52 protein-coding genes (1 of these 52 running past the window's edge) are annotated in these 57,671 nt (G+C 69.0%); 27 read left to right on the top strand and 25 right to left on the bottom strand.

Annotated elements, in window-relative coordinates:
* Positions 1-56: the 5' portion of a LysR family transcriptional regulator gene (locus BM417_RS44260; protein WP_093606113.1), read on the bottom strand. It extends 796 nt beyond the left edge of the window; only the first 56 of its 852 coding nucleotides appear in the window; the start codon lies at positions 54-56; its stop codon lies beyond the left edge, outside the window.
* 69 nt (positions 57-125) lie between these two features.
* Between BM417_RS44260 and BM417_RS44255 the strand changes: the two genes are divergently transcribed.
* The 3 genes from BM417_RS44255 (at position 126) to BM417_RS44240 (ending at position 4,249) form a co-directional block, all read left to right on the top strand.
* Positions 126-986 (top strand): EamA family transporter, encoded by an 861-nt coding sequence (locus BM417_RS44255; RefSeq protein WP_245822809.1) that lies wholly within the window; start codon positions 126-128, stop codon positions 984-986.
* 25 nt (positions 987-1,011) lie between these two features.
* On the top strand, positions 1,012-3,012 hold the full coding sequence (locus BM417_RS44250) for a neutral/alkaline ceramidase (protein ID WP_093606189.1): 2,001 nt from the start codon (positions 1,012-1,014) through the stop codon (positions 3,010-3,012).
* 301 nt (positions 3,013-3,313) lie between these two features.
* Positions 3,314-4,249, top strand: a complete 936-nt coding sequence (locus BM417_RS44240) for an alpha/beta hydrolase (protein WP_093606112.1) — start codon at positions 3,314-3,316, stop codon at positions 4,247-4,249.
* Positions 4,250-4,301: 52 nt separating this feature from the next.
* On the opposite strand, the gene BM417_RS44235 is transcribed toward BM417_RS44240, so the two are convergent.
* The 8 genes from BM417_RS44235 to BM417_RS44200 form a co-directional block, all read right to left on the bottom strand.
* Positions 4,302-4,547: a hypothetical protein gene (locus BM417_RS44235; protein ID WP_143139088.1), complete on the bottom strand. Its 246-nt coding sequence runs from the start codon at positions 4,545-4,547 to the stop codon at positions 4,302-4,304.
* A complete protein-coding gene (locus tag BM417_RS44230) occupies positions 4,547-5,029 on the bottom strand; it encodes a hypothetical protein (protein WP_093606110.1) in 483 nt (160 codons plus the stop codon). The genes BM417_RS44235 and BM417_RS44230 overlap by 1 nt, the downstream gene beginning before the upstream one ends.
* A 52-nt stretch (positions 5,030-5,081) precedes the next feature.
* Entirely contained in the window at positions 5,082-5,507 is a 426-nt protein-coding gene (locus BM417_RS44225) for a hypothetical protein (protein ID WP_143139087.1), read from the bottom strand.
* Positions 5,508-5,513: 6 nt separating this feature from the next.
* Positions 5,514-6,365, bottom strand: a complete 852-nt coding sequence (locus BM417_RS44220) for a universal stress protein (protein ID WP_093606108.1) — start codon at positions 6,363-6,365, stop codon at positions 5,514-5,516.
* A 58-nt stretch (positions 6,366-6,423) separates the two neighbouring features.
* Positions 6,424-9,723 carry a CARDB domain-containing protein gene (locus BM417_RS44215; RefSeq protein ID WP_245822807.1) on the bottom strand — a complete coding sequence of 1,100 codons (3,300 nt, stop codon included), beginning with the start codon at positions 9,721-9,723 and terminating at the stop codon, positions 6,424-6,426.
* Between the two features lie 52 nt (positions 9,724-9,775).
* Positions 9,776-13,534, bottom strand: coding sequence for a discoidin domain-containing protein (locus BM417_RS44210; protein ID WP_245822805.1), 3,759 nt, complete (start codon positions 13,532-13,534; stop codon positions 9,776-9,778).
* Between the two features lie 365 nt (positions 13,535-13,899).
* Positions 13,900-15,156, bottom strand: a complete 1,257-nt coding sequence (locus tag BM417_RS44205) for an alpha/beta hydrolase family protein (protein WP_093606105.1) — start codon at positions 15,154-15,156, stop codon at positions 13,900-13,902.
* Between the two features lie 76 nt (positions 15,157-15,232).
* Complete coding sequence (locus tag BM417_RS44200) at positions 15,233-18,310, bottom strand: S8 family peptidase (protein WP_143139086.1); 3,078 nt, start codon at positions 18,308-18,310, stop codon at positions 15,233-15,235.
* 104 nt (positions 18,311-18,414) lie between these two features.
* Here BM417_RS44200 and BM417_RS44195 point away from each other — a divergent pair, with 104 nt between their 5' ends.
* Positions 18,415-19,005 (top strand): TetR/AcrR family transcriptional regulator, encoded by a 591-nt coding sequence (locus BM417_RS44195; protein WP_093606103.1) that lies wholly within the window; start codon positions 18,415-18,417, stop codon positions 19,003-19,005.
* Here BM417_RS44195 and BM417_RS44190 read toward each other — a convergent pair.
* Entirely contained in the window at positions 18,995-20,236 is a 1,242-nt protein-coding gene (locus tag BM417_RS44190; protein WP_093606102.1) for a cytochrome P450, read from the bottom strand. The genes BM417_RS44195 and BM417_RS44190 overlap by 11 nt on opposite strands.
* A gap of 97 nt (positions 20,237-20,333) precedes the next feature.
* Entirely contained in the window at positions 20,334-20,750 is a 417-nt protein-coding gene (locus tag BM417_RS44185) for a VOC family protein (RefSeq protein WP_093606101.1), read from the bottom strand.
* 50 nt (positions 20,751-20,800) lie between these two features.
* On the opposite strand from BM417_RS44185, the gene BM417_RS44180 reads away from it, so the two are divergent.
* A complete protein-coding gene (locus BM417_RS44180; RefSeq protein ID WP_093606100.1) occupies positions 20,801-21,463 on the top strand; it encodes a GntR family transcriptional regulator in 663 nt (220 codons plus the stop codon).
* 197 nt (positions 21,464-21,660) lie between these two features.
* Here BM417_RS44180 and BM417_RS44175 read toward each other — a convergent pair whose 3' ends face one another.
* The 4 genes from BM417_RS44175 to BM417_RS47350 all read right to left on the bottom strand — a co-directional run bounded on the left by BM417_RS44175 (position 21,661) and on the right by BM417_RS47350 (position 24,550).
* Positions 21,661-22,266, bottom strand: a complete 606-nt coding sequence (locus BM417_RS44175; RefSeq protein ID WP_093606099.1) for a response regulator transcription factor — start codon at positions 22,264-22,266, stop codon at positions 21,661-21,663.
* A complete protein-coding gene (locus BM417_RS44170; protein ID WP_218164762.1) occupies positions 22,263-23,324 on the bottom strand; it encodes a sensor histidine kinase in 1,062 nt (353 codons plus the stop codon). Before BM417_RS44170 ends, BM417_RS44175 begins: the two co-directional genes overlap by 4 nt.
* Before the next feature lie 10 nt (positions 23,325-23,334).
* Positions 23,335-24,039, bottom strand: coding sequence for a hypothetical protein (locus BM417_RS49670; RefSeq protein WP_245822803.1), 705 nt, complete (start codon positions 24,037-24,039; stop codon positions 23,335-23,337).
* Positions 24,040-24,154: 115 nt separating this feature from the next.
* Positions 24,155-24,550 carry an ATP-binding protein gene (locus BM417_RS47350; protein WP_143139085.1) on the bottom strand — a complete coding sequence of 132 codons (396 nt, stop codon included), beginning with the start codon at positions 24,548-24,550 and terminating at the stop codon, positions 24,155-24,157.
* 90 nt (positions 24,551-24,640) lie between these two features.
* On the opposite strand from BM417_RS47350, the gene BM417_RS44160 reads away from it, so the two are divergent.
* The 3 genes from BM417_RS44160 (at position 24,641) to BM417_RS44150 (ending at position 29,037) form a co-directional block, all read left to right on the top strand.
* Positions 24,641-25,924 (top strand): hemolysin family protein, encoded by a 1,284-nt coding sequence (locus BM417_RS44160; RefSeq protein ID WP_143139084.1) that lies wholly within the window; start codon positions 24,641-24,643, stop codon positions 25,922-25,924.
* 193 nt (positions 25,925-26,117) lie between these two features.
* Positions 26,118-27,056: a sigma-70 family RNA polymerase sigma factor gene (locus BM417_RS44155; RefSeq protein WP_093606095.1), complete on the top strand. Its 939-nt coding sequence runs from the start codon at positions 26,118-26,120 to the stop codon at positions 27,054-27,056.
* 163 nt (positions 27,057-27,219) lie between these two features.
* Positions 27,220-29,037, top strand: coding sequence for a S8 family peptidase (locus BM417_RS44150; protein ID WP_093606094.1), 1,818 nt, complete (start codon positions 27,220-27,222; stop codon positions 29,035-29,037).
* Here BM417_RS44150 and BM417_RS44145 read toward each other — a convergent pair.
* Complete coding sequence (locus tag BM417_RS44145) at positions 29,034-29,867, bottom strand: phosphotransferase enzyme family protein (protein WP_245822802.1); 834 nt, start codon at positions 29,865-29,867, stop codon at positions 29,034-29,036. The two genes, BM417_RS44150 and BM417_RS44145, sit on opposite strands and share 4 nt — an antisense overlap.
* Before the next feature lie 40 nt (positions 29,868-29,907).
* On the opposite strand from BM417_RS44145, the gene BM417_RS44140 reads away from it, so the two are divergent.
* Entirely contained in the window at positions 29,908-32,691 is a 2,784-nt protein-coding gene (locus BM417_RS44140; protein WP_177320964.1) for an AAA domain-containing protein, read from the top strand.
* On the opposite strand, the gene BM417_RS44135 is transcribed toward BM417_RS44140, so the two are convergent.
* Positions 32,656-34,164, bottom strand: coding sequence for an alpha/beta hydrolase (locus tag BM417_RS44135; RefSeq protein WP_093606092.1), 1,509 nt, complete (start codon positions 34,162-34,164; stop codon positions 32,656-32,658). The genes BM417_RS44140 and BM417_RS44135 overlap by 36 nt on opposite strands.
* 36 nt (positions 34,165-34,200) lie before the next feature.
* Positions 34,201-35,691: an alpha/beta hydrolase gene (locus BM417_RS44130; RefSeq protein WP_093606091.1), complete on the bottom strand. Its 1,491-nt coding sequence runs from the start codon at positions 35,689-35,691 to the stop codon at positions 34,201-34,203.
* A gap of 426 nt (positions 35,692-36,117) precedes the next feature.
* On the opposite strand from BM417_RS44130, the gene BM417_RS44125 reads away from it, so the two are divergent.
* From BM417_RS44125 to BM417_RS44110, 4 genes are all read left to right on the top strand, one after another.
* A complete protein-coding gene (locus BM417_RS44125) occupies positions 36,118-37,101 on the top strand; it encodes a ribose-phosphate diphosphokinase (RefSeq protein WP_093606090.1) in 984 nt (327 codons plus the stop codon).
* Positions 37,102-37,143: 42 nt separating this feature from the next.
* Entirely contained in the window at positions 37,144-37,896 is a 753-nt protein-coding gene (locus tag BM417_RS44120; RefSeq protein ID WP_093606089.1) for a DUF427 domain-containing protein, read from the top strand.
* Between the two features lie 73 nt (positions 37,897-37,969).
* On the top strand, positions 37,970-38,593 hold the full coding sequence (locus BM417_RS44115; RefSeq protein ID WP_143139083.1) for a TetR/AcrR family transcriptional regulator: 624 nt from the start codon (positions 37,970-37,972) through the stop codon (positions 38,591-38,593).
* Positions 38,590-40,143 (top strand): MDR family MFS transporter, encoded by a 1,554-nt coding sequence (locus tag BM417_RS44110; RefSeq protein WP_093606087.1) that lies wholly within the window; start codon positions 38,590-38,592, stop codon positions 40,141-40,143. The genes BM417_RS44115 and BM417_RS44110 overlap by 4 nt, the downstream gene beginning before the upstream one ends.
* A 55-nt stretch (positions 40,144-40,198) precedes the next feature.
* Here BM417_RS44110 and BM417_RS44105 read toward each other — a convergent pair whose 3' ends face one another.
* Positions 40,199-40,675, bottom strand: coding sequence for a hypothetical protein (locus BM417_RS44105; protein WP_093606086.1), 477 nt, complete (start codon positions 40,673-40,675; stop codon positions 40,199-40,201).
* An 87-nt stretch (positions 40,676-40,762) separates the two neighbouring features.
* On the opposite strand from BM417_RS44105, the gene BM417_RS44100 reads away from it, so the two are divergent.
* From BM417_RS44100 to BM417_RS44090, 3 genes are read left to right on the top strand one after another with little or no spacing between them, the layout of a single operon-like run.
* Positions 40,763-41,974, top strand: a complete 1,212-nt coding sequence (locus tag BM417_RS44100) for a serine hydrolase domain-containing protein (RefSeq protein ID WP_093606085.1) — start codon at positions 40,763-40,765, stop codon at positions 41,972-41,974.
* On the top strand, positions 41,971-42,834 hold the full coding sequence (locus tag BM417_RS44095) for a sensor histidine kinase (RefSeq protein ID WP_143139082.1): 864 nt from the start codon (positions 41,971-41,973) through the stop codon (positions 42,832-42,834). Before BM417_RS44100 ends, BM417_RS44095 begins: the two co-directional genes overlap by 4 nt.
* Positions 42,831-43,460, top strand: coding sequence for a response regulator (locus tag BM417_RS44090; RefSeq protein ID WP_093606083.1), 630 nt, complete (start codon positions 42,831-42,833; stop codon positions 43,458-43,460). Before BM417_RS44095 ends, BM417_RS44090 begins: the two co-directional genes overlap by 4 nt.
* Here BM417_RS44090 and BM417_RS44085 read toward each other — a convergent pair.
* Together BM417_RS44085 and BM417_RS44080 are read right to left on the bottom strand one after the other, a co-directional pair.
* Positions 43,457-44,902: an aldehyde dehydrogenase family protein gene (locus BM417_RS44085; RefSeq protein WP_093606082.1), complete on the bottom strand. Its 1,446-nt coding sequence runs from the start codon at positions 44,900-44,902 to the stop codon at positions 43,457-43,459. The two genes, BM417_RS44090 and BM417_RS44085, sit on opposite strands and share 4 nt — an antisense overlap.
* A 30-nt stretch (positions 44,903-44,932) precedes the next feature.
* Positions 44,933-45,694: an IclR family transcriptional regulator gene (locus tag BM417_RS44080; RefSeq protein WP_093606081.1), complete on the bottom strand. Its 762-nt coding sequence runs from the start codon at positions 45,692-45,694 to the stop codon at positions 44,933-44,935.
* A gap of 35 nt (positions 45,695-45,729) precedes the next feature.
* Here BM417_RS44080 and BM417_RS44075 point away from each other — a divergent pair, with 35 nt between their 5' ends.
* Genes BM417_RS44075 through BM417_RS44070 form a run of 4 tightly spaced genes read left to right on the top strand, consistent with a single transcriptional unit; the run spans position 45,730 to position 47,844 of the window.
* The gene (locus BM417_RS44075) at positions 45,730-46,455 is read left to right on the top strand and encodes an aminoglycoside phosphotransferase family protein (RefSeq protein WP_093606080.1); all 726 of its coding nucleotides are present in this window, start codon (positions 45,730-45,732) and stop codon (positions 46,453-46,455) included.
* A 34-nt stretch (positions 46,456-46,489) separates the two neighbouring features.
* Positions 46,490-46,642 (top strand): hypothetical protein, encoded by a 153-nt coding sequence (locus BM417_RS48325; RefSeq protein WP_177320963.1) that lies wholly within the window; start codon positions 46,490-46,492, stop codon positions 46,640-46,642.
* Positions 46,643-46,658: 16 nt separating this feature from the next.
* Positions 46,659-46,826 (top strand): hypothetical protein, encoded by a 168-nt coding sequence (locus BM417_RS48320; RefSeq protein ID WP_177320962.1) that lies wholly within the window; start codon positions 46,659-46,661, stop codon positions 46,824-46,826.
* 22 nt (positions 46,827-46,848) lie between these two features.
* Positions 46,849-47,844 carry a YdcF family protein gene (locus BM417_RS44070; protein ID WP_093606079.1) on the top strand — a complete coding sequence of 332 codons (996 nt, stop codon included), beginning with the start codon at positions 46,849-46,851 and terminating at the stop codon, positions 47,842-47,844.
* Here BM417_RS44070 and BM417_RS44065 read toward each other — a convergent pair.
* Positions 47,841-48,218 (bottom strand): DUF305 domain-containing protein, encoded by a 378-nt coding sequence (locus BM417_RS44065; protein ID WP_245822800.1) that lies wholly within the window; start codon positions 48,216-48,218, stop codon positions 47,841-47,843. The two genes, BM417_RS44070 and BM417_RS44065, sit on opposite strands and share 4 nt — an antisense overlap.
* A 583-nt stretch (positions 48,219-48,801) precedes the next feature.
* Here BM417_RS44065 and BM417_RS44055 point away from each other — a divergent pair.
* Positions 48,802-49,254, top strand: a complete 453-nt coding sequence (locus tag BM417_RS44055) for a DUF4396 domain-containing protein (RefSeq protein ID WP_093606187.1) — start codon at positions 48,802-48,804, stop codon at positions 49,252-49,254.
* A 41-nt stretch (positions 49,255-49,295) separates the two neighbouring features.
* Here the strand turns inward: BM417_RS44055 and BM417_RS44050 are convergent, their stop codons facing one another.
* On the bottom strand, positions 49,296-49,742 hold the full coding sequence (locus BM417_RS44050; protein WP_093606078.1) for a hypothetical protein: 447 nt from the start codon (positions 49,740-49,742) through the stop codon (positions 49,296-49,298).
* A gap of 182 nt (positions 49,743-49,924) precedes the next feature.
* On the opposite strand from BM417_RS44050, the gene BM417_RS44045 reads away from it, so the two are divergent.
* From BM417_RS44045 to BM417_RS44035, 3 genes are read left to right on the top strand one after another with little or no spacing between them, the layout of a single operon-like run.
* Entirely contained in the window at positions 49,925-52,204 is a 2,280-nt protein-coding gene (locus tag BM417_RS44045; protein WP_245822798.1) for a glycosyl hydrolase family 18 protein, read from the top strand.
* Positions 52,205-52,254: 50 nt separating this feature from the next.
* Positions 52,255-52,689, top strand: a complete 435-nt coding sequence (locus tag BM417_RS44040) for a helix-turn-helix transcriptional regulator (RefSeq protein ID WP_245822796.1) — start codon at positions 52,255-52,257, stop codon at positions 52,687-52,689.
* Positions 52,690-52,699: 10 nt separating this feature from the next.
* Positions 52,700-53,122: a VOC family protein gene (locus tag BM417_RS44035; protein ID WP_093606185.1), complete on the top strand. Its 423-nt coding sequence runs from the start codon at positions 52,700-52,702 to the stop codon at positions 53,120-53,122.
* Here the strand turns inward: BM417_RS44035 and BM417_RS44030 are convergent.
* Complete coding sequence (locus BM417_RS44030; protein WP_093606077.1) at positions 53,109-53,861, bottom strand: MBL fold metallo-hydrolase; 753 nt, start codon at positions 53,859-53,861, stop codon at positions 53,109-53,111. The two genes, BM417_RS44035 and BM417_RS44030, sit on opposite strands and share 14 nt — an antisense overlap.
* A gap of 14 nt (positions 53,862-53,875) precedes the next feature.
* Positions 53,876-55,036 (bottom strand): ABC transporter substrate-binding protein, encoded by a 1,161-nt coding sequence (locus tag BM417_RS44025; protein ID WP_177320961.1) that lies wholly within the window; start codon positions 55,034-55,036, stop codon positions 53,876-53,878.
* A 227-nt stretch (positions 55,037-55,263) separates the two neighbouring features.
* Between BM417_RS44025 and BM417_RS44020 the strand changes: the two genes are divergently transcribed.
* From BM417_RS44020 to BM417_RS44010, 3 genes are all read left to right on the top strand, one after another.
* A complete protein-coding gene (locus BM417_RS44020) occupies positions 55,264-56,526 on the top strand; it encodes a sensor histidine kinase (protein WP_245822794.1) in 1,263 nt (420 codons plus the stop codon).
* Positions 56,523-57,170 carry a response regulator gene (locus tag BM417_RS44015; protein ID WP_093606075.1) on the top strand — a complete coding sequence of 216 codons (648 nt, stop codon included), beginning with the start codon at positions 56,523-56,525 and terminating at the stop codon, positions 57,168-57,170. Before BM417_RS44020 ends, BM417_RS44015 begins: the two co-directional genes overlap by 4 nt.
* Before the next feature lie 55 nt (positions 57,171-57,225).
* A partial coding sequence (locus tag BM417_RS44010) for a ferric reductase-like transmembrane domain-containing protein (protein ID WP_218164760.1) occupies positions 57,226-57,671 on the top strand: 446 nt, incomplete at its 3' end.

Genomic DNA, 57,671 nt, shown 5'->3' with positions numbered 1-57,671 from the left:
GTGAACGTGCCCGCGTCGACCACCGCCACGAACGCCCGCAGATGCCGCAGATCCATGCGTTCAGCGTATAGGTGAGGCGACCAATGCATTTCCCGTATCAAAGGCCGGAACGCAGGCTTTGCGGCATGAAGAGCATCGGTGGATTCGCGACGATGACCGCGAGCGCGGCCAGCAACCAGATCGGTGCCGCCGTGGGCGCCCACGCGTTCGCCGCCATCGGCCCGGCCGGGGTCGTGGCGGTGCGCCAGTTCGTGGCCGCCGCGGTGCTGCTCCCGATGGCCCGGCCGAACCTGCGAAGATTCACCTGGGCGCAGTGGTGGCCGACGATCGCGCTCGGCCTCGTGTTCGCCACGATGAACCTCAGCCTCTACATGGCGATCGACCGCATCGGCCTCGGCCTCGCCGTCACGCTGGAGGTGCTCGGGCCGCTCGGCATCGCGCTGGCCGGTTCCCGGACCCGCCGGGACTTCCTGTTCGTGCTGATCGCGGCCGTCGGCGTGTACGTGCTGGTGCTGCCGGGCCCGAGCAGCGACTACCTCGGCGTCGGGCTCGGCCTGCTCGCGGCGGGCTGCTGGGCCGCGTACATCCTGCTCAACCGCCTGGTCGGGGCGCGGCTGCCCGGACTGCAGGCGCCCGCCGTCGCGACTGCGATGTCAGCGACGCTCTACGTTCCGGTCGCGGTGTTGCTGGTCCTGCACGGGAAGCTGACCGGGATGTCGATCCTGTACGCGGTCGGCGCGGGCGTGTTCTGCAGCGTCGTGCCGTACGCCGTCGACGTGATCGCGCTGCGGAAGGTGCCCGCGCGCCTGTTCGGGCTGGCCATGAGCGTGCACCCGGTGCTGGCGGCACTGGCGGGGCTCGTGGTGCTGGGGGAGACGCTCGAACTCCACCATTGGGCTGGAATCTTGCTCGTCGTCACCGCCAATGCACTGGCTGTGACTTGCTCGAAGTGGTCTGGATCACCTACCGTCAACCCCGAAATGTGAATCCAATTCACTTAGCGGGGTGTTCATGCGGACGAAAGTCTTGACGGTGGTCGCCGCACTCGTCGGTGCGGCGCTGGTCAGCGGCCCGTTCGCGTGGGCGGAACCCGAGCCGTACCTGGTGGGCCGGGGCATCTCCGACGTCACCGGCCCGGCCGCCGAGAACGGCATGATGGGCTACTCCAAGTTCGACCAGAAGACGACGGGCATCCATCAGCGGCTGCGGTCGCGGGCGTACGTCGTGGTCGACCGCGCCACGAACAAGCGCGTCGCGTACGTCAACGCCGACCTCGCGATGATCTTCCGCGCGGTCCAGGAGGGCGTCCTCGCCAAGCTCCAGGCCAAGTACGGCACCACCTACACCCGCGAGAACCTGCTGCTGTCCGCCACGCACACGCACAGCGGTCCCGGCGGCCAGTCGCACAACCTCGCCTACAACCTCTCGATCCTCGGCATGCAGCCCCAGGCGTTGGCGGCCGTGGTCGACGGCATCACCGAGTCGGTCGTCGAGGCGCACGAGGACGTGAAGCCCGGCTCGATCAGCCTCGGCATCGGCGAGCTCACGAACGCGTCGGTCAACCGGTCGCGCGTCGCGTTCGACCGCAACCCCGACAAGGCCGCCTTCCCGGCCGGCATCGACCCGCAGATGACCGTGCTGAAGTTCAGGCAGGGCGGGAACAACGTCGGCGCGATCAGCTGGTTCGCGACGCACAACACGTCGATCACCAACGCCAACACGCTGATCAGCCCGGACAACAAGGGTTACGCGGCCTACCAGTGGGAGCACGACGACGAGGGCGTGCGGTACCTGGACAACACCGCCGGATTCGTGGCGGCGTTCCCGAACACCAACGCGGGCGACATGTCGCCGAACCTCAACCTGAAGCCCGGTTCCGGCCCCACCGAGAACGAGTGGGAGAACGCCCGCGTCATCGGCGAGCGCCAGAACCGCAAGGCGCAGGAGATCTACAACGGCCCGCAGGCCTCCGTCTCGGGCGGCGTCGACTCGCGCATGCGGTTCGTGGACATGTCCGCCGTGCAGGTCGAGGGCCGCTTCACCTCCACCGGCCAGCCCGGCACGACGTGTTCCGGTGTCGTCGGCGCCTCGACGATCGCGGGCAGTGTCGAGGACGGCCCGGCGATCCCCGGCTTCTCCGAGGGCATGCAGTCGCCGTGGAAGAAGCTGTTCGAGCCGTTGCAGATGGAGGTTCCGCAGTGGCTGCGGGACTGCCAGTTCCCCAAGGCCTCCTTGGTGCCAACGGGTCTGATCGGCGCCACGCCGAACGTCGTGCCGCTGCAGATCGTCCGAATCGGACAGCTGCACCTCGTCGCGGTGCCCGGTGAGGTCACGATCACCGCGGGTCTGCGCATCCGCAGGGCCGTCGCCGCCGAACTCTCGGTGCCCGTGCAGAACGTGCTGATCCAGGGCTATGCCAACGACTACAGCCAGTACGTCACCACGCCGGAGGAGTACGACTCGCAGCAGTACGAGGGCGGCTCCACCCTGTTCGGCCGCAACACCACGCCCGCGTACCAGCAGGAGTTCGGCAAGCTCGCCGCGTCGATGAAGGCGGGCTCGGCCCTGCCCGCCGGTCCGAACCCCGGCAAGCCGCCGTTCACCGAGATCAACCTGCAGACCGGCGTCGTGCTCGACGACAAGCCCGCGGACAAGAAGTACGGCGACGTGCTGATCGCGCCCAAGGCGTCCTACGGCCGCGGCGAGACCGTGACGTCCGTGTTCGTCACCGGCCATCCGAAGAACAACCTGCACCGCAACGGGACTTTCCTCGAGGTGCAGCGGCAGGTGAACGGCCAGTGGACCCGTGTCGCCGACGACGGTGACTGGTCCACGCGCTACAAGTGGGAACGCGTCGGCATCGCGTTCTCCAACGCCACGATCACCTGGCAGATCCCGGCGGACACCCCCGCCGGCACCTACCGGATCGTGCACAACGGCGACGAGAAGTCCGGCTGGACCGGCAAGATCTCCGGCTTCACCGGCGCCACGGCGGGCTTCACCGTCAGCTGATGAGTTCGCCACCGGCTGCGGTGGCGAGATCGGGGCCGAAGGCGGCCGCGGCGTGTACGCGCCGGGCTTGCCTTCGCCCCTGGCGAGCCGTGCCGCGACCTCCGCGGACACGGCCGCCGTGAAGTCCATCCCTCGCGGGTCGTGCCATCGGGCCATGCGACCACCGCGTGGTCCCAGGATGCTTGCGGGACGTCGGTTCGCTCAGCGACGGAACTATTCCCGCCTTCGGTGAGGCCGTGATTACGTTGTGCACGATTTAATCGCGCACTAGCTTTATGGCATCCGATCCGAAGGAGCAGCCATGAAGCGCCCAGTCCTCGAGCCCGCCGCCGCCGAGTTCGCCGCCGCCACCGCCCAGCCGCCGTTCCTGTTCGAGATCGCCCCCGAAGAGGGCCGCAAGGCCGTCGACGAGGTGCAGTCGGGCGCGATCGACAAGCCCGAGGTCGACGAGCAGTGGGTCGAGCTCGACGGCTTCAAGGTCCGCGTGATCAAGCCCGCCGGCGTCACCGAGCAGCTCCCGGTGATCCTCTACATCCACGGCGCGGGCTGGGTGTTCGGCAACGCCCACACCCACGACCGCCTGGTCCGCGAACTCGCCGTCGGTGCCGGCGCCGCCGTCGTCTTCCCCGACTACTCGCTCTCGCCCGAGGCCCGCTACCCGGTGGCGATCAACCAGAACTACGCCACCGCGCAGTGGATCCAGGCCAACGGCGCCTCGTACGGTCTCGACGCCTCGCGCGTCGCGGTCGCCGGTGACTCGGTGGGCGGCAACATGGCGGCGGCGCTGACGTTGCAGGCCAAGGAACGCGGCGATGTCGCGCTGAAGGCCCAGGTGCTCTTCTACCCGGTGACCGACGCGTCGTTCGACACCGACTCGTACCTCCAGTTCGCCGAGGGCTACTTCCTGCGCCGCGACGGCATGCAGTGGTTCTGGGACCAGTACACGACGAACCCGCTGGAGCGCGCCGAGATCACCGCGTCCCCGTTGCGTGCCACCAAGGACCAGCTCGCGGGCCTGCCGCAGGCGCTCGTGATCACCGCGGAGGCCGACGTGCTGCGCGACGAGGGCGAGGCCTACGCCGACAAGCTGCGCGAGGCCGGTGTGCCCGTCACCGCCGTCCGGTACGCGGGCGTGATCCACGACTTCGTGATGCTGAACGCGCTGCGCGGCACGCACGCCGCCGAGGGCGCTATCAACCAGGCCATCGCGTTCCTCCGCGAGGCCCTGAAGAACTAGACACCGCACCGTTTCGCGGCCCCGTTCCCACCCGGAGCGGGGCCGAACGGCGTCAGAAGAACCGCGGCAGGACCATGAGGAACACCAGCATCGCCACCACTGCGACGAGCAGCACCAGCACGGTCAGCACGAGCGCGATCCGACGCCACCCCACACCGGGCCGTTCGTCCTTGTAGGGGGCGGGGAACTGGCCGGTCGCCTCGGGGCTGTCGTAATTGATCATGCTGCGGTCCACCACCGGCCACGGCGCCGGGCCGATCTCGGCGGAACCACCGGTCTCATCGGGCTTCTCGATCATCACGGCCACCCCTTCAGCTGGGCGAGCTGCACACACCAGGCCGACACCTCGACGAGCAGGAGCACGAGGCCGGTCACGAAGCACCACTGGAGCTTGCGGAGCTTCTTCTCGTTGGCGTCCAGCCACTGTTCGAAATCGGCCGCGAGGTGCCGGCGCATCGAGTCGAGGTCGTGGCCGAGGTCGACAGCGCCCAGCAGCCGCGACGCGCTGGACAGGAACGTCCACCGCCAGATCGGTGCGCAGATGAGCAGGGCCAGCGCGAGGACGCCGGTCATCGCCGCGATCGCGACGACCGTGGCCGCTCCCCAGCGCGGACTCTGCAACGCGGTGCCGACGAACGAGGAGCTGACGAGAGCCGCGCCCGCGGTCAGCAGCGTGACCCGTGAACGGAGGTTGTCGAGCGCACCCTGCTGGTAGCTCAGTGCCCGCAGCGACTCCGAGAACACCAGCTCAAGCCGTTTGTCCGGCTCTCCGCTCTCCACCGGCCCATCATCCGCCGACCGGCCCAGCACATCTTGACCCGAACGGGTGGAGTCAGCCCCGCTTCGTGCTGGTGACGTGGAACGGCGTGCCCTGCTGGCACGTGGTCATCCCACCGGGATCGGCCTTGCCGGTCACCTCGACCACGGCGCCGGCCACCGCGATCGCGGGGTCGGCGCCGAGCAGCAGGTACTGCGTGCCCTCAGCGCTCAGGAGCACGCATCCGGCCTCGGCGCCCGTCGACACCGTGCCCCGCACCGTCTTCACGCCCGGATCGAGGGCTCGCGACGGTGTGGGCAGGGTGGGCGGCAGCGAAGCCGACGACGGGGGCACCGGTGCCGGGACGCTCGGCGCGGTCGTGCCAGGAGCGGACACGGAGCTGACGATGGTGGATGTGCTCGGCCCAGGAACCTGGGCCGGCGGCACCTGGCCGCACGACGCGAGCACCAGACACAGCAACACGGCCGCTAACCCGCGCATCGCGCGTCACCTCCGATGGACCACGGCGACCGGGCACGGCGCGTGGTGGAGCACAGCGTGGCTCACTGAACCCAGAATTGCACGCGTCACCGCTCCACGGCCGTGACTGCCGACGGCGATCAGAGCCGCACCATCGGCCGCCTGGAGCAACGCGCGTGCGGGTGCGTCGAACGCGACCTCCCGCGCGACGTGCACCTCGGGGTGACGAGCCGCGTGCGGCGCCAGCTGTTCGTCCAGCACCTTGGAGAGGTCGACGCGGACGTGGTCGAAGTCCTGCTCGGGCAGCTCGGCCCAGCCGACGTCGTTCCACGCGTAGATGGCGAGCAGGTCGCGGCCGTGGCGGGCGGCGTACTCGAAGGCGAACGCGATCGCGTCTGTGGAGGTGTCGGAGCCGTCGACGCCGACGACCACACGACCGTCGACAGGGCCGGACCGCGTCACGATCACCGGACGCCCGCCGGTCGACACGAGTTCGACGGCGGTGGAGCCCAGGAACATCTCCGCGATGCCGGTGCGGCCCGACGAGCCGAGCACGAGCAGGTCGCCGGGTTCCGCGGCGAGGACGTCGACCGGGCGGCCGATCCGCACGTTCGTGGCGACCTGGAGGTCCGGCCAGCCCTGCTCGATCTCGGCCCCGAGCTCGGCGAGGTGGTCCTCGGCGGACTTGGCCATCGTCTCCTCGGTGACGAACTCCGGCACCGGGATGGACATCGGCGTGAACACGGGCTCGGGCAGGGGAGCGCGCACGGCGTGCACGACCTGCAAGGCCGCGCCGCAACGGGAAGCTTCCTCGGCACCGAAGAGCACCGCGCGCCGCGCCAGGTCGGAACCGTCGAAACCCACAACGACCGTGGACATAGAACCACCTCCGACCGGGGCATACCCGATCGGAGGTGGTTCTAAAGGTGATCCAGATCTAGTTGATGACGAACTGCGAACCCGGCTCGATGGTGATGTCGCCGTCCCGCGAGTTGGTGATCGTCACGTTCGTCAGCCGTGCCGAACCGCGGGCCTGGGCCATCGCGAGGATGCCGGAGCCGTTGTTCGACTTGTCGATGCGGACGTTGGTGATCTCCACGTCCGGCATGCCGCTGCCGCCGCCCTTGAACTGGATTCCGTCGTAGGTGGAGTCCAGGATCTCGGTGTCGCGGATGACGACGCCGGGGATCGCCAGGTTCTGGGAGAACAGCGTGATGGCGCCGAACTCCTGCGCCTCACCCCAGAACGCGCCGCCCGTGCGGTACAGGGCGTTGTTGGCGAGCGTCGTCGTGCCGCCGAACGGCAGCGGGTCGTGGTCGGTCGCCAGCATGATGCCCGGGTAGTTCGCCGTGTCGGAGACGATGTTGTTCTCCGCGCGGTTGTTAGAACCACCGTAGATCGCGATTCCGTTGGCACGCCACGGGAGTGCGATCGTGTTGTTGAGGAACGCGTTGCCGCTGCCGACGTCCACGTTCTGGTCCTTCACGTACTTCGACGCCCACACCGCCAGCGCGTCGTCACCCGTGGTGCGGAACGACGAGTTGAACACCGTGGAGTTGCGCGTGCCGTTGGTGAAGTTGATGCCGTCGGCGTAGGTGTCGCGGATGCGCATGCCGTTGAACTGCAGGCCGTCACCGGGGTTCCAGCGGTCGGGCAGGTTGGTGTAGTCGCGGCCGACCCAGACACCGACGTTGGCGTGCTCGATCCACACGTTGGTGACCTTGGTGTTCTTGCCGAACCGGCCGTTGAGCCCGACGCCGCCCTCCGCGCCGCCGTCACCGCCGCGAATCCGGCCGGAGCCGAAGATCGCGATGTCGGAGATCTGCGTGTTGTCGTCGATGTCGAACCCGAAGTTGCCCTCGTGCGGGTGGTTGATCGTGTCGGCGTCCTGCGGCTGGATCAGCGAGAACAGCTGCGAGTGCCACATGCCGGCGCCGCGGATCGTGACGTTGCGGATGCCGACCTGGTTGTCCCCACCGCTGTTGAACACGGTCAGGATCTTCTTCTCCTGGCGGAACCTGCCCTCCGGGATCCAGACGCAGGGGATCTCCCCGTTCTGGTCGGCCGTCACGGCGCGCTGCAAGGCGTCCGTGTCGTCCGTCTGGTCGTTCGCGGTGGCACCGTACTGCGTGATCGACACGCAGTCGGCGGGCTTTTGCGCGGCCGGCGCGACCTGCTCCAGGTCGATCAGGTCGATGACGTAGAACTGCGCGCTGTCACCGGAGTCGCGCTGGAGCTTGAACCTCGTACCCGCCGGGTAGGAGCTCGCCAGCAGCTGCGAGGTCTCGTCGAACAGCCTGCGGGCGTCGCCGCCGGGACGGTTCGTGAGGCCCTCGGGGTCGTCCGTCGTGCCGTAGAGCCAGCTGTGGCGCGAGGACAGGGTCAGCTTCTGCACGAACTGGTCGTTCGCGTACAGGCTGATCGTCGCCTCCTGGCCACCGCCCGCGGCCGCGTCCGGGATCGAGTTGCGCACGACGATCGAGTTGGTGCTGACCGTCGAGGTGACCTCCACGAACTGACCCTGCGCGTCGAGCCGCACCGACTTGCGGCCTGAGGACTCGGACCCGAAGTTGGTGTGCCCGAACGTGCGCTCCGCGTCGGCCTGCAGCAGCGTGCCCTGGTAACGGCCCGCTTCCGCCTCGTAGCTCGTGAACGGCACCGAGGCGCCGCGTCCGACCACAATGGACTGGGTCGCGGTGTTGTTGGTCTCGTTGGTCTCCGTGACCACGTTGGTGGCGTCCGCCGTCGCAGTGGCTGTGGCGCCGCCGTTGGTGGCGGTCCAGGAGCCGACGTTGACCGTCACGGTCTGACCGGCGTTGATCGCACCGGTGTTGGCGTTCAACGTGCTGCCGCCGACGGCCACGCGGGTCACCGAGGCGCCCGCTGCCGAGGTGCCGCGGTTGTTGACCTGCACGGCGAACGTCACCTGCTGGCCCGCCGCCGGAGACGACGGGTTCGGCGTGACGCCGGTGATCTGCAGGTCCGGTCCCGGTGCCTGGCCGACGACCAGCGCGGAGCCGGAGGTGAAGGTGTTGTTGCCCTCGTTGGTCTCCGCGACCTGGTTGGCCGGGTCCACCGTGGCCGCGGCCGCGTAGGACCCGGCACCCCGACGGCCCGCGTCGACGTTGACGGTGGCCGTGGCTCCAGGAGCGAGCGCGCCGACCTGCGCGGTGCCCGCGACGGTGCCGCCGAGCGTGACGTTCAGCGTCGTCGCGCCGGACGCCACGGTGCCGCCGTTGCGCACGGTGGCGGTGAGCCTGATCGCGTCGGCCTCGCTCGGGCTGGCCGGCGTCCACGTCAGGTTCGTGACGGTCAGGTCGGGAGCCGGTGCGGCGGCGCCGAACACCTCGAGCTCGGCGACCTGGCCGCCGGGCGCGCCGGTGTTCGAGTAGAAGTGCAGCCGCACGTCCGACGCCCGTCCGCTCACCGGGATCGTGACGGTGTTGCCGGTGGCCGGGTCGAACCGGTAGTCGGCGCGTGCCTTCAGGGTGCCGAACGCGGAAGCGCTCGCCTCACGGCCCAGCACCTCGAAGTTCTGCGTGCGCGCGCCCCAGGCGCCGTCGGGGTTGAGCTTGACGACGATCGACGTGACGTCCGCGTTGGAGCCCAGCTTCGCGGTCAGGTGACCGGGGAAACCGTTGGACTCCCAGTACGTGCCGGTGTTGCCGTCGACGGCGTTGCCGGGCACGAAGTTGTGCACGTGCCCGGACTCCTCGACCGGCTTGCCGGCCGCCAGGTTGTCCCCTGGCGGCGGGTCGACGGGTCCGGACTCGCCGTGCACCTCGAACTCGCTGAGCTGACCGGCCGCCCAGCCGTTGTTCGCGGTGATCGTGACGCGCACGTACCTGACGCTGGTCGCCGCGAAGTCCAGCGTCGCCGTGTTGTTCGAGCCGGGCGAGAAGACCCGCCCGCTGGAGCCGACGATGTCACTGAACTGCGAGCCGTTCGAACTTCCTTGCACAGCAAGCGTTTGCGTGCGCTGCTCCCAGTTCGAGGGCAGGCGCAGCACGACCTTGCTGACGCTCTTCGCGGCGCCAAGATCGGCCTGGAGCCACTGCGGGAACACGCCGTTCGTGCTCTCCCAGTAGCTGCCCTGGTTGCCGTCACCGGCGTTTCCGGCGCCGTACGGGCCGTTGGTGCTGGACGCGGTCAGGTTCGCGGACAGCCTGACGACCGCTGCTCCTGCCGTGGGTGTCAATCCGAACAGTGCGAGGGCGCTGACAAGGGCAGCACTCACCGCACGCCTCAATAGCGTGTTTTTCATTGAATTGTCCTTCGCGGCAGGGAAATCAGTTGATATTGATCTTGAAGGTGGACGTCGTGTTCCTGATGTCCTGGAAGTTGTTGCTGAACCTGAGGCCGTTGAACGTGACCTCACCGACGGCGGGACCCTGGTTGGGCTCCGGCATCTCGTTGGCCCACAACCCGAATCCGGACTTGGCGTCGAAGGCGTCGCCGCTCTTGCGCGCACCCGAGATGCTCACGTTGGACAGCACCGTGTCCTGGAAGATGTTCTCGGCCGCACCGTTGTACTTGGTCTGGAACATGATTCCGCTGTACGTCGGATCGATGATCTCGACGTCGCTCACCCGGATCCCCGTGTACTTCTTGGAGGCGGAGAACATCCAGATCGCACCGAACGTCTGCGCGCCCCAGAAGTGGCCGCCGGAGCGGACCAGGGTGAGGCCGCTGAACGTCGTCGGCTCGGGCCCGAAGTCCTCCATCGGGTAACCGAAGTCGAGCGAGCTGATCGTCACGGCGGAGTAGGTGAGCGTGTCCGCCACGTAGATGTTGCGGAACGTGTTGAGCTTGCCGCCGTAGACCGCGAGACCGGCCGCGCGCCACGGGGTCGTCACCGAGAGGTTCTCGAAGACGTTGTTCTGCTGGCCGCTGCCGCCGCCGTCGGTGGCGGCGAACAACGCGAACGCGTCGTCACCGGTCGAGCGGGCCTCGATGTTCGCGATCCGGTTGCCCGAGGACCCGTTCGTCAGGTTGAGGCCGTCCGCGTACATGTCGCGGATGCGGCTGTCCCTGATGACGTTGTTGTCGACGTTGTTGCCCCAGAACAGGCACATCATGTGCTCGACCCAGATGTTCTCGATGGTCATGTTCTGCACGCCGGCGAAGTCGAACACCTTGCCCGGTCCGTTGATGCGCGCGGTGTAGTTGCCGAACACCGCGAACCCGCTGAACGTCGAGCCGCTCGCGGACGACTGCGCGCTGAAGCCGATGTCGGTGTTCTCCTGCGCGAGCGGAGCCTGGAACCTGGTGAACCAGGGACCGGCGCCGACCACCCGGACGGCCTTGCCGTAGACGTTGAACTTCTGCTGCGTCTGGTAGGTGCCCGCGGGCAGGTAGACGCCGATCAGGGTGCCGGTCGTGTCCATCCGGACGCGGTCGAGCGCGTTCTGCACGTCCTGGTGGGTGAACCCGGCGGGCACGGCATAGCGCGCCGCGTCAGGGTTTCCGGCAGCCGTCACCTGTTCGAAGTTCACGAAGTCGATCGCGTAGTTCGTGGTGTTGGCCGCGTCCTTCTGCAGCTTGATCTTCGTGCCCGCCGGGAACGTCGAGTTGAGCATCACGTTCGCCTCGTCGTAGATGTGGCGCGGCCCGCCCGCTCCCGGCGAGTTGCCGGGCTCGGCCTCGTTGCCGTACTGCCACATGTACTTCGACGTCAGGTCGATCGCCTTGTGGAACTGGCCGTTGACGTAGACGTTGAGGTTCGAGGTGATACCGCCGCCACCGGAGCTGTCCGGGATGGAGAAACGGGTGACGAGGGTGTTGGTCGGTCCGCTTGTGGTGAACTCGACGGACTGGCCGTTGCCGTTGAGCGTGACGGCACGACGGCCGGACGCCTCACCGGCGAGGTCGCCGATCGTCCTGTTCGGACTGAGGACCTGCGCGCCGCCGCCGACGGTGGCGTCCTCGGCCTCGATGTGCTGCCACGGCACGCTGGCTCCGCGGCCGATGAACAGCGACTGCTCGCTGGTGTTGTTGCCCTGCTTGGCAGGGATCTCGTTGCCGTCGCCCGCGATCACCGTGCGGACGGTGTACCGGCCGTCGGCGGCGGGCCACGTGCCGAGGTTCACCGCGGCGGTCGTCGCGCCGGCGTTGATCGTGCCGTTGTGGCTGCCGGTCAGCGTGCGGACGGTCTGGCCGCTGCTGTTCAGGATCGTGACCGTGATGCCGTGGGCTCCGGCGGCGGACGCGATGGTGCCCTGGTTCTTGATGGCGACGGAGAACGTGGTGCTCTGGCCGTTGCTGGGGTTGCTCGGCGACCAGCTCGGCACCGCGACCAGGTCGGAGCTCGGGACCGGCGTCACGACCAGCGAGTCCGGGTGGATGCGGGCGTTGTTGGTCTCGTTCTGCTCCGCCACCTTCTTGGTCTCGTCGACCTTGGCGGTGTACTCGTAGCTGCCCGACGGGCGGGCGGCGATCGTGGTGCCGACGTTCGCCTGCGCACCGGCCGCGAGGGCGCCGACCTGGGCCGTGCCGACGCTGGTGGCGCCGAGGAAGAACGTCACGTCGGTGGCGACGGACGCCGCGGTTCCGGCGTTGCGGACGGTCGCGTTCAGCGTGACCTGGTCGGTCTCGACGGGGCTCGCCGGCGTGAACGACGTCGCGGTGACGGTGAGATCGGGATTCGGGGCAGGGGTGCCGAACACCTGGATCTCAGCCACCTGGGTGCCGGGCGCACCGGTGTTGGACGTGCCGCGCAACTGGATGTCGGCGACTCGACCGGCCGCGTTGATGGTGATGCTGTTGCCGGTCGCCGGGTCGAAGCGGTAGTCCCGTCCGGCGACGAGGCTGGTGAAGCCGGTGGCGTTCTGCTCACGGCCGAGGACCTCGATGTTCTGCGTACGGGCGCCCCAGGCCGAGTCGGGGTTGAGCTTGACCGCGACCGAGCTGACGTCCGCGTTCGATCCCAGCTGGACGGTCAGCGTGCCGGGGAACCCGTTGGACTCCCAGTAGGTCTGGACGTTGCCGTCGTTGGCGTTGGCGGCGACGAAGTTGTGCACGTTGTTGTTCGCCGTGACGGGCCTGCCCTGCGCCAGGTTCGTGCCGGTGGCGCCTTCACGCGTCACCGAGTTGCTGGCGGGGGACTGGTTGCCGGCCGCGTCCTTGGCGATCACGTGGTAGGTCACGCGCAGGCCGTCGGGCTGGCTGTCGGTGTAGTTCGTGCCGGTCACCGTGGTGCGCAGGCTGCCGTTGGCGTAGACGTCGTAGCCGGTGACGCCGACGTTGTCCGTGCTCGCGTTCCAGGTGAGCCGGATCTGCCCGGCCTGCGGCTGGGTGAAGGCGAGGTTCGACGGCGCGGCCGGCGCCTGCGTGTCACCCCCGGTGGGGCCCTGCACCTCGAACTCGCTGAGCTGGGCCGCCGGCCAGCCGGTGTTCCCGGTGATCCGCAACCGGACGTACCGCGTGGTGGCCGCCGTGAAGTCGATGGTGACCGTGTTGTTCGCGGTGGGGTTGAAGTCGTATCCCCTGGACGTCACGAGATCGGTGAAGTTGCTGCCGTCCGTGCTGCCCTGGACCGAGAGGGTCTGGGTGCGGGCGCCCCAGCCGTCGGTCGGGAGTTTCAGCACGACCCGGTCGGCCTTCAGCGCGGCGCCGAGATCGGCCTGGATCCATTGCGGGAACGCGTTGTTCGCGCTCTCCCAGTACGTCCCCTGGTTGCCGTCACCGGCGTTGCCCGGGCCGTAGTTCTGGTTCGTGCTGCTCGCGCTGTAGGTGGCCTGCAGCAGCGCGCTCACGGCGGCCTCGTGGACTTCGAGCTTCGCCGTGGTCCTGGTGGCGCGGACGTGCCGGACCAGCGTCGGGTCGACCTGGAACGTCACCTTGCCGTTCTTGAAGTCGTGTGGTCGTTCCGCGACAAGCGTTGACCAGCCTCTGCCGTCGAGACTCGTCTGCACGGCGAAGGATTCCGTGGCGTTCCTGGAGGACGTGAGGGTGACCTGGTCGATGCGGGTCTGCTTGGCGAGGTCCAGGCTGACCGGCGCGGCCTGCGCGGCGGGGGAGATCGTCAGGGTGGCCGCGGCGGTGATCAAAGCCGTTAACGGGGCTAGCAGGGAGCGAACGCGTGTCGTCGATGACATGGCGTGCTTGGCCCTTCTCGGTGGGGACGCGAGGGGGTGTGGCGCGCCTCACCGTAGAAGTGTCCAGCAGATTACCGCAATATCTCGACGTGATTGCGCAAATTTGCGACATAGCGCTCTGAACAGGAAAGACGGGTGCGCGTTCCAGTATCCGACCGGTGTCTCTGCGTGCACAAGGGCGATCACCAGCGGCAGGACATCCGGCGTCCTGGGAGGTTCGGGCCCGAACTTGCCGCAAAAATTGATTCGATCTCGATACGCGCGCTTGCGCTGGTTTGCCGCGAGCTTGCGGCTGTTGCGTAAGGTTTGCGCAAGTCTCAGAGCTTGGCGAACAACCTTCTGGCTCGGTTCAGCAGATCCAGCCTGTGCTCACGCTTCCGGAGCGAGTGCCCCTCGCCGGGATAGACGACGAGTTCGGAGTGCTTCACCGCGCGGTGCAGGAGCTCGGCTTGCTCCACCGGCACGTTGGTGTCGTCCGCGCCGTGCACGATCAACATCTCCGCACGGATCCGGTCCGCGTAGGTGAGGGGACTGTGCTCCGCGCTGTCGCCCAGCGCCGCCTCGAACGCACCCCACTCGCCGGTGGCGATCAGCTTCGGCCAGTCGGAGATGCCCGCGCCGACCAGCGCCACCTTGAACCGATCGGTCCGCGTCGTGGCCCAGGCGGCCATGAACCCGCCGTGGCTCCAGCCTGCGATGCCGAGCCGGTCGGGGTCCGCGATCCCCTGAGCGACGAGGAGATCGATGCCGGTTTCGATGTCGTGCCACTCCTCCTGGCCGACCTTCTTCGCCACGGCTGCCGCGAACTCGTGGCCGTGGCCCTGCCCGCCCCTGGGGTTGGGCAGGAAGGCCGCGATCCCTTGGTGCGCCAACCATTGCGCCGACGGCACCCAGTGCAGCTGCACGTCGTCGGTCCAGCGGTCGTACGGACCGCCGTGGACGATCGTGACGAGCCGAAACGGTCCGTCTCGCCTGGTCCTGCCCGGCGGCAGTACCAGCAGGCCGTCGAGGTCGAGTCCGTCCTGGGCCTGGTAGCGAAGGCGTTCCTGGACGCCCCAGCGGATGCCGTCGAGGTCCCGGTACCGGGGTGGCAGGTGCGATCCCCTGACGCGGGCGAGGAAACGGCCGTCGAGGCGGCGGAACTCGGTGTCCAGGCCGGTCGCGACGACCATGACCGGCGCGGCGCCGTCGTCCTGGACGAGATCGATCGGGCAGGCGGGCATGCCCTCGGTGAGGTTGCGGTGGCGCTGGTCGAAGACGGCGTTGCCGCCCTGCAGGTGCGGCGGCGTCAGCGCCAGGTAGCAGACCTCGTCGCCCCACCACACCGGCGAACCGGCGTCCGCGGGTGTGGCGCCCAGGTCCGTGACGGTGCCGTCGGTGTCGACGACGTGCAGCGCCGGGTTGAGCAGGCCGGGGTCGATCTTCGGCGACGACCAGGTGATGACCGCCAGCCGGCCGTCCGGGTGTTGCGCGACCTCGGCGACGTGGCGGCCGGGGATGATCACCCCGGTCGGCGCGTTCTTGGCTGGCGGCGGGCGGTGGGCGACGGCGATCTCATCGGTCAGTTCCCGCACGTCTGCAGACTACGGACCTGAACGGGCCCGCGCACTCGTTCGCCCTGTGGGCTCGCGAGCACGCGGGCGCGTTCAGCTAGCGGAGCAGGTACGCGTCGATGATGGTCTGCTCGACGGTCTGGCCGCTGCCGGACGCCTTGGCGCGCAAGGAGACCGACTTGGCGTCCTTCGGGTGGGCCAGCAGGACGCGGTTGCCCGTGATCTGCTGCCGCTTCCACGTGGTGCCGGCGTCGTAGGAGACCTCGACGGACGTCACGCGCACCGAGCCCACCTGCGACTGGGTCGAGATCGGCACCGCGAGCATCTGGCCGGCGCGGCCGAAGCCGGTGTCGTCCAGCTGCGGGGTGAAGCGGATGACGGACAACGGCAGCGCGGTCTGCTTCGCCGTGGTGTCGCTGCGGAACGTCCAGACGCCCGACACCTTGGAGCTCAGGGCGGTGTCTCGCACGGCGGAGGTCTCCACGCGGTAGCGCGCGGAGCCCGGCTGGACGTCCAGCATCGCCCAGCCCGCCTCGGCCGTCTCGACCGCCTTGACGTTGTCGCGGTACACGGTCGTCCTGGCTTCGGTCACGGGGCTGTAGCCCTCGTTGCCCGCGTTGTCGCCGTACAGCGGGACGGTGACGCGCACGAAGTCGCCCGTGCGGAACGAGTGCGGGATGTCCCGCGTCTCGGGCAGCGCCGGGCCGAACACCGCGCGGTTGAACGGTTCCACATAGGACCTGCCCGGCCGGTAGTGCCGCAGCGGGGTGACGAGCGCGCCGATGTTGCCGGTCTCGTCGAACAGGTTGAACCTGCGTGACCAGTCGCCGCCGTCGCCGCCGTAGTACTCGGTGCGCGGGCCGGACGCGAAGTTGTCCAGCGAACCGTAGGTCCAGTCGGCGCGGCCCTCGGGGGACGAGGTGTGGCCGATCGAGGCGCTCTGGCCCGGCTTGAGCGCGGGCATGTCGACCTTGACGGTGGCGAGGTCCCTCTTGACGATCGTCTTGGTGAGGCCGTTGGGGGCGTGTCCCTTCTGGTACCAGGCGAGGCCGTAGAAGTCCGGACCCGCGTTCCAGAACGTGGCGATCTTGCCGGTGACCTCGTTCGAGTCGGGGCCGAGGCTCGCGACGCCGAGGTGGTCGATGGAACCACCGACCGAGAAGTTGCCGATGGTGTAGGCGGTGCCGTTGACGACCCGCTCGAAACCGGTCTGCAGCAACGAGAGCTGCGCGGTGACCGGCAGCGTCACCTTGACCGGCTTGGCCTGGCGGGCGTCGAGGTTGATCGTCGTGGCGCCGGAGACGGTCAGGTTCGGGTAGTTGATGACGTCGTGGGTCCAGGCGCCGCTGGACGACAGCACGCTGCCGGACAGGAGGTAGCGGCCCTTGGCGACGCGCGCTACGCCGGTCGTGCTGTTCGGCCAGACGCGGGCGCCGGTGTCGACGTTGATCAGGAACGCGAAGGTCGACGCCGTCGTGACGCCGGACCGTTCGACGCCGGTGATCGTGAGGTCGTAGCTCTCCACCTCCAGGTCGGCGACGACGGCTGTGCGCACGCCGCTCGCGACGATCGCGCCGCCGAACACACCGCCCGCCGGCTGCTTGGCGATGTCCGCGGTGACCGTGGCCGTCGCGGTGCCGCCCGCCGGAACCGTGAGCTTGGCGGGGGAGACGCTGAACAGGGTGCCGGTCGTGTCCGTGGCGAGGTCGAGCGTGACCGGCTCGGAGCCCGCGTTGGAGTAGGTGATCTCCTTGGTCAGCGCGGGTTCGCCGGTGTGCGGCCACTGGTGCGCGCCGAAGCTGATGCTCGTCGGGGTGGACGTGACGTTCTGCTTGATCAGCTTGGCGACGTCCACGCGGCCGGAGCCCTGCTCGAACGGGGTCAGCTTCGGGGCGGGGGTGGTGCTGCCGGTGAGACGGGCCTTCAGCGCGGTGCCGCCCAGTTCCGGGTGCTGCTGGCGCAGCAGTGCCGCCGCGCCCGCGACGTGCGGGGTGGCCATCGAGGTGCCGTCGAGCGAGGTGTAGCCGTCGGCGACCGGCGGGCCGATCCTGCCGTCGGAGTGCAGGGCGGCGACGATGCCGACGCCGGGTGCGGTGAGGTCGGGCTTCAACGTTCCGGCCTGGGTCGGGCCGCGGCTCGAGAACTCCGCGATCTGGTCCTGGTCGTCGACCGCGCCGACGGTCAGTGCCGCGTCCGCGGTGCCGGGGGAGCCGACCGTGCGCGCGTTGGGGCCGCTGTTGCCGGCGGCGATCACGAACAGCGTGCCCTTGTCGGCGCTGAGGCGGTTCACGGCCTCTTCGAGGGGCTCGATCTCGGGCGTGTCGTAGCCGCCGAGGCTCATGTTGACGATCTGGGCGCCCTGGTCGACCGCCCACTCCATGCCGGCGATGATCCCGCTGTCCTGGCCGGAACCGTTGTCGCCCAGCACCTTCACGTCGAGGATGCTCGCGTCCGGCGCCACGCCGTGATACTTGCCGCCGCTCTTCGCGCCGGTGCCCGCGATGATCGACGCGACGTGCGTGCCGTGGCCGTAGTGGTCACCGTTGTCCGCGGAGTTCGTGAAGTTGCGCTCGCCGATCTCCCGGTCGGCCAGGTCCGGATGGGTGTTGTCGACGCCGGTGTCGAGGACGGCGACCGTGGTGCCCTTGCCGGTGAGGCCTGCCGCGTAGGCGGCGGGGGCGTTGATCTGGGCGACGCTGCGGTCGAGGTTCGCCTGGCGCTTGGCGTCGAGCCAGATCTTCTTCGCGCCGGACGTGGACAGGGTGCCGGCGAGCGGCGTCTTGGCCGCGTCGAACGCCACGCCGTTGATGCTGCGCAGCGGGAGACCGGACTGCGCGCTCAGGGTGCCCTCGGGGTAGGTGACGATCACCGGCAGGGCGCCGCCGTAGGTGGCGAGCTCGGTGATGTCGAAGAGCCGTTCGTCGAGGCGGCCGTCCGCGATCATCGGTATGGCGTCGTGCGGCACCACGTACTCGTGGCCCTGCGCGGTGTAGGTGGAGAACAGGACGCGTTCGCGGCCGGGCGCCGGTCTGATCGCCCGCTGTCCGGTGAGCACCTGATCCCCCGTGATCAGCGTGACGGTCGGCGCCGACGCCGTTGTCCGTGGGGGAGAGGCATGGGCCTGGCCCGCGGTGAGCAGGGCACCGGCCAGTACGACGACTCCGAGTAGGCGCACCCGGTCCTCCGAAGGTCTGTGAGAGCGGTCTCACGGACGGTATTGAGGTGCTCACGTGGTGACAAGGTCTACACCAATTTCCGGTACCATTTAATCTTTGCGCCATGACGGGCCTGCGTGAACGCAAGAAGGCGGCGACCAGGGAAGCGCTGGGTGACGCCGCCTGGAGCCTGTGCGTGGAGCACGGCCTCGACCGGGTGACGGTGGACCAGATCGCGCGGGCGGCCGGGGTGTCGCTGCGGACGTTCTTCAACTACTTCTCCTCGAAGGAGGAAGCGGTCGTCGCCGGCGACACTGCCACGGCGCTCGCGTTGGTGGAGGAGTTCGCCGCACGGCCCGCGAGCGAACCGGTGCTGGTCGCGTTGCGCGAGGCGCTGCGGTCGATCTATCCGCGCTACGTCGATCTCGACCGGCTTCGCCAGTTGCGGCAGCTCCGGCAGCACCCCGCGCTGTTGCCGCACTTCTTCGCCGCCTACTCCGCCCGCGAACAGGCGTTGACGGCGGCGATCGCGGTGCGCTGCGGCGTGGACCCCCAGACGGACCCCTATCCGGCGGTGACGGCGTCGACGATCCTCGCGTCGATGCGCGCGGTCGTGCAGTGGTGGCTCGACACACCCCAGGCCACCGACAGGTTCGAGGTGACCGAGCTGGTCGGTCAGATGATCGACCAGCTCGGCGCCGGGTTCACCAGGTGACCGGGAGCGAGTGCACGCCGTAGATCGACATGTCGGTCCGCAACGGCACCTCGCCGGCGGGAACGGCGAGCTTCAGCGCCGGGAACTTCTTCACCAGCTCGGTGAAGCCGACCGCCATCTCCACCCGCGCCAGCTGCTGACCGAGGCACTGGTGGATGCCGTGCCCGAACGCCACGTGGTGACCGCGCGGCCGGTCGACCAGGAGGGCGTGCGGGTCCTCGTACTGGCTGTCGTCCCGGTTGACGGCCGGCACGGACACCACGACGGTCTCACCGGCGCGGATGGTGGTGCCGCCGATCTCGACGTCCTCCTTGGCGTGCCGGGACACGCCCATGCTGATGATCGACAGGTACCTCAGCAGCTCCTCGACCGCGTTCTCGACCAGATCGGGGTCGTCGCGGAGTTTCGCGAACTGGTCGGGGTGCTCCAGCAACGCGAACGTGCCGAGCGCCAGCATGTTCGCCGTCGTCTCGTGGCCCGCGATGAGCAGCAGGTTCGCGATGCCGGTGAGCTCGTCGTCGGTGAGGTCGGTGTCGCGGACCAGCCCGGACAGCAGGTCGTCGCCGGGGCTGCGCCGCTTGGCGTCGACCAGCCCCCGCATGAACCGGCGCAGCTCGACCGTGTTCTTGATCTGCTCGTCGATCGTGGTGTTCAGGCTGAGCAGCTTGGCCGTGCGGCGCTGGAACTCGTCGCGGTCGCCGTAGTCGACGCCCAGCAGCTCGCAGATCACGAGCGACGGCACCGGCAGCGCGAAGTCGTGCACGAGATCGGCCGGCGGTCCCTTCTCGATCATCGCGTCGAGCCGGTCGGTGACGATCTCGTGGATGCGCGGCGTGAGGTCCCGCATCCTGCGCACGGTGAACTGCCCGGTCAGCAGCCTGCGGAAACGGGTGTGCTCGGGGGCGTCCATGAAGATGAACGACCCGGCCTGGCGCTCCGGCGGGAACAGCTCCGCGTGCAGTTCCGGCGAGATCAGGGCCCTCGCCCGCGGGCTGTTGATCCGGTCCGAGCTCATCTGCGGCGCGGCGAGCACCGCCCGTGCCTCGTCATGCCCGGTGACGAGCCAGACGGTGTCGCCGTTGTGCTCGATCTTGTGGATCCGCCCGCGCCCGCTCAGCTCGGTCAGCCCCTTCGACGGGTCGAACGGGCACCCGTCGCGCTGGGTGAGTTCAGCGGGCAACTGCGGGCGGATGAGCTGTTGAGCGCTGCGCTGCCGCTCGGCCGTGGTCATGGCCTCTCCCTGTCTGACCCGATGTGATCGGGTCGTGGCTCGGCGTCACTCCCACGCTACCGAAACTTGCGCGTTGTGCAAGATTTTTTGGAGTTCTTCAGACGGCGAACACCTGCGCGTCGTCCGCGAACGCCTTGAACTCGAGCGCGTTGCCCGCCGGGTCCAGCAGGAACATCGTCCACTGCTCGCCCGGCTCACCCTTGAACCGCACGTACGGCTCGATGACGAACTTCGTGCCGGCGTCGGTGAGCCTCGCCGCGAGCGTCTGGAACTCGTCGACGGTCAGGACCAGACCGAAGTGGGGGACCGGCACGTCGTGGCCGTCGACCGGGTTGCTGACGCGCTCGGTCCTCGGCGCCAGGTGGGTGACGAACTGGTGACCGTGCAGGTTCCAGTCGACCCAGGTGTCGGAGCTGCGGCCCTGCTCGAGGCCGAGCGTCTCGCCGTAGAAGCGGCGGGCGGCGGCGAGGTCGTCGACGGGCATGGCGAGGTGGAAGCGTGGGATGTTCGGCATGTCCAGATGTTAACATTCCGACAAGATGTCACCTTGTTAACATTGCTCACATGACAGTGGGTCCGGCGCGTCGCCGAGGTCTGGGCAGCGAGGTCGCGGACATGATCCGCGAGGCCATCTTCGACGGCGGCTACCCGCCGGGCAGCGCCCTGCGCGAGGTGGAACTGTCCGAGGCGCTGCGGGTGAGCCGCGGCCCGGTCCGCGACGCGCTGCGCTCGCTGGAACGCGAGGGCCTCGTGCGCGCGGAATGGCACCGGGGCACCACGGTGGCCGAGCTGTCCCTTCAGGACGTTGCCGAACTGGACAGTCTGCGCGGCGCCCTGGAGGTGCTGGCCGTGCAGCGCGTGGTGGCCACGGGCGCCTCACTGGAGGAGATCGCCGCGGCGGCGTCGGCGATGGAGCGTGCCTCGACGCCGCACGAGATGGTGCGGTGCGACATCGCGTTCCACGACGCCGTGTACGCCGCCGCCGGCCATTCGCGACTGACCCAGGCCTGGGAGGCGATCCGGTCGCAGGTGCACCTGTTCCTGATCACGCGGGTGCGGCTGAGCTCGGACGGCTACCTGGAGCAGATCCGGGACGAGCATCGGGACCTCGTGGCGGCGCTGCGGCTGGGGAACGTGGAGGGGGCGCTGAAGCTGTTCGCGGAGCACCGCCGGCACGCGTTCGACATCCTCACCTCACCGCGTGGAGCCGCTGCGCCGAAGCCGTGAACCAGGGCCTGTGTCGAAGTCTGGCTCGAGGAGAGTCGCGCTTGAGGTGGTTCCTGGTGGTGCGGCCGAAGGGCCCGCACACCGGTGTGGCGGGTTCTATCGATCCCCGCAACACCCTGGATTTCAGGGAGTTGCGGGGATCGTGGTTTCTGAGGAGTTGCGGGCCCGGCCGTCGCGGACCAGTCTTCGACACCGAACTAGAGCCACCCGTGGTCGTGTGCCACCGAGAACGCCTCGCTCCGGTTCCCCACCCCGAGCTTCGCGACCGCGGCCGACAGGTGGTTGCGCACGGTCCCGGCGGACAACGACGTGCGCGCCGCGATCTCGGCGACCGGAGTGCCGAACTCGCTCAGCCGCAACACTTCCAGCTCGCGCTGCGTCAGCGGGCACGGGGGAGCGGCGAGGGCGTCGGCGGCCAGCGCGGGGTCCACCCAGCGCGAACCGGCGTGCACGCGGCGGATCACGTCCGCGAGCGTGCCGCCGGGCGATCCCTTGGGCAGGAAGCCTTTCGCGCCCGCGTGCAGGGCCTGTTGCAGGTGCGGCGGGCGGCCCCTGCCGGTCAGGATCACCACGGCGCACGACGGCAGCACGCGCGCGAGTTCCTCGGTGACCTCCAGGCCGTCCAGGGCGGGCATCTGCAGGTCCACCACGGCCACGTCCGGGCGGTGCGCCCGTGCGGCCTCGACGGCGGCCCGGCCGTCACCCGCGCGGGCCACCACCTCCAGGTCCGGCTCCAGGTCGAGGAGAGCCGCGAGGGCGTCGCGGATCAGCTCCTCGTCGTCGGCCAGCAGCACTCTGATCACGCGGGCACCACGACCTGGAGCGTGAACACGTCGCCGGACTTCTCCACCGACACCTGACCGCCCACGGCCGCCAGTCGTTCGCGCAGGCCACGAAGCCCGTTGCCCTCGCCGGACGGTTTCTCGGTGCCGTCGTTCGTGACGGTCATCCGCACCTCCTCCTCGGCGACAGCGACGTCGATCATGCACCACGTCGCGTGGCTGTGCCGCAGCACGTTGGTGCACGCCTCCCGCAACGCCAGCGCGAGTTGTGTGGCGTGTTCGCCCTCCACCGGAACGGCCGAGACGGTGCAGCGAATACCGGCTTCCTGCAACACGTTCCGCACGGCCTCAAGCTGCTCGGGCAGGTTCACCGCGCGATAGCCGTGCACGGCGTCCCGCACTTCTTCCAACGCCGAGGACGCCAGCCGTTGCGCCTCGAACGCCTCCGCCGCCGACCGCTCGGGATCGGTCGAAGCGAGCCGTCCGGCCAGTTCGGACTTCAGCGCGATCACGGTCAGCCGATGTCCCAGCAGGTCGTGCACGTCGCGGGCGAACCGCAGCCGTTCCTCGCTCACCGCCAGCTCCGCCTGCGCCTCACGCCCGGCCCGTGCCTGCCCCAGCAGCCCGGCGAACCACATCGGCAGCCCGGCCATCGCGATGATCGTCGCCCCGACCGAGGCCGCGATCATCTGGTACGTGGTCTGGTCGCGGGTGACGAAGAACCCGACCAGGCCTGCCGCCACCACCGCGCAGATGGCCGCCAGCCACCGCCAAGGGCCGGTCAAAAGCAGCGGCGCGAACCCGGCTGCCGCGCCACCGATCCACGCCCACGTCGACAGCTCGTCCGGCCCGACCGGCGCCACCAGGGGAATCGTCGCCAGGGTCGCGGCCACGAGCACCCACAACGGCCCGCCTCGCAACGTCACCGCGTACGCCACGGCCAGCACCAGCAGACCCAGCACCCCGAGCCACCGCGTCGCGGACGGCTCGCGCAGCACCGAGATCAGCGGCACGACGAGCGAACTCATCCACAGCACGTGGAGCGTGCCGCGCAACGCGGTGTGCGGAAGGTCGTTCATCGCCATCAGCCTAGAACCACGCGATCAGGATCGTGACCGCGATGACCAGGTCGAACACACCGCAGAACTCCGACCACCAGCGCGGCACGACCGCGTTGCGCACGTGGTGCACGAGATCCCAGACGGCATGCGCGCCCCACCCGAACGCGATCAGCAGCACTCCGGCCGAGGACGACGCCATGATCACCGCGACGGCCAGCACCGCGTACAGGCTGAACACCACGAGCTGCACGCGCGGCGCCCGCCGTCCCCAGAAGAGATACGCCGCCTGGCACAGCAGCAGGGTCCACACGGGAGGCACCAGAGGCGTCTGCCAGAAGTCGAACGAGACCGCCAGCGCGATCACCGCGGGCCAGTGGTCGCCCAGCGCCCGGATCACCGGGTTCGTGCTGGGCGTGCCGTGGTCGTGACGCCCCAGGACCAGCACAACGGCCATCGCGGGCAGCATCAGCAGGTGCCCGCCCATCTCGACCGTGTCGCCGTCGAGCAGCCCGAACCAGTACGGCACCAGCAGCACGAGATACGGCACGAACATCGCCGCGCACATCTCGAAGATCCGGCCGTGACCGCGGTAGCGCATCCACAGCGCCATCGGCACGGACATCGACGCCGCCATCCACAGGGCGGCCAGGTCGACCCGTTCCGGCGTCCACAGGGGCCCGAGCAGGGCCATCCCCACCAGCATCGCCACGAGCATCTCTGCCCCGTGACGCATCAGCGGCCGAACCGCCGGCGAAACCGTAGTTGTCATGCATCGAGAGTCGAAGAAACCCGACGCAAGCCCCATCCGTGCGGTGTCATGACTTGTCTGTGCGAAACGCACAGACGATCTATGCGTTCACCTCGGCCCAGATGGTCTTCCCGCCGGCGAACTCCATCGTGCCCCAGCAGCGGGAGAGTTGGGAGATCAAGATCAGTCCACGGCCTCGCGTGTCACCGAGCCGTGACGTGCCCAGGTTCGGAAGCTCGGCCGGTGTGTGGTCGTCGACCTCCACCCGGACGAAGTCGGTATGTCGTTGTACTCGCACAGCGCGTGGTCCTTCCGCGTGCTCGTACGCGTTGCTGGCAAGTTCCGTGCACACGAGGAGAACGTCGAGCCTGATGTCCTCCGGCAGGTCCCGCAACAGAGTCCCTATCCACGCGCGCATCGCGGCGAGATCGGGCTCGTCCTCCGGCAGGGTGTGCAAGGTCCTCACGGAGGCGCTCAGCACCTCTGGGGTGTCCATCTCATCCCACCTCGTTCGGCTGAAGCCCTCCTGGCTGCTCAAGACGGCCGTCAGGGTGCGAAATACCACCACGCGTGCTACCCCAAACGCGTGGACGGTTATGGCTTCAACCTCGCGCTGGTCGCGGTGCTGGTGTTGCTCAACGCGGCTTTCGCGGGCAGCGAGATGGCGTTCGTGTCGCTGCGCGAAGGTCAGCTGCGCTCGCTGGAACGCGACGGGCATCGCCGGCTGGTCCGGCTGGCACGCGATCCGAACAGGTACTTCGCGACCGTCCAGATCGGCATCACGCTGTCGGGATTCCTGGCGTCGGCGACCGCCGCGGTCTCGCTCGCCGCGCCGATCGTGCCGTTGCTGAGCTTTCTCGGAGGCGCCGCGAACGGGGTCGCGATCGCGCTCGTGACCGTGGTGCTGACGTTCGTCACACTGGTCTTCGGGGAACTGGCGCCCAAACGCCTCGCGATGCAGTACGCGGTCCGCTGGTCGAAGATCGTCGCGCGCACGCTCGACCTGCTCTCGACCATCTCCCGGCCGGCGGTGTGGCTGCTCAGCCGGTCGACCGACCTCGTGGTGCGGGTCTTCGGCGGCGACCCGGACGCCGACGAGGGGCAGATGTCGCAGGAGGAGCTGCGTGATCTCGTCGAGGTCCAACAGCACCTGAACCCCGAGCAGCGCACGATCATGACCGGCGCGCTGGAGATCCACGAACGGCGGCTGCGCGAGGTCCTGGTGCCCCGGCGGCAGGTGACGATCCTCGAATCAGGTTTGGGCACGGCCACCGCGAGGGAAGTCCTGGCTAGGTCCGGACATTCCCGGGCACCGGTGACCAAGGACGGTCACCTGGACGACGTGGTCGGCGTGGTGCACCTGCGAGATCTGCTCGACGACACCGTGCCCCTGGCGGACGTGGCACGCGCGCCGATGGTGCTGCCGGACTCCGTGCGGGTCGCGGACGCGTTGCGGCGCATGAAGGCCGAGCACGAGCAGATGGCGCTGGTGGTGGACGAGCACGGCGCGGTCGAAGGCATCGTGACGCTGGAGGACCTCCTCGAGGAGATCGTCGGCGAGATCTACGACGAGACCGACTCGGACGTGGTCGCGGTGCGCGCCGAGGCGGACGGCTCGATCGAGCTGCCGGGCACGTTCCCGATGCACGACCTGGTGGACGTCGGCGTCGAGCTGCGCGACGCGCCCGCGGGCCAGTACGCGACGGTCGCCGGGCTGGTGCTGCTGATCCTCGGCCGCATCCCGGAAGGGCCGGGCGACGTGGTGGAGGTGTCCGGCTGGAAGATCGAGGTCCTGGCCGTGGAACACCACGCGATTACGCAGGTGAGGCTGAGGTCACAGGCGAAATCGCGGAATGAAGTGGACCTCTGAACCGTTACACAAGAGTGCAGCGGTGTATGTGGCCGCTGCCCCGCAGACGGCGGCGAGTTCGCCGGGTGGCCGGTCATTCGGCCACCGCTTCGCGCCGAATCGCCTGCGGCGGTTGACCCGAAGGGGCTACCGAACGACCGGCGCGAACTCGCGCCGGTTGTCACACCTGCCGACGGAAACGGGGGGATTTGTCATGCCTGCAGATCTGAAGAACCGCGCGTCCGGGCAGCAGGACGCGGACCTGGTGGGCCAGTACCTGCGCGAGGTCGGGCGCACACCGCTGCTCACCGCCTCCGAGGAGGTCGACCTGTCCCGGCGCATCGAGGCCGGTGTCTACGCCGCTCACCTGCTCCAGAACGGTGACACGACGCGCGAGCCGCGGCTGCTGCGCCGGATCGTCGCCGAGGGCGAGCGCGCCAAGGACCACATGATCCGCGCGAACCTGCGCCTGGTCGTGTCGGTCGCGAAGAAGCACTCGTTCCGCGGACTGCCGTTCGGGGACGTGATCCAGGAGGGCAACCTCGGCCTGATCCGCGCGGTCGAGAAGTTCGACTACGCCAAGGGCTACAAGTTCTCCACCTACGCCATGTGGTGGATCCGCCAGGCGATCGAACGAGGTCTGGCGGAGCAGACCCGCACGGTCCGCCTGCCGGTGCACGTGGTGGAAGAGGTCAACAAGCTCAAGAAGATCGGGCAGAAGCTGTCCACGGCGCTCGGCCGCGAGGCGACGATCGAGGAGATCGCCGCCGAGGCCAAGTGCTCGCCGGCGCGCGTGCAGGACATGCGCGACGCGGCCCGCACCTGCGTGTCGCTGGAGACGCCGGTCGGCGACGAGGGCGACTCGGTGCTGGGCGACCTGATCCAGGATACCGACGGCGTGTCGGCCCCGGATCTCCTGGAACAGCAGGAGTTCACCGAGGGCGTGCGTTCGCTGCTGAACGTCCTGCCCGAACGGCAGAGCCGGATCATGCGCCTGCGCTTCGGCCTGGAGGACGGGCGTGCCCGCACCCTTCAGGAGGTCGCGGAGGAGCTCGGCCTGACCCGTGAGCGGATCCGTCAGCTGGAGAAGCAGTCGCTCGCCCAGCTCAAGCAGTCGGGCGACCGCGACGATCTTTTCGCGCTCGCGGGCTGACAACCGTACGAAAGTCGCTTGTTCTCATCCTTGTCGCAACTAAAGACTCATCACGTCCAATAACGGACTGAAGCTGTTTCGCAACCGCGTGTGAACGCATCTGCAGGGCCGTCGAGGGCCGGCCCAGCGTTCGCACGCGGTTCCCTGCGATCAAGGAGCAGTGATGAGACAACACACCCTGCGCACGTTCGGTGTGGCGGCGATCGCCGTCGCTGGAACCGTGCTGGCGCTCCCACAGGCTGCCGCCGCGCAGCCGGAGGGACCGATCGTCGCGGAAAGCGCGCCGAACGCTGTCCAGGACAGCTACATCGTGGTGCTCAAGGACAACACCATGGCGCGCTCGGAGGTCAGCGGCCGTGCCGACGGCCTGGCGTCCCGCTACGGTGCCAAGATCGGCTTCACCTACAAGGCCGCGTTCAAGGGCTTCTCGGCCACGCTGTCGAAGCAGCAGGCCAAGCGCCTGGCCGCCGACCCGGCCGTGTCCTACGTGGAGCAGGACCGGACCGTGCAGGTCCTGACCGACCAGCTCAACCCGCCGTCGTGGGGCATCGACCGCGTCGACCAGGCCAGCCTGCCGCTGGACAGCAAGTACAGCTACAGCACGGGCGCGTCGAACGTGACGGCGTACGTGATCGACACCGGCATCAACTACAACCACGCCGACTTCGGCGGCCGTGCGTCGTTCGGCTTCGACGCGTTCACCGACGGCCAGAACGGCAAGGACTGCCAGGGCCACGGCACGCACGTCTCCGGCACCGTCGGCGGCGCGACCTACGGCGTGGCGAAGGAAGTCAAGCTCAAGGCCGTCCGCGTGCTCAACTGCGCCGGTGGCGGCTCCGTCGCGACCGAGGCGGCGGGCGTCGACTGGGTCACCGCGAACGCCGTCCTGCCGGCCGTCGCGAACATGAGCCTCTACACCGGCACGGCGAACGAGCCGAGCCGTGTGCTCGACGACGCCGTGCGCGCGTCGATCCGCGGCGGCGTCACCTACGTCGTGGCGGCGGGCAACTTCAACGACGACAGCTGCAAGTACTCGCCGCAGCGCGTCACCGAGACGATCAACGTCATGGCGTCGGCCCGCACCGACGCCCGCGCGTCGTTCTCGTCCTTCGGCACGTGCAGCGACCTGTTCGCTCCCGGCCAGGACATCGTCTCCGCCTCGTACAGCAACAACACCGGCACGGCCACGATGAGCGGCACGTCGATGGCGTCCCCGCACGTCGCGGGCGCGGCGGCGCTGTACCTCGCGGACAACCCGGCCAAGACCCCGGCCGAGGTGCACGCGGCGATCCTCGCCCAGGCCACTCCGGGCAAGGTCACCAACCCTGGTTCCGGTTCGGCGAACCTGTTGCTGCGCACCAACACCGGCGGCGTTCCCGGCGTCTCCGTGACCAACCCGGGCAACCAGACCACGGCCCTGAACGGCACGGCGAACCTTCAGCTGTCCGCGTCGGGCGGCGCCGCGCCGTACACGTGGTCGGCCACCGGTCTGCCGACCGGGCTGTCGATCGGTTCCTCCAACGGTCTCGTCACGGGCACGGCCACGGTCGCCGGCACGTACAACGTGACCGTCACGGCCACCGCGTCCGCGGGCGGTTCGGGCAGCACGTCGTTCACCTGGACGGTCGGCACGGCCACCTGTGCCAAGCAGACCAACGGCACGGACGTCGCGATCCCGGACAACTCGACCGTGACCAGCACGATCGTGTTCAGCGGCTGCACGGGCACGGCGTCGGCGACCAGCCAGGTCGAGGTGCACATCAAGCACACCTACAAGGGTGACCTCGTGGTCGACCTGGTCGCGCCGGACGGTTCGGTCTACAACCTGCACAACCGTGCGGGTGGCAGCGCCGACAACATCGACCAGACCTTCACGACCAACCTGTCGTCGGAGACGCGCAACGGCACCTGGACTCTCCGGGTCCGTGACGCGGCCACCGCTGACGTCGGCACCATCGACACGTGGAGCCTGACGCTCTAAAGGCTTTTTAGCGTCTCAGTGAAGTAGTGCAACGTGCGCTCCGCGTCCCGTGACTGTTCGTGCGGGTCGCGGAGCGACACGGCGAAATCCGCGATGTCGTTGATGGACCAACGCAGTGCGTAGAACGCGCTGTCACCGCCGACCAGCCAGAGATCGCGTTCCGGCGGGGCCAGTCCGACCGTGTCCCAGTCGACCAGGACCAGGCCTTCCGGAGTGTGGATCACGTTGCCCGCGTGGGGTTCTCCGTGGGTGACCACCTGCTCGTCCGTGAGCTGTCCGGCGAGCCGGTCCAGTTCGGCGAGCTTGCCCCGAACGACCTCGGTGTGGGCCACGAGGACTGCGCGGGCGTCGGCCGAGCACCACTCGCCCGGCTCGTCGAGCAACGCCGTCAGCACGGCTCTGCCCGGGACGTCGATCGGTGCGACCGGGGTGCCGTCCGGTGGGGCACAGCGGTGCAGCGCGGCCAGCAGTTCGCTCACCCCGGCGTGGACCGGATCACCGAAGGATCCTGACTTCCCCGTGACGTAGGGGAAGACGCTCAACGCGTAGCGGTCGTTCAGCAGGACCACGGTGTCACCGTCGTCTGCTCGCACCGGCGCCACCACGAACGGCAGTTGCTCGCCCAGGCTCGCCGCCGTCTCCATCGCCTGACGCAGTCCGGCCAGCGGCTTGGTCGTCAGGTCGGACACCGACGTGAACCACCGGTCGTAGACGGTCCAGTGGTAGTCGCCGAAGCCGACCGGGGCGTAGACCGGTGGCCCGGTGATGCCGAACCGGGCGAGTCCGGCCCGCAGGTCGTGATCGGGCAATCCATCCGGAAGATCCTCCACGGTCCACGAAGCTACTGCCTCGAATGGCACCATGTCCCGCGTGAACGTCTCTGCGGTCTTGCGCACCCTTGCTCGGCTGAGCGCTGCCGAACAGCCGCAGAAGCTCGTGCTCGACCTCACCAAGGCGGCCGGTCTGCTGTGGCTGGGCGACCACGAGCCGTCGTGGCGGGCGATCACACTGGTGCAGGAGGGTCCGCATTGGACGCCGGTGTCGTGGACCGCGCCGAAGCAGGCTCGCAACGAGGTCGCGCACCTCGCCGCGTACGACGCGTTGCACCAGGAGGACCGGTTGCTGCGGCTGGGCTGGGCGTTCCTCGCCGGACCCGCGCAGATCGGCGGGCAACGGCGGCGGGTCTGCCTGCCGCTGGTGTCGCGGCCGGTCCGGCTGCACCACGGGATCGGGCTCGGCTACGCCTATCACGTCGCCGGTGACGCCGGGGTGTTCCCGCTCATCGACGACTGGGCCAAGACCGCCGAACGGGAAGCCTCGCTCGCGCCGTCCGAGGAGTGGATCACCGAGACGCTGAGGCAGGCCGGGTTCGAGAACGTGCCGATCGTGCACGACGACCCCAAGAGGTTCATCTCTGGCGACGAGCTCGTGGTGGCCATGGGCGCCGGGCTGCACGCGGGCGAGCCCGTCGTGAAGACCGAGCACGGCACCGCGCTCTTCGACTGGTCGACCAAGAAGGGCCTCGACGGCACGGCGTTCGCGGCGCTGTACGGGGCCGCCACCGAACCGGACGAGCACGACGAGCCGATCAGTTCGGCGTTGCCGCTCAGCCACAGCCAGATGCGCGCGGTCGAGCATGCACGCCGTGCGCGGATCACGGTCGTGGGCGGGCCTCCTGGCGCTGGAAAGACGCACACGCTCGCCGCGTTGGCGCTCGATGCCGTGGCGGCGGGCAAGTCCGTGCTTCTCGCGAGCCGCACCCGCAACGCCGCCGACGTGCTCGGTGCCGCGCTGCGCAAGGCGGGCGGGCCGGTACCGGTGCTGTTCGGTGACTCCGAGCTGCGGCAGGAGATGGCGCGCGAACTGAGCGACGGGCTGTCCGCGACGAGCAGTCCGGACCAGCTGAACGACCTCGACAGGGCTCGGCGCGCGGCTGCTGCGGCTGTCACCCGTGTCGAACGCACGGCCGGTGGCTCGCTCACGGACGAAAAGCTTGCGGCAGAAGGCAAGAAGCACCAGGCGTTGATGCCGGCGCATCGATCCGTGGCGCCGAAAGCGTTCGACGCGGGCGTGGATTTCACCGAACTGCGCGGCCTTCTCAAGCCGCGAACCGGATTCCTGGGCGGGCTGCGCACCGGGTGGGCGCTGAGGAAAGCACGCGGGCTCACCGGCGCGGAACAGGTTCCGGTCGAGGACCTCGCCGCGGCGGTCGAGGCGGCCGAACAGACCGCGGCCTCCATCCGGATCGGGACGAACGGCGGTACGGCGTTCGGTGAGCTGCGGCCGTTGCTGGCCGAGCAGGACGTCGCGAGCCGCACGGCCACGGCGGCCTGGCTCAAGGAGTACTCGGTCAGCCGGCGGGGTGCGGGCGCGCGCCGTGCGGTGGCGGCGCTCGCGAAGGCGTTGCGGTCAGGGCGTGCGGCGCGCAGGCGTGGACTCGCCGAGATCGACAGCGCGGATCTGGTGGCGGCACTGCCGTTGTGGGTCGGCACGCTGTCCGATGTGGAGGACATCCTCCCGCCGGTGCCCGGCATGTTCGACCTGGTGATCATCGACGAGGCGAGCCACGTGGACCAGCCGCTCGCCGCGCCCGCGTTGCTGCGCGGCCGGTCCGCGGTGATCGGCGGCGATCCCCGGCAACTGCGGCACGTGTCGTTCGTGAGTGACCAGGCCGTGCAGGCGGCGGTCGACGCGGAGGGGACGCAGGACCTGCGCGACCGCCTGGACGTGCCGAAGGTGAGCCTGTTCGACGCGGGCGCCGCGACCGCGGGCGTGCACTGGCTCGACGAGCACCACCGCTGCGCACCGCACCTGATCGGGTTCGCCGCCGCGAAGTTCTACGACGGCAAGATCGCCCTGCTCACGACGCATCCGTCGATCGCCGACGTCGACTGCATCGACACCGAGCGCGTCTCCGGCGAACGCACCACGAAGGGCGCGAACCAGGCCGAGGTGGACGCCGTGCTCGCCCACGTCCGCAAACGCGTGGCCGCCGGTGTGCGCTCGATCGGTGTCGTGACGCCGTTCCGCGCGCAGGCCGACGCGCTGGAAGAGGCTCTGCTCAGCGAGCTGACGCTGGACGAGATCACCACCGGTGGCGTCCGGGCGGGCACCGTCCACGGCGTGCAGGGCAGCGAGTTCGACGAGGTCGTGATCAGCCTCGCGGCCGACGAGAAGCCGGGCGCGTGGCGGTTCGTGAACGACCGCAACCTGCTGGCCGTCCTCACCACCCGAGCTCGCCGTCAGGTGCACGTGATCACGTCGGCGGCCGAACCGCCCGGCCTGATCGGCGAGTACCTGCGGCACGCGGACGTCGCGCCGACCGAGACCGCCGGCGCCGATCCGGCTGATGAGTGGACCGCGCGTCTGGCGCAGGAACTGCGAACCGCCGGGCTGACCGTGCGCACCGGCTATCCGGTGGGGCAGTGGCGGGTGGATCTCGTGGTGGGGGAGAAGGAGAACGCCGTCGCGGTGGAGACGCGCCCGCACCCGGAAGGGGTGCGAGCGCATCTCGCCCGCTGGCGTGCGCTCACCCACGCGGGGTGGCGCGTGCACGACGCCTTCGGCAGCCGGTTCGCCGACGACCCGGCCCGCGCCGCTGTCGAGCTGGCCCAGGAACTACCTGCGGCTGGGCTTGAACAACGGCTCCGCTGAAGCCACCGACGGCAGGAACGGGTTCGGGTTCGCCGGACACACCGTCCCGACCGGCGGCAACGTGCCGGCCAGCAGGTACGCGTTCGTGTGGTCGGTCGCGCACTTGCTCGCCCCGTACGCCGTGTGACCCCAACCCGCGTACGCCAGCAAACGGCTGCCGGCGAGCTGACGGTTGGCTGCCTGCGCGCCCCGGAAGTCCGTGACACCGTCGAAGTAGTTGCCCACCACGAGAACCGGCGCGTTGGTGCGGGTGCGCCACGGCCCGGCGTAGCGGTCGGGGTTGGTCGGCCAGTTCGCGCACGCCGCGTTGCCCCACCACCAGGCCGGGCCGAACTCCGAACCCGCTGCCGCGTAACGGGAAGTCGCGCGGTAGGAGTTGAAGTCGCGCGGGAACTCGATGTCCGCGCACACGTTGCCGTTGTAGGCGTCGAACCCGTTGGCGTAGTCCGGTTCCGCCGTGACAGAAGAGACGGAGGTGGCCGGGAGACCGGCAGCAGCGTCGGACAGCTGGTCGAATAGCGCGGCGGCGTCCGGCCAGTCGCTCGGCGAGTACATCGCGCCGATCGCGGAGTTGATCACCGCGTCGTAGGTGAACACCTCGCCGCCGAGCTCGATCGGCTTGGCGCGCACCGACTTCAGCAACGCGTCCCAGCGCTTCTCCGACTGGGGCCCGAAGACGCACTGGGCCTCGTCGCAGTTGCGCAGGAACTCGCGGAACTCCTCCTTGGTCGCGATCCGGTCCGACTTGATCTGCTGCCCGCTCGACCACAGCGCGGGGTTCAGCACGCCGTCGATGACGAGCGCCCGGATGTTGTTCGGGAACAGGTTCGCGTAGGTCGCGCCGAGGAACGAGCCGTACGAGAAGCCCAGGTAGCTGATCTTGCGGTCACCGACGGCGCGGCGCAGCAGGTCCATGTCCCGTGCGACGTCGGCGGTGCTCATGTGCCGTGCGATCGGCTGGTCGTCGTTGCACTCGGGGCCGAGCGAGCGGTACCGGTCGAAGTACGGCCGTTCCTGCGCCGCCTGGTACGGGAAACCGGGGACGCCCTCGAAGAACTTGCCGAGGTCCTCCTCGCTCTTGAAGCAGTGCAGCGGATCGGACTTGCCGATGCCGCGCGGGTCGAACCCGACGATGTCGAACCGGCCCTGCAGGTTTGCCGAGAGCCTGTTCCCGGCGCCGAGCGCGAAGTCCACGCCCGAACCGCCGGGGCCGCCGGGGTTGAGGAACAGCGACCCGATCCGGCCCGCCTTGTCCGTCGCGGGCTTGCGCGCCAACGCGACGGTGGTCTTGGCACCGCGCGGGTTGTCGTAGTCGAGCGGCACCTTCACGGAGGCGCACTCGAAGCCGGGGTGCTCGGGTCCGCAGGCCGCCCAGTCGATCTTCGGGACCTGCGCGCCACCTCCCGAGGCCTGCACGGCGGGTGTGCCGGTGATCATGAGTGCGGCCGCGGCGGCCAGCACGGTGAATCGCATCGACAAGCTCCCCTCCTGTCCGAAGAAGGGCTCTTCCTACCGGCTCGCGACCGGCCCCGTCGACCGCCGAAAGTCGTGACCACCCAGTTGGGACGCGGCGTCGAGGAACGGGTTCGGGTTCGCCGGGCACACCGTCCCCGCCGCGGGCAACGCGCCGCTGAGCAGATACGAGTGGATGTGGTCGATGGCGCACTGACTGCGCCGGTACGCGATGTGTCCCCAGCCCGCGTACTCCAGCAGACGGCTGTTGGGCAGCTGCCTGGCGACGGCCTGTGCGCCCCGGAAGTCCGTGGAGCCGTCGAACCGGTTGCCCACCACCAGAACCGGCGCGGACGTGCGGGCGCGCCACGGCCCGGTGTAGCGGTCTTCGTTCACCGGCCAGTCCGCACAGGCACTGGTGCTCCACCACCAGTAGGGGCCGAACTCCGACCCCGCCTCCGCGTAGCGGGACACCGCCCGGTACTCGCCGAACGTGCGCGGGAACTCGGTGTCCGCGCACATCGTGCCCAGATTGGCGTCGAAGAAGTTGTCGTAGACCGGAGCCGACGCCGACAGACCCGCGGACGCGTCGGAGAGCTGGTCCAGCACGGCGGCGACGTCCGTCCAGCTCTCCGAGGCGAACCCGGCGAACAGCGCCCACTGGACCACCATGTCGTAGGTCCACACCTCGGCGCCGAGCGTGATCGGCCTGGCGCGCACCGAGTCCAGCAACGCCTGCCACCGCTGCGCCGAGTGCGGTCCGGAGGCGCACTGGGCCTCGTCGCAGAGCCGGAAGAACTCGTCGAGCACCTCCCGGGTCGCGATCCGATCGGACTCGATCTGCCGCCCGCTCGACCACAGCTCGGGGTTCAGCACGCCGTCGATCGCGAGGGCACGGATGTTGCCGGGGAACATGTTCGCGTAGGTCGTGCCGATGTACGAGCCGTACGAGGTGCCGAAGTAGGTGAGCTTGCGGTCGCCCAGTGCGCGCCGCAGCAGGTCGAGGTCGCGCACGACGTCGGCGGTGCTCATGTGCCGTGCGATCGGCTGGTCGCACTTGGCGGCCAGCGAGCGGTAGCGGTCGAAGAACGGCCGTTCCTGGGCCTGTTCGTACGGGAAGATCGGCTCTGCGGCCAGGAACTCCGCCCGCTCCTGCTCGGACGCGAAGCAGCGCAGCGGGTTCGACCGGCCGATACCGCGCGGGTCGAAGCCCACGACGTCGAAACGGCCCCGCAGCCCGGCCGCCATCTTCTCGCCCCACGCCCACACGTAGTCGATCCCCGACGCGCCGGGGCCGCCGGGGTTGAAGAGCAACGAGCCGATGCGTCCGGCCTGGTCGGTGGCGGGTCTGCGGGTCAGCGCCACCGTCGTCGTCGCGCCGCGCGGGTCGTCGTGGTCGAGCGGCACGGTGATCGTGGCGCACTCGAAGCCGGGGCGTGCCGGCTCACACGCCGCCCAGGCGATCGCCGGAGCGGGCGGTGCGGCCTGGGCCGCCGGTGTGAGGGTGACCACGAGCGCCACCACGGCGCCGAGCACGGAGAGACGCATGGGGCGTTCATGACCGGGCTCAGTCAGAGCGTCGATGCTTTTGGCGAACTCCCAGGTGGTCGGCGATCTGATCGTGGATGGGCGTGCCCATCACGATCGGGTTCGTCGGCGGAGCCTGCGTTGTTGTCGTTCCAGGTGTGTCCTGGTTCTCCGGCATGCGGGGAGCGTAGGCATGGTCATTGACGCCTCAAGGACGCTGATCAAGAAATCACCAGGGTCGTACCCCAAGAGGTGAATCCGGTTCCCCCGATCTATACCCAGCGTGTGACCCGGTACCTGGTATCGGACCCCCTGTGGGTGCCCCCGACCGGGTTAACCCGAATTGCCCGGCAACGTGGAATCTCATCGGCCGGACGCGGGTTTGCGTGATCTCGCGACGATGCTGAACGATCGGGTCCGAGGTCGGACGAGCGTGGAGCGTGGGCGATGGTCAGCGGTAAGCCGGGCGTCGCCAAGCGGCAGCTCATCCTGCTCACCGGCAGGGCGCACCCGGAACTGGCGGAGGCCGTGGCCAAGCACCTCGGTGTCGCCATCACCCCGCAGGCCGCCTACGACTTCGCCAACGGCGAGATCTTCGTGCGTTTCGAGGAGTCGGTCCGTGGCGCGGACGCGTTCGTCATGCAGAGCCACTGCGCGCCCGTCAACGACTGGCTGATGGAGCAGTTGCTGATGGTGGACTCGTTGAAACGCGCCTCGGCCAAGCGCATCACCGCCGTCGTGCCGTCGTATCCGTACGCGCGCCAGGACCGCAAGTACGCCGGACGTGAACCCGTGTCGGCACGGCTGGTCGCGGACATGTTCAAGACCGCGGGCGCCGACCGGATCGTGACGGTCGACCTGCACACCGCACAGGCCCAGGGCTTCTTCGACGGCCCGGTCGACCACCTGCACGCGATGTGGCTGCTCTGCGAGCACGTCCGCGGCCGCTACCAGGGCGAGGACCTCACGATCGTCTCTCCGGACGCCGGTCGCACCAGGCTCGCCGAGAAGTGGGCGGACCTGCTCGGCGGCTGCCCGATCGCGTTCATCCACAAGACGCGCGATCCGTTGCGCCCCAACGAGATCACCTCCAACCGCGTCGTCGGCGACGTCGAGGGCCGCACCTGCGTCGTGGTCGACGACATGATCGACACGGCGATGACGAGCACGACGGCGGCACGGCAGTTGCTCGAGCAGGGCGCGAAGGACGTCGTCCTGGTGGCCACGCACGGCGTGCTGTCCGGTGAGGCCCACGACCGGCTCATCGCGAGCAAGGCGCGCGAGGTGATCCTCACCGACACCCTGCCGATCCCGCACGAGAAGCGGTTCCCCGGCCTGACGGTGCTGAGCATCGCGCCGCTGCTGGCACGGGCGATCGGGGAGGTCTTCGAGGACGGCTCGGTGACGTCGCTGTTCGACGGCAACGCCTGACTTTCGGGAAGCTCGCGCCGCCGTCCCGTGTTGGTATGGGGCATGGGCGACAACGAGCGTGGCCGGGTGCGGGTCGAGCAGTCGGCGAAGCGGGTCCGTGCGTACTTCGGTGGCGAACTGGTCGTGGACGCGACCTCGCCGCGCCTGGTCTGGGAGGTCCCGTACTACCCGGCCTACTACCTGCCGCTTTCCGCCGTGCGGGTCGAGTTGAAGCCGACGGGAGAGACGAAGCACTCGCCGAGCCGGGGTGAGGGCGTCCTGCACGACGTCATCACGCCTGGTGGCACGGCCTCGGCCGCGGCGCTGACGTACCCGGACTCGCCGATCGAGGAGTTGCGGGACCTCGTCCGGTTCGAGTTCGCGGCCATGGACGAGTGGCTCGAAGAGGACGAGCCGATCTACGTCCATCCGCGTGACCCGTACAAGCGGGTCGACGTCCTGAGCAGCTCACGGCACGTGCGGGTCGCGCTGGACGGGGTGACGCTGGCGGCGTCGTCGCAGCCGCGGATCCTGTTCGAGACGAGCCTTCCGCCGCGCTACTACCTGCCGTTGAGCGACGTTCGGTTCGATCTGCTCAGGCCGTCGGACACGCGGACGCAGTGCCCGTACAAGGGGACCGCCGCGTACTGGTCGGTCGAGGTGAACGGCGTGACGCACGAGGACCTCGTCTGGATCTACCGCGAGCCGCTGCCGGAGAGTCAGAAAGTCGCCGGAATGGCGTGCTTCTTCAGCGAGAAGGTCGACCTCTTCGTCGACGGCGAGCCCCAGCAGAAGCCGAAGACTCCCTGGTCATAGCTACTGTCAGCGAGACTTAGTTCACACACTGCAAAGTTGCAGTGACTGCAAAACGATCCTGTACTCTTGCCTCGTGAACCAGCCGGGGGAGAGCCTGCGCGACCGCAAGAAGCGCCGCACGCGTGCCGCGCTCGAGCGGGCGACCGTGCGTCTCGCCGCCGAGCGGGGCTACGACCACGTCACCGTGGAGGAGATCGCCGCCGAGGCCGACGTCTCGGTGCGCACGTTCTTCAACTACTTCGCGAGCAAGGACGAGGCGCTCATCGGCGCGGACCCCGAGGCGGGTCCGCGCATCGCCGAACGCATCCTGGCCTTCCCGCCGGAGGTCTCGCCGTTCGACGCGTACCGGCGCTCGGTCCTCGCGGAGATCACCGACGAGCTGGACAACGCACGCGACCTGTGGCTGCTGCGCAAGGAAGTCCTGATGCAGCGGCCGGACCTGCTGGTCCGCGCGTTCGCCAACAGCGCCGAGTCCGAGCAGCTGCTCGCGAACGCGGTGGGACAGCGGGCAGGGCTGCCCGAGTCCCACGTGTACCCGCGGCTGCTGGTCGCCGCCGGGAGCGCCGCTTTCCGTTGCGCCGTCACGCGGTGGGCCCTGGACGACAGCGTTGCCCTGGGTGACCTGGTCGGTGAGGCGCTCGGGCTGTTCGGCACCGGGCTGGCTCACGTACCGCACCACCACGAAGGGGGATCATGAGCACCGAGGCAGAAGCAACACCGGTCCACAGCAAACGCGAAGTCGTCCAGGCCATGTGGGGCCTGATGCTCGGCATGTTCGTGGCCATCCTCGCCGGCACCGTCGTCTCGAACGCGTTGCCGCGCATCGTCTCCGAGCTCGAAGGCTCGCAGTCGATCTTCGCGTGGATCGTGACGACCGAACTCCTCGCGATGACCGCGACCGTGCCGCTGTGGGGCAAGCTCGCCGACCTGTACAGCCGCAAGCTGCTGATCCAGGCGTCGCTGAGCCTGTTCGTCGTCGGTTCGCTGATCGCCGGTTTCTCGCAGAACATCGAGATGCTCATCATCAGCCGCGTCGTGCAGGGCCTGGGCGCCGGTGGCGTCACGGCGCTCGCGACGATCGTGATGGCCGCGATGATCCCGCCGCGTGAGCTCGGCAAGTACTCCGGCATGTTCGGCGCGGTGTTCGGCGTCGGCACCGTCGCGGGCCCGCTGATCGGCGGCGTCCTGGTCGACACCTCGTGGCTCGGCTGGCGCTGGTGCTTCTTCATCGGCATCCCATTCACCCTCGCCGCGATCTACATGCTCCAGCGCACCCTGCACCTCCCGGTCGTGCGCAACGAGAAGACGAAGATCGACTACCTGGGCGCGTTCCTGATCGTGTCCGGCGTCTCGACGCTGCTGATCTGGTCGTCGCTGGCCGGCCAGAAGTTCGAGTGGGCGTCGGGCTGGACCGCCGGCCTGGTGTCGCTGGGCGTCCTGCTGCTCGTGGCCGCCGTCCGCGTCGAGGCCACCGCGCACGACCCGATCGTGCCGCTGTCGATCTTCCGCAACCGCACCGTGTCCCTGGCGACCATCGCCAGCGCCCTGGTCGGCATCGCGATGTTCGGTGGCACGGTGTTCCTCTCGCAGTACTTCCAGCTCTCGCTCGGCAAGACGCCGACCCAGGCCGGCCTGCTCGGCCTGCCGCTGATCTTCGGCCTGCTGATCTCGTCCACCGTGGCCGGTCAGCTGATCACGAAGTTCGGCAAGTGGAAGGCCTTCCTCGTCGCCGGTGGCGTGTTCATGGTCGGCGGCATGCTGCTGCTGTCCACGATCACCGCGCAGACGACCGTGTTCATGGTGTCCGTGCACATGTTCGTGCTCGGCGTCGGCGTCGGCCTGATGATGCAGAACCTCGTCCTGGCAGCGCAGAACGACGTGCCGGCGCGCGACCTCGGCGCCACCACGTCCACCCTGACGTTCTTCCGCTCGCTGGGCGGCGCGATCGGCGTCTCGGCGCTCGGCGCCGTGCTGGCCAACAAGGTCACGTCGCTCGCGACCGAGAAGTTCGGCGCGATGGGCGGTGCCACGGGCGGCGAGAACAAGGTGCCGGACATCTCGGTGCTGCCGCCGGAGCTCAAGGCCGTGATCGCCGAGATCTACGCGACGGCGACCGCGGAGATCTTCCTGGTGGGCGCGCCGTTCGCGGTGCTGGCGCTGCTGGCGGTGGCGTTCATCAAGGAGAAGCCGCTCAAGGAGACGAGCGGTGACGACCGGCTGGCGGCGGAGATGGCCGCAGGTCACTGATCGTTCGGTTCTGGCAGCGGCCCTCGACCTTCGCGGTTGGGGGCCGCTGTCGTGTTCAGAGCTGCGGCAGCTGGTCACCGGGGTCCGGGTAGCGGCCGTGTTCCAGGCGGAACACGTAGGCCCGGAGGTCGGTCTCGAGGTCGCCGGCCAGGTAGGCGAGGAAGTCGCGGGCGCCTTCGGCGGCCTCATGCCTTTGTGGCTCGGTGGAGGCGGTCCATTCGGCGAGCAGCGCGGTGATGTGCTTCTCGACCTCGGTCCGCCCGCTCCACCAGGCCCGGACGGCTTCAGGTGTCCACCGCTCGTCACCGTCGAAGGCGAAGCCGTCGTAGGGGTCCTGCTGGGCGGCGACCACCACGCTCTCCACCTCCGCCTCGGTCACGGGCTGGCGGTAGATGAACTCGTTGTAGTACTCGCCGCCGTAGAGGATGTGACGCGGGGCGTGCAGTCGTCCGGTCCAGCAGTTGTCGGTGATGCCCGTGTAGAAGGGACCGGGCACGTTCAGCCAGTGCTTCTCCGCCCACTTGTCGTTCACCCCAACCATGATCCATGACTTTCGTCAGGGGTCCACTGTGTCTTTCAGGTCGGGTTTCTCCGGCTGTTGATCCCTAGCTTCTGTCCCATGAACATCTGGGGCGCAGCGCTCACGCTGCTGGTTTCCACGTACATGGGCGAGGCCTCCTGTCCAGGCGTCGCCGTCGCGATCACCAAGGGGGACCAGGTGATCGCGGTCCAGGGCTTCGGGCACGACTCGACCGGCGCTCCGATGACCGAGAACACCAAGATGGCGATCGCCTCGGTCAGCAAGTCGTTCACGGCGCTGGCGGTCCGGCAGCTCGCGGACGCCGGCAAGATCGACCTGGACCGCCCCGTGTTCGACTCGCGCGTCACGGCACGCCAGCTGCTCGCCCACAAGTCGGGAATCAGCGACCGGACGCTGCCGGAGAAGAGCCTGAAACAGCCCGGTAGTCCGGCCGAGGCAGTAGAACGGGCCCGAGAAGCACTGCAGAAGGCAGTGCCCGACAACGAGTTCCGCTACACTAACACCAACTACCACCTGGCCGCGCGACTGGTCGAGCTGGCGTCGGGCGAGAACTTCAACGCGTATCTGAAGAAGCACGTTTTCGAACCGCTGGGCATGCGCGACACCGTGGCGATCGACGTGACACCACGCGATCTGCCCGCCGACTACCGCAAGGGCTACGGCTACGCCTACGGGTTCTCGATTCCGCTGACCGAACCGGACCGGTTCGTGACAGGCTCGGACGGCGTGATCACGACTGCGGCGGACATGGCGAAGTGGCTGGCCGCGCAGCCGAAGCTGGCTCCGCAGGACGGCATGGGCTGGGAGGCCGACCAGCAGGGACGGCTGCGGCACAACGGGATCTGGTTCACCAGTACGGCCGGGCAACTGCTGACGGAGTCCGGATACGGGATCGCGGTCATGGCCAACAGCGGCATCACGCTCGGCAACGAGGGCACGTACGGGCTGGAGAACGGGATCGCCGACGTCGTCGACGGCAAGACGCCTCCGGAGCCGGAGTCGTACCGGCTGCTGATCGATCTCGTGCTGGCGGCGCTCACGTTGCTGTCCACGGCATTGGGGATTCGGGCACTGAAAAGGCCGAGGAGGTTCCACAAGGCGTGGCAGGTGCTCAGGTTCGTGCCGCTGGGCGTGCTGTTGGCGTTGCCCACCTTGCTCGGGCTGCTGTACGGCGGCGGGCGCGACATCACGTTCTTCCAACTGGCGCACTATTCACTGCCGCTTGTGGTGTGGTTGGGCGTGTCCAGCGTGATGAACCTGAGCGTGGCGGTCGCGAGGTGGCGGCGATGAGGACGGCGGCGCTTGCGGGCTGTGTGGCGGCGGCGGTCGCGGTGTCGTTCGCCATGCAGACCAGCGTTCCACCGTGGACGGTCGCGGTGTGGGGGCCGCTGTTCGTGATCTCGTTCCTGCTCGGGCGCCGCACCGAGTCCGGCTGGACGGCGCTGGTGCTGGTGGGGGCGGTCGTCGGCGGGCTGATGGCGTTGGTGGTGGTGGGGCTGTCGGTCGCGTTGCCGTGGTTCCTCGGGCGGGTCGCGCACCAGCAGGCGGCGTTGGCCGCCGCCACGGTCGAGGCCGCTCACCTGCGCGAACGCACCCGGATCGCGCACGAGGTCCACGACACGCTCGGGCACGAGCTGAGCCTGCTGGCGTTGCGGGCGGGCGTGCTGGAGATGACGCTGCCCGCCGCGCACCAGGCTGCCGCCGCGGAGCTCCGGGAGACCGCGGCCGACGCCACGGAACGCCTGTCGGAGCTGGTGTTCCTGCTGCGCGACGGTGATCCGCCGGAGGACCATGACCTCCAGGACCTCGTCGGCCGTGCCACAAAGGCCGGGATGCGGGTCGAGTTCACCACGGACGGCCCGATTCCGTCCACAGTGGAGCGGACGGTGCACAGGGTGGTGCAGGAGGCGCTGACGAACGCCGCCAAGCACGCGCCGAAGTCGTTGCTGCAGCTGAACATCACCACCAACGAAGCCGAGACGGTGGTCGAGGCGGGCAACGACGCCGGACGGCGGCGCGGTGCGGGCAGCCGGGTTGGGCTGGTCGCGTTGCGCGAACGGGTGCGGCTCGCCGGGGGTAGCCTGCGCGTCAGTCGTGGCGGCGGCCGGTTCGAGCTGGTCGCCGTGCTACCGCACTCGGGGGATTCGTGATTCGCGTACTGCTCGCCGACGACGAGACGATGGTGCGCGCCGGGGTGCGCGCGATCCTCGGCTCCGACCCCGAACTGGACGTCGTCGCGGAGGCGTCGGACGGTCGCGAGGCGATCGACCTCGCGTTGAAGCACCGGCCCGACGTCGTGCTGCTGGACATCCGGATGCCACGCCTCGACGGCCTGGAGGCGGCCTCGGAACTGGCGCGGCTGGGGTTCGGCGTCGCGATGCTGACGACGTTCAACGACGACGGCTACCTGGAACGGGCACTGGACGGCGGCGCGCGCGGATTCCTGCTGAAGTCAGGTGATCCGCGCGAACTGATCGCGGGCGTGCACGCGCTCGCGTCCGGCGGTGCCTACCTGGCGCCGAAGGTGGCGGCCCGGATGATCAGCCGGTTCCGCGGCGGCCGGACAGGGCAGGCGCGCGAACGGGTGGAGTCGCTGACCGCGCGGGAACGCGACGTGCTCGCGTTGTTAGGCCAGGGTCTGTCGAACGCGCAGATCGCCCGCCGCCTCGACCTGGTCGAGGGCACGGTGAAGGGGCACGTGAGCGCGATCCTGGGCCGCCTGGGCGCGGAGAACCGGGTCCAGGCGGCGATCGTCGCCCACGAAGCAGGCCTCTAGAAGGGGAAGTGGCCGTGCTGGCCGGCGACCGTGACCCAGCGGGTCGCGGAGAACGCCTCGATGCCCCACCGGCCGCCGAACCTGCCGTACCCACTGGACTTCACGCCACCGAACGGCGCCTGCGGCTCGTCGTCCACCGTCTGGTTGCCGACGTGCACGATGCCGGTGCGGATCCGTTGCGCGAGAGCGAGACCGCGCCGCGAGTCCTCGGTGAGGATGCCCGCGGTGAGGCCGTGCTCGGTGTCGTTGGCGACGGCCACGGCCTCATCGTCGTCGGCGACGGGGACGACGATGACGGCCGGGCCGAAGATCTCCTCCTGAAAGACGCGCATGGACGGAGTCACACCGTCGAGCACGGTCGCGCCGCCGTTGCCACCGGCGCGCACGGTCGCGCCCGCCTCGACCGCCTCGGCCACCAGCGCGGCGACGCGGGAGGCGGAGCGCGGGTTGATCACCGGGCCGATCACCGTGCCGGGGTCGGCGGGATCGCCGTGCGGCAGTGAATCGACCTTGGCCGCGAGCTTCGCGGTGAACTCCTCGGCGACCGACCGGTGCACCAGGATGCGGTCCGTCGACATGCAGATCTGGCCGGCGTTGTGGAACGCGCCGAACGTCGCCGCGTCCACCGCGTGGTCGAGATCGGCGTCGTCGAGCACCAGCAGCGAGTTCTTGCCGCCGAGCTCCAGCACGGCGGGCTTGAGGTGTTGCGCGGCAAGGGTTCCGACGATCCGGCCGACCTCGGTCGAGCCGGTGAAGTTCACGGCGCGCACGCGCGGGTCGGTGATCAACGCCTCGGCGACCGCGGCGGCGTCGGCGGGAGCGTTCGTCACGACGTTGAGCACGCCCGCCGGCAGCCCCGCCTCGCGCAGCACGTCGGCGATGAACAGCCCGGCCGCGATCGGCGCGTCCTCGCTGGGCTTGAGCACCACGGTGTTCCCGGCGGCGAGCGGTGCCGCGACCGCCCGCGCGCTCAGGATGACCGGCGCGTTCCACGGCGCGAACGCCGCGACCACGCCGAGCGGTTCCCGGACGGCGAGCGACAGCTGGCCGGGCACGTCCGTCGTCAGCACCTCGCCGACGGGCTGGGTGACCGCCGCGGCCGCCTCGCGCAGGATGTTGGCCGCCAGCATGACGTTGAACCCGGCCCACCCGCCGACACCACCGACCTCGGCGGCCATCAGCGCGACGACCTCGGGCGTCCTGGCCTCCAGCCCGTCCGCGGCTCGCAGCAGGATCCCGCGCTTCACCGACGGCGTCGTCGCCGACCACTCCGGGAAGGCCGCCTGAGCTGCGTCGACGGCCCGCGTGACGTCCGCCGGCCCGCCCGCGGCCACCACGGCGTACACCTCGCCGGTGAAGGGGTTGAGGTCGTCGGTGGTGCGGCCGTCCAGCGCGGGAACGCTGTCGCCGCCGATGAGGAGCTCACGCTTGTCGCTTGCCACAGTTGAGGATTCAACCGTCAGACGGGGTGATCATCCAAGTCCGGCTTCCGGTGGATGGAAACTGGGCTCCAGCATCCGGGCGATACCCCGAGCCGCCACCTGCAACGCCGCCACCAGCCGCGCCCGCACGTTGCGCAGGTCCGGCACCACGATCCCGAGCGCCGCGACGACGTGCCCCTCCACCTCGATCGGCACCGCCACGCTGCACGCCCCGAGCGTCATCTCCTCGAACGTCTGCGCGTACCCGTCCCGCCGGATCCGGTGCAGCTGCGCCCGCATCCGGCCTGGCTCCGTGACCGTGAACGCCGTGATCCGCGTCAGCCCGTGCGTGAGCACCTCTTCCTGAATCTCCGCGGGCGCGTGCGCGAGCAACACCTTCCCAACCCCTGTGGAGTGCAACGGCAACCGGCTGCCGGTCGAGCTCACGATCGGCACCGACGCGTGCCCCGACACCCGATCGAGGTACAGCACCTCGGTCCCCTCCCGCACGGCCAGGTGCACCACCGCCCGCGTCGCCGCGTGGATGTCGTGCAGGAACGGCTCCGCGACCCGGCTCAGTTCGACCTCCCCGGCCGCGAGCAACCCGAGCCGCCAGATCCGCCGCCCGATCACGTACTCGCCCGAGTCCAGCCGCCGCACCGCGCCCCACTCCGTGAGCTCGGCCAGCAGCCGGTGCGTGGTGCTGATCGGCAGCCCGCAACGCCGCGCGATGCCGCTCAGGGTCTGGCGGCGATGCCGGCCGTCGAACGTGCCCAGCAGCGACAGCAGCTTGGAGGAGACGGTGGCGGCCACCCCAGGATTCTGCACGGTTCGGTAGAACTGGGCACGTGACGTACCTCGGTGAGGGCTGGGACAGCACCGCGTTCCTGGTCGGCGGACGCTGGGTGGAACGACGGCCGCGCCGTCCCGAGATCGAGCCGCAGCTCGTGCGCGAGACGGTGGTGATGCCGTGGCTCGCACCTGTGCTGCCACTGCCCGTCCCGGTGCCGGAGATCGTGTCCGAGGAGCCGCTGGTGGTGCGGCACGAGCTGGTGCGCGGCGAGGAGCTGACCCGGCTCAACGCCGCCCAGGGCCGGCAGCTGGGGGAGTTCCTGCTGGCTCTGCACGCGGTGCCCGTGGCAGAGGCGGAGCGGCGAGGTGTCGGTCCGATGCCGTTGCCCGTCGACCGCTTCCGGGCCGAGGTGCGGGTGCCCGGCGGCGAGGAGCTGCTGGCCCAGATCGACGACCTGCCCGCCGACACGCTGGTGCACGGCGACCTCGGCACCGAACACGTGCTCGGCGGCGACGGCGTGCTGACCGGCGTGATCGACTTCGGTGACCTGCACATCGGGGACGCGGCGATCGACCTCGCGTGGGCGCTGCACTCCACGTCTCCCGAGTTCGCCCAGGCCTTCGCCGAGACGTACGGAGTCACGAGGGAACTGCGTGAGCGGGCGTTGTTCTGGCACCGGCTCGGGCCTTGGTACGAGGTACTGCGCGGCAACGACACCGACGACGCCGAGATGACCGAAGTTGGGCTGGCTGGAGTACTCGAACGGCTGAGAACCGGGTAACCGGAGGCAGACAGCCCCGATCGAGGAGGACGACATGCCCTGGGTTCGCCGCCACCGCCGCAGCGCCCCGTACAGCTGGTTCCGCAGCACCACGGTCCGCAGCCACTACCGCAGGCCGCAAGGTTCGATGTGGATTCCGATCGTCGTCGCGATCGCCGTGATCGTGCTGCTCATCGTCCTGTTCTGAGGGTAGTGTCGAAGGCATGGGACAGTTGGGCGAGTTGTTCCCGGGCCCCAAGGTCCGCCGCGAGGCGACGGACGCGGGCACCGGTGAGGACTACGAGGAGACCGGTCCGCTCGATCTGACGGCGGGCGCGGTGCGCCTCAGGCCGCGCCCGAAGCCGGTTCCGGCGCCCGAGAGCGACGAGTGATCACCGGTACTACCCTTGGCCGGTGCTAGCCGGCCTGCTCTTCCTCATCCCCGCACTCTTCTTCGTCATCGGGATGGTGCGTGACCGCCGCAGGCTGAGCAACGCCGTCTGGCTCGGCATCTCGCTCGTGATGCTGCTGCTGCTGCTGGCGGAGGCCGGGCGGGACAACCCGGTGGTGAGCCTGCCGCTGCTGCTCGTGTTCATGCTGGCCGTTCTCGGCCTGCTGCTGCTCCCGTTGGCGTTGCTGGCCAACGGGCTGGTGATGGTCCGCCGGGAGGGCCGGTCGCTGGGCAACCTGCTGTCGTTGCTCGCGGGTCTGGCCCTGCTCGGCGAGATGATCTACTTCTTCTGGGGCATCGCCCAGCCCAACGACTGGATCCGCGGCACCGCCATCGGTCTGTTCCTGGTGTCGGCGTACATCGCGTTCTTGTTCGTGAGCCTTCTGCTGTACTCCGTCGTCTACGGCCGCACGGGCCGCCGCCACGGGTTCGACGGCATCGTGGTGCTCGGCGCGGGCCTGATCGGGTCCCGCGTGCCCAAGTTGCTGGCGAACCGGCTCGACCGCGCGATGCGGCTCTACCACCGCGAGCGCGGGTCCGGCCGGTCACCCGTGATCGTCGTGTCGGGCGGGCGCGGCGCGGACGAGGACGTCTCCGAGGCCTTCGCCATGCGCGAGTACCTCCTCGAACACGGCGTGCCCGACGCCGACGTCGTGATGGAGGACCAGGCGACCACGACCGAGGAGAACCTGCGCTACAGCAAGGCTTTGCTCGCCGAACGAGGTCTCAACGGCCGGGTCGTCGCGGTCACGAACAACTACCACGTGTTCCGCACCGCCGTGCTCTCCCGCAAGCAGGGCCTGCGGCTGCAGGTCATCGGCGCGCCCACCGCCTGGTACTTCGTGCCGAGCGCGTTCCTGCGGGAGTTCGTGGCGCTCCTGGTCCGCAACCCCGTCGTGCACGGCCTGGCGTGCGCCGTGCTGATGGCCGGCGGGCTCGCGCTGACCCAGATCGGCTAACCCAGGAGCGCCTTCATCTCGGTGATCTCCTGCTGCCGGCCGTCGATGATCGCCTGCGCGAGCTTCTTCGCGCCCTCGTCCTTGCCCTGGGCGAGTTCGGTCTTCGCCATCTCGACGGCACCTTCGTGGTGCTTGATCATCATGTCGAGCCACATCCGGTCGAACTCGGCGCCGCTGGACTTCTCCAGCTTCGCCATGTCGTCGTTGCTCATCATTCCGGCCATGTCGTGGCCCTGGCGGTCCTGTTTGGCGGCGCCCCACTGCTGGAGCCACTCGTTCATCCGAGCGATCTCCGGGTCCTGCGCCTTCTCGATGCGGGAGGCGAGATCGCGCACCTTGTCGTCGCTGCTGCGCGACGGCACGAGCTTCGCCATCTCCAGCGCCTGCTCGTGGTGGGGACCATCTCCTGCGCGAACGTGACATCGGCAGCCGTGTTCGCGGGACCGCCACAGGCGCTCAGAACGAGCATGCCGACGACAGCCCCGATGAGGGACTTCTTCAAGGGATTCTTCTTCTCTCTGCGTTTGTGGACAGTGCTGAACGGACTGGGCGAACTCAGTTCCGCAGCACGCAGAGAGTCGTGAGGAGCTGTCTTCCGCCCGGTGGCGGACGTTGAGGGGTGCTCGGCGAGAGGTGCCGCGAGCCGGGGGAGTGCCGTCCGGACCAGGAACCAGCCCAGCAGCACGACGGCCGCGGCGACCAGGACCGCGAGGCACAGGTGCAGCAGGTCGTGCTCGTGGGGCTGCTGGGGTTCTTGCTGATGGGACGTCGTGTGCTCGGCGTGCGGAGTCTCCGCCGTTGCGACATGGTGCATCCCGACGACCGAGAAGACGAGTGCGCACAGCAACACCCACTGGGTGAACCGGCGCCTCGTCGTGTGACACACCCTACGGGGGTATGGCTTGATGAAGATACCCCCTAGGGGTATTGTTCGGCGCGACGCTGAAGGAGGAGGAGATGGACCACGCTCCCGCGAGTCTCACCAGACAGGCGATCTCCGCGACGCTGCACTGCCTCACCGGCTGCGCGATCGGCGAGGTGCTCGGCATGGTCATCGGCACGGCGCTGGGCTGGGGAAACCTCGCCACGGTCGTGCTGGCCGTGGTGCTCGCGTTCGTGTTCGGCTACTCGCTGACGATCCGCCCGGTGCTGCGTTCGGGCCTCGCGTTCAAGGCGGCCCTCGGGGTGGCGCTGGCCGCGGACACCGTGTCGATCGCGGTCATGGAGATCGTCGACAACGCGGTGATGCTGCTCGTGCCCGGCGCGATGAACGCCGGCCTCGCGAACTGGGTGTTCTGGGCGGCGCTGGTGTTCTCGCTGGCCGTCGCGTTCGTGGTGACGGTGCCGGTGAACCGCTGGATGATCTCGCGCGGCAAGGGTCACGCGGTCGTCCACCAGCACCACCACTGAGACGACGAGGGCCGGGGCGCACCCCCGGCCCTCATCACTGCTCAGGTGCGGCTGAACGTCATCACCCAGTTCGTCTCCCAGGTCTCGCCGCCGTCGTAGGAGAACTGCTGCTGCCAGACCGGTTCGGCACCCACCGTCCAGTCGAACCGCACCTTCACCGCGTGCCCGCCGACCACGTCGTCGCCGAGGAACACCCCGTGCCCGTCGTCGAACCGCCCCTCCAGCGGCGGGTCGAGGTGTCCGGGGGCGCGGGTGGAGGCCCACCAGATGCGCCAGACGTCGTCGGACGGGTCGTACTGACGCAGGGTCATGCCCTCCCAGTCGTCCGCGAAGACGCTGTCGATGATCGCCGCGCCGCCCAGCAGAGGTCTGGCTTCGGCCTGCGTCTCGAACTCGACCCACTCGGTGCCGCGGCCGACGATGTCGGCGATCTTGCGGTTGGCCACCCGCCAGCGGCCGTGGAGGAAGTTGAAATCGTTCTCACTCATGGGAAACGAAGCTAAACCGTTTCACTGACACCTTTTGTCAGTGATCGACTATTGACGCAAAGGTCTGGACCATTTTACCGTTCCGGGCAGTGGCCGCCGCCCTAGCCAGGAGGTCCTTTCCCTTGCGACTGCTCGCCAGAGTGGTCCCGGTGCTAGCTCTGCTAGCCGGGACCGTGATAGCCGTGACCAACGCGCCCACCGCAGCCGCAGCCCACGAGGACTGCCGGCCGGACGGGCTGTACAAGACGCCGGGTGTCGAATCGCCGTACTGCACGGTCTACGACACCGCGGGCCGAGAGACCATGGGTGACAAGTCCAGACGTGTCATCGGGTACTTCACCAGCTGGCGGACCGGCAAGAACGGTCAGCCGGGGTACCTCGCCAAGGACATCCCCTGGAACAAGGTCACGCACCTGAACTACGCGTTCGCGCACATCGACGCCCAGAACAAGATCTCGGTCGGCGCGAACGACGCGAACAACTCGTCCATCGGCATGGAGTGGCCGGGCGTCGCCGGCGCCGAGATGGACCCGTCGCTGCCCTACAAGGGGCACTTCAACCAGCTCACGAAGTTCAAGAAGCAGAACCCGAACGTCAAGACGCTGATCTCGGTCGGCGGCTGGGCGGAGACCGGCGGCTTCTTCAACGCCGACGGCACGCGCAACGCGTCGGGCGGCTTCTACAAGCTCGGCCAGAACCAGGCGGCGATCGACACGTTCGCCGACAGCACCGTGGAGTTCCTGCGCAAGTACGGCTTCAACGGCGCCGACATCGACTACGAGTACGCGACGTCGAACAACCACGCCGGCAACCCGGACGACTTCTGGATCTCCAACGCCAACCGCGGCACGCTGTGGGCCGGCTACCAGGCGATCATGAAGACGTTGCGCGAGAAGCTCGACCGCGCCGGTGCCGCCGACGGCAAGCACTACATGCTGACCGCCGCCGTGCCCGCCTCGGGCTGGCTGCTGCGCGGCCAGGAGGCGTACCAGGTCGTCAAGTACCTCGACTACCTCAACGTCATGAGCTACGACCTGCACGGCTCGTGGAACCAGTTCGTCGGCCCGAACGCCGCTCTCTACGACGACGGCAAGGACGGTGAGCTCTCGGCCGGTGGCGTGTACACGGCACCGCAGTACGAGGGCATGGGGTACCTGAACACCGACTGGTCGTACCACTACTACCGCGGCGCCATGCAGGCCGGACGCATCAACATCGGCGTGCCGTTCTACTCGCGTGGCTGGCAGGGCGTCACCGGTGGCACGAACGGGTTGTGGGGCAAGGCTCCGCTGCCGAACCAGTCGCAGTGCCCGCCCGGCACCGGTTCGTCGGTCGGCTCGACCACGCCGTGCGGTAACGGCGCGGCCGGCATCGACAACATCTGGCACGACGTCACCGCGGGTGGCGCCGAGGTTCCGTCCGGTGTGAACCCGTTGTGGCACACCAAGAACCTGGAAGCCAAGATCACCGGTTCGTACTCCTCGCAGTACGGCCTGGACCCGGTCAACGACCCGACCGACCGCCTCACCGGCACGTACGCGCCGTACTACGACTCGACGTTGAAGTCGCCGTGGCTGTGGAACAACGACAAGAAGGTGTTCCTCTCCACCGAGACCGAGCAGTCGATCGCGGAGAAGGCCAAGTACGTCAAGGACAAGGGCCTCGGCGGCATCATGATCTGGGAGCTCGCCGGTGACTACAAATATGACTCCGTCAAGAAGGAGTACTTCATCGGCGACACGCTGCTGTCGACCATCAACACCGGCCTGAACGGTGCCGCGCCCTACGGTGCCGCGAAGGCTTCGACGCAGCAGACGCAGTCCCTCGCGGTCGACGTCGACATCTACGGCTACGCGTTGGGCGACAACAACTACCCGATCACGCCGAAGATCAAGTTCACGAACCGCTCCACCGTCACCATCCCCGGCGGCACGAAGATCGCGTTCGACTACGGCACCAGCGCGCCGGGCAGCATGGCCGACCAGTCCGGCTTCGGGCTGAAGATCGTGTCGAAGGGACACAGCGGATCCAACGTCGGCGGCCTGAAGGGCGACTTCCAGAAGGCCGAGCTCACGCTGCCGTCGTGGCAGTCGCTCGCACCGGGCGCGTCGATCGAGCTGACGGTCAGCTACCAGCTGCCGATCTCGACGCCGTCGAACTTCGTGTTCACGTTCGGCGGCCAGTCGTACGCGATCACCGCGGACTACCCGCGCATCGGTGGCGGCAACCCGCCGACCTCCACGTCGACCACCACCTCCACCACGACCACGACCACCACGACGACCACCACCACGAACCCGCCGGCCTGCTCGCTGCCCGCGTGGGAGAGCGGCAAGGTCTACACCGGCGGGAACGAGGTGTCGCACAAGGGCCGCAAGTGGCGCGCCCAGTGGTGGACCACCAACGAGGAACCCGGAACCACGGGTGAGTGGGGCGTCTGGCGCGACCAGGGCGCCTGCTAGCTCTCGCTGAAGTCAGGAAACTGTCAGGCGCGGGGCTTAGGCTGTTCATCGTGACCGCCCAAGACCCGCGCCTGCAGGAACTCCTCCTGCTCCGCAAGGTGCGCGACCGGATCGACCGCGAGTACCGGCAACCGCTGGACGTCGCGGCACTGGCCCGCGGCGTGCACCTGTCCGCCGGCCACCTCTCGCGAGCGTTCCGCGCGGCGTTCGGCGAGTCGCCCTACAGCTACCTGATGACCCGCCGCATCGAGCGGGCCATGACGTTGCTGCGCCGCGGCGACATGTCCGTCACCGACGTCTGCTTCGAGGTCGGCTGCACCTCGCTCGGCACGTTCAGCACCCGCTTCTCCGAACTGGTGGGCATGTCCCCGAGCCAGTACCGCAAGGTCGCGGGCGAGGACGGCCAGGGCATCCCGAACTGCCTGGCCAAGGCCGTCATGCGGCCGATCAGGAATCGAGAAGCGGCGACCGGTCCGTCCGATTAGGTTGACCGGCATGTCAGTCATCATCGCCGCGGCGTTCCTGCCCGCAGACGACCCCGAGAAGTCGCTCGGCTTCTTCCGCGACGCACTCGGCTTCGAGGTCCGCCAGGACGTCGGCCAGGGCACCATGCGCTGGATCACCGTGGGCCCACCCGGCCAGCCCGAAACCGGCATCGTCCTGCACCCGCCCGCCGCCGACCCCGGCGTGAGCGACGAGGAACGCCGCACCATCGCCGTCCTCATGGCGAAGGGCGTCTACACGGCGATCTCGCTCGGCTCCAAAGACCTGCAGGGCACGTTCGACCGTGCGCGCGCATGGGTCGAGTCGTCAGGCGCGGGCGAGGTCCTGCAAGAGCCCGAGGACCAGCCGTGGGGCGTGCGGGACTGCGCGTTCCGCGACCCGGCCGGCAACCTGGTCCGCGTCAACCAACTGTGAACGTGGTGCCGGGCGCGGCGTAGCCGACCTGCCCCGCGTACCGGGCCGAGGCACGAGCGACCGCTTCCTGAGGGCTCAGGAAGCGGCCCACGTGCGTGACGACCAACCGCCCCGCGCCTGCCTGGGATGCCGTCTCACCTGCGTCTTCTGGCGTGTGGTGGGCCATGTCCGGTGTCTTCTCGGCGCTTTCGGCCTCGCACAGCAGCACGTCGGTGCCGCGGGCCAGTTCGACGAGGCTCGGGCACGCCGCGGTGTCGCCGGAGTAAGTCAGTGAGCGGTTCTCCGCCTCGATCCGGACGCCGAACGCGGGGATGCCGTGCTCGACCGCCGCCGTGGTCAGCCGCAGCGAACCGACCGTCGCCCGGTGGCCGTCGTGCAGTTCGGTGATCGCGAAGGCGTCCTCGATCGGGCTGCGCACCGGTCCGTTGGTGAGGAAGCCGGCCAGGCGGTCGGCGATGCCGGGTGGCCCGTACAGCGTCACCGGCGGGCGTGAGACGTCCGCGAACAGCAGGGCGTAGTAGGCGGTGAGCAGGTCCGCGCTGTGGTCGGCGTGCAGGTGCGAGATCCAGATCGCGTCCAGGTCCTCCAGTCGCGTGTGGCGCTGCAACGGGCCGAGCGTGCCGGTGCCGGCGTCCATCCACACGCGAGTGTCGCCGTGCGACACCAGATAGCCCGAACACGGGTTGTCCGTGCTCGGGTACGGCGTCGCGCACCCGAGCACGGTCAGGCTGAGGTCCATCGGTCAACCGTAGATCAACGGGCGCGGGTTCCCTTGAGCTTCACCAGTTCCGACTCGAACAGGCTCTGCTCGACCTTCAACGTGCCGGGCACGGCCACGTCCGGCTTGCTCATGTACGACTGCGTCGCGGAAGGCCGTCCCACCAACGAGAACCGCAGTTCACCGGTGAGCCCCAAGGTGTCGATGGAGTTGGTCTCGTGGAACGCGCGCAGCACGCCGTCGCGCGTGAGGTCGTTCTTCTCGCACGCTTTCTCCAGCACGGCCACGTACGCCAACGCGACCGTGTAGCCGTGCACGGAGTTCAGGGAACCCGGCTCGCCCGGCCACCGCTGCTCGTAGGCGTCACGCAGCTCCCGGACACCCCGTGCCTCGCCGCTCCACGGCGCGACCGGTGACGTGAGCAGGACCTGTTTGGCGAACACGGCGGCCACCGGTGACTGCATGATCGCCGGGTCGTAGCTCACCGCGCTCGACAGGATCGGCACGGTCCAGCCGAGTTGTGCGGCGATGCCCACGGCCGCGGCGGTCTGCGGCGGGGTCAGGCTGAGCACCAGGACCTTGGCGTCGGCGGCCTTCAGGGCGGCGATCTGGGTGGTGAGGTTCGCCGTCGTCTCGGTGACCGCCTGCTCCGAGATCTTCATGTCCCAGTTCTCCGCGACGAACCGGCTGCCCTCCAGCGCGTTGTCGCCGAAACTGCCGCGCAGGTGGAGATGACCGATCATGTCGCCGGTGTTCAGCGCGCCCTTGCGCTTGAAGTGGTCGAGGCCGTTGATGATGTCGAGGTCGTAGGTCGTGCCGACGATCATCATGTGCGGGTTGCCCAGCAGGGAGGCCGCCCACGAGCCGGGCACGGTGAGCGCCCGCGTCTGCATCAGGTCGGGTTCGATGGCCGCGGTCATCGGCTGGCCCGTGACGTCGATGAATCCCAGCACCTGGGGTTCGAGGTCGAAATAGCCGTCCAGTGCCTTCTGAACGTCGTAAGCGTGGTCCTTCTGCTTCAGCTCGACCCGTCGTCCGCACACGCCGCCACGTTTGTTGACCTGGTCCAGATAAAGTTCATATCCGCGAATCCGGAGAACCGAAGTCCCTTTGAAGGGGCCGGTCATGTCGGTCAGAACGCCGAGTGAGATCGCCTCGTCGGTGACACCGGGGCCCGTCCTGACAGGCTGATTCATCTGGTCATTCCCTGCGCAGCCGGTGAGTGCGGCGAGCAGGAGGGCCGTGGGCAAGAATAGATGACGAATGGACATTCCAGGCCTTGTCGCAGGGGAACTAGATCAGCGGCGGGGCCGAAGTATTGATCAGCGGGCCGGGATTCGTCCAATTTTGTGGCCCGGAACACCCCTGTGGGGTGAACAGCTTCGATTGCCGATGTAAAACGGGTGCCGGGTACCTTGATCGGGTGGAAGAGCCCGTGTGGAACGAGTGGCGACGGCCAGGCCCGACGCCCGCGCAACGGCGGCGCGACATCGGCATCGCCGTGATCGTCCTGCTGTGCGCCGTCGAGGTCACCACGCTGGTCAACAGCATGGGTGCCTACGTCTTCCGGGATCCGCCCGGTCTGGCCGCGCAACTCGCCTGGGTGCTCGCGTTGTCCGTGCCGCTGGTCGTGCGCCGCCGCTACCCGCTGGCCGTGATGCTCGTGGTGTCGGCCCTGTTCATCGCGGCGCAGGTGAACCGCGCCGGCGACACCCTGGTGCCCTCCGCGATCCTGTTCCTCGCCATCTACACGGTCGGCGCGTGGGAGCAGAACCGCCGTGTCGCGCGCTGGTCCCGCATCGGCGTGATCGGCGCGATGTTCCTGTGGCTCGGGTTCAGCCTCGTGCGGTCCCTGCTCGGTCCCAAGGGCGATTTCAAGGACGCCGCCGGGCCGATCGATCCGGTGCTCGCCTCCGTCCTCTACGGACTGGAGTTCAACATCTTCTTCTTCATGCTCGCCTACGTGGTGGGGGAGATGGCCTGGTCTGGAGCCCGGCGCCGGGCTCAACTGGAGTTCCAGGCGGAGGAGCTGCGCCGCTCGCAGGAGCAGAACACCCGCGGCGCCATCGCGGCCGAACGCATGCGCATCGCCCGCGACCTGCACGACGTCGTGGCGCACCACGTGTCCGTCATGGGCATCCAGGCCGGTGCCGCGCGCCGGGTCCTCGACTCCGATCCCGTTCTGGCCCGCGACGCACTGCAGACCGTTGAGCAGACCGCCCGGACCGCGATCAGCGAACTGCGCGGCCTGCTGGGCGTGCTGCGAGCGGACGCCGACACCGACCTGAAAGCGGCGCCCGGCCTGGACGACCTGCCGGAGCTGTTCGACAGCGCCCGCGCGGCAGGCCTCGAGATATCGCACGGCGTATACGGCGACGTGCGTGAGGTGCCGCCCGGCGTCGCGTTGTCGGCGTATCGCGTCGTGCAGGAAGCACTCACGAACGTCGTGAAGCACGCGGACGCCCAGCACGTCGACGTCCGGATGCGGTTCCTGGACAGCGCTCTGGAACTCGAGATCACCGACGACGGCCGTGGCCGTGCCGTCTCGACAAGCCCAGGTTTCGGACTGGTCGGGATGCGCGAACGTCTTGCCGTGCACGGCGGTTCGCTGGAAGTAGGACCAAGGCGCGACGCGGGCTATCTGGTCCGTGCGTCGCTGCCGACGTTGTTGGAGGAGAAGGCGTGAGTTTGCGAGTCGTGCTGGCCGACGACCAGGATCTGGTCCGAGCCGGGTTCCGGGTCATCCTCGGCACCGAGCCCGGCATCGAGGTCGTCGGCGAGGCGGGCGACGGCGCCCAGGCCGTGGAACTCGTCGCGTCACTGCGGCCCGACGTCGTGCTGATGGACGTCCAGATGCCGCGCATGGACGGCCTTGAAGCCACCCGCCACATCCTTTCCGCAGGTCACGGCACCCGAGTCGTCATCCTGACCACCTTCGACCGTGAGGACTACCTCTTCGAGGCACTGCAGGCGGGCGCGAGCGGCTTCCTGCTGAAGAACGCTTCGCCGGAAGACCTCGTGGAGTCCGTGCGGGTCGTCGCGCGCGGGGACGCGTTGCTCTCACCCGAGGTGACACGACGGGTGATCGCCCGCTTCAGCACGGCGCCAAGGGCACGCACCCGGCCACCGGAGCTCACCGACCGCGAGTTCGAGGTGCTGGTGGAACTGGCCAAGGGCGCGTCCAACGCGGAGATCGCCGCGACGTTGTTCCTGGGGGAGACCACCGTGAAGACACACGTCTCCCGTGTGCTGACCAAGCTCGGTCTGCGCGACCGCACGCACGCCGTGGTGTTCGCCTACGAGAGAGGGATCGTCACGCCTGGCGGCTGAAGCCGTCTGGAACTCATACTGTCCCGGCTTCACATCGCCGTGAGAGGTGGGCTCAGTGACGACGAACTCGCGCATCCGCCGCAGTGGCTTGGCTCCGGTCCTCCAGGCACGGCTGGTGCTGTGGGCGTTCGTCGTCGTGAACCTGGCGATCGTCGAGTTCCTGTTCCTGACCGCGGGCACGGGCAAGAACGAGGTCCTCACCGTCGCCAAGTTCTTCGGCCTGCACGCCGCGCTGATCATGATGTTCCAGTTGTTGCTGGTGGCTCGCCTGCCGTGGCTCGATCGGCGCATCGGCATGGACCGCTTGACGGTGTGGCACCGGTGGGTCGGCTTCACGCTGCTGTGGACGGTGCTCACGCACGCCACGATCGTCGTGCTGGGGTACGCGACCTTGGACAACGCGCCGATGGCGAAGACGTTCCTCGCCCTCGCGGGCGTTCCCGCTTCGCTGCTGGGCATGCTCGCGGCCACCATCATCGTGGTGACCGGGGTGATCTCGAC

This window comes from Lentzea waywayandensis (genome assembly GCF_900115955.1).
Lineage (GTDB): Bacteria > Actinomycetota > Actinomycetes > Mycobacteriales > Pseudonocardiaceae > Lentzea > Lentzea waywayandensis.
The sequence above is the reverse complement of the archived record's forward strand: the minus strand, read 5'-3'. Positions and strand labels throughout refer to the sequence as shown.

Excerpts from the sequence above, each read along its gene's own strand:
- BM417_RS44255 (WP_245822809.1), top strand. The coding sequence starts at position 126 with ATGAAGAGCATCGGTGGATTCGCGACGATGACCGCGAGCGCGGCCAGC.
- BM417_RS44250 (WP_093606189.1), top strand. The coding sequence starts at position 1,012 with ATGCGGACGAAAGTCTTGACGGTGGTCGCCGCACTCGTCGGTGCGGCG.
- BM417_RS44240 (WP_093606112.1), top strand. The coding sequence starts at position 3,314 with ATGAAGCGCCCAGTCCTCGAGCCCGCCGCCGCCGAGTTCGCCGCCGCC.
- BM417_RS44235 (WP_143139088.1), bottom strand. The coding sequence starts at position 4,547 with ATGATCGAGAAGCCCGATGAGACCGGTGGTTCCGCCGAGATCGGCCCG.
- BM417_RS44225 (WP_143139087.1), bottom strand. The coding sequence starts at position 5,507 with ATGCGCGGGTTAGCGGCCGTGTTGCTGTGTCTGGTGCTCGCGTCGTGC.
- BM417_RS44220 (WP_093606108.1), bottom strand. The coding sequence starts at position 6,365 with ATGTCCACGGTCGTTGTGGGTTTCGACGGTTCCGACCTGGCGCGGCGC.
- BM417_RS44195 (WP_093606103.1), top strand. The coding sequence starts at position 18,415 with ATGACGGGCCTGCGTGAACGCAAGAAGGCGGCGACCAGGGAAGCGCTG.
- BM417_RS44190 (WP_093606102.1), bottom strand. The coding sequence starts at position 20,236 with ATGACCACGGCCGAGCGGCAGCGCAGCGCTCAACAGCTCATCCGCCCG.
- BM417_RS44185 (WP_093606101.1), bottom strand. The coding sequence starts at position 20,750 with ATGCCGAACATCCCACGCTTCCACCTCGCCATGCCCGTCGACGACCTC.
- BM417_RS44180 (WP_093606100.1), top strand. The coding sequence starts at position 20,801 with ATGACAGTGGGTCCGGCGCGTCGCCGAGGTCTGGGCAGCGAGGTCGCG.
- BM417_RS44170 (WP_218164762.1), bottom strand. The coding sequence starts at position 23,324 with ATGAACGACCTTCCGCACACCGCGTTGCGCGGCACGCTCCACGTGCTG.
- BM417_RS49670 (WP_245822803.1), bottom strand. The coding sequence starts at position 24,039 with ATGCGTCACGGGGCAGAGATGCTCGTGGCGATGCTGGTGGGGATGGCC.
- BM417_RS47350 (WP_143139085.1), bottom strand. The coding sequence starts at position 24,550 with ATGGACACCCCAGAGGTGCTGAGCGCCTCCGTGAGGACCTTGCACACC.
- BM417_RS44155 (WP_093606095.1), top strand. The coding sequence starts at position 26,118 with ATGCCTGCAGATCTGAAGAACCGCGCGTCCGGGCAGCAGGACGCGGAC.
- BM417_RS44150 (WP_093606094.1), top strand. The coding sequence starts at position 27,220 with ATGAGACAACACACCCTGCGCACGTTCGGTGTGGCGGCGATCGCCGTC.
- BM417_RS44135 (WP_093606092.1), bottom strand. The coding sequence starts at position 34,164 with ATGCGATTCACCGTGCTGGCCGCCGCGGCCGCACTCATGATCACCGGC.
- BM417_RS44130 (WP_093606091.1), bottom strand. The coding sequence starts at position 35,691 with ATGCGTCTCTCCGTGCTCGGCGCCGTGGTGGCGCTCGTGGTCACCCTC.
- BM417_RS44125 (WP_093606090.1), top strand. The coding sequence starts at position 36,118 with ATGGTCAGCGGTAAGCCGGGCGTCGCCAAGCGGCAGCTCATCCTGCTC.
- BM417_RS44120 (WP_093606089.1), top strand. The coding sequence starts at position 37,144 with ATGGGCGACAACGAGCGTGGCCGGGTGCGGGTCGAGCAGTCGGCGAAG.
- BM417_RS44110 (WP_093606087.1), top strand. The coding sequence starts at position 38,590 with ATGAGCACCGAGGCAGAAGCAACACCGGTCCACAGCAAACGCGAAGTC.
- BM417_RS44100 (WP_093606085.1), top strand. The coding sequence starts at position 40,763 with ATGAACATCTGGGGCGCAGCGCTCACGCTGCTGGTTTCCACGTACATG.
- BM417_RS44095 (WP_143139082.1), top strand. The coding sequence starts at position 41,971 with ATGAGGACGGCGGCGCTTGCGGGCTGTGTGGCGGCGGCGGTCGCGGTG.
- BM417_RS48325 (WP_177320963.1), top strand. The coding sequence starts at position 46,490 with ATGCCCTGGGTTCGCCGCCACCGCCGCAGCGCCCCGTACAGCTGGTTC.
- BM417_RS48320 (WP_177320962.1), top strand. The coding sequence starts at position 46,659 with ATGGGACAGTTGGGCGAGTTGTTCCCGGGCCCCAAGGTCCGCCGCGAG.
- BM417_RS44065 (WP_245822800.1), bottom strand. The coding sequence starts at position 48,218 with ATGGCGAAGCTCGTGCCGTCGCGCAGCAGCGACGACAAGGTGCGCGAT.
- BM417_RS44055 (WP_093606187.1), top strand. The coding sequence starts at position 48,802 with ATGGACCACGCTCCCGCGAGTCTCACCAGACAGGCGATCTCCGCGACG.
- BM417_RS44050 (WP_093606078.1), bottom strand. The coding sequence starts at position 49,742 with ATGAGTGAGAACGATTTCAACTTCCTCCACGGCCGCTGGCGGGTGGCC.
- BM417_RS44035 (WP_093606185.1), top strand. The coding sequence starts at position 52,700 with ATGTCAGTCATCATCGCCGCGGCGTTCCTGCCCGCAGACGACCCCGAG.
- BM417_RS44030 (WP_093606077.1), bottom strand. The coding sequence starts at position 53,861 with ATGGACCTCAGCCTGACCGTGCTCGGGTGCGCGACGCCGTACCCGAGC.
- BM417_RS44025 (WP_177320961.1), bottom strand. The coding sequence starts at position 55,036 with ATGAATCAGCCTGTCAGGACGGGCCCCGGTGTCACCGACGAGGCGATC.